General features: G+C 63.0%; 62 protein-coding genes (2 of these 62 only partly in view). 16 read left to right on the top strand and 46 right to left on the bottom strand.

The annotated features are described in order from the left end of the window. A protein-coding gene (locus tag ACYVGS_RS10490) for an acetyl-CoA hydrolase/transferase C-terminal domain-containing protein (protein ID WP_460588632.1) crosses the window boundary here: on the top strand, positions 1 to 93 show its 3' portion. 1,767 nt of this gene lie to the left of the window's left edge; the window shows 93 of its 1,860 coding nt (coding positions 1,768–1,860); its start codon lies beyond the left edge, outside the window; the stop codon is at positions 91 to 93. On the opposite strand, the gene ACYVGS_RS10485 is transcribed toward ACYVGS_RS10490, so the two are convergent. Genes ACYVGS_RS10485 through mpl form a run of 4 tightly spaced genes read right to left on the bottom strand, consistent with a single transcriptional unit; the run spans position 90 to position 4,997 of the window. Next, positions 90 to 692, bottom strand: coding sequence for an LON peptidase substrate-binding domain-containing protein (locus ACYVGS_RS10485; protein WP_460588631.1), 603 nt, complete (start codon positions 690 to 692; stop codon positions 90 to 92). The two genes, ACYVGS_RS10490 and ACYVGS_RS10485, sit on opposite strands and share 4 nt — an antisense overlap. Positions 693 to 695: 3 nt before the next feature. Then, entirely contained in the window at positions 696 to 962 is a 267-nt protein-coding gene (locus ACYVGS_RS10480; protein ID WP_460588630.1) for a YkgJ family cysteine cluster protein, read from the bottom strand. A 1-nt stretch (position 963) separates the two neighbouring features. Further along, the gene (locus ACYVGS_RS10475) at positions 964 to 3,621 is read right to left on the bottom strand and encodes an efflux RND transporter permease subunit (RefSeq protein WP_460588629.1); all 2,658 of its coding nucleotides are present in this window, start codon (positions 3,619 to 3,621) and stop codon (positions 964 to 966) included. Then, entirely contained in the window at positions 3,618 to 4,997 is a 1,380-nt protein-coding gene (mpl, locus tag ACYVGS_RS10470; RefSeq protein WP_460588628.1) for a UDP-N-acetylmuramate:L-alanyl-gamma-D-glutamyl-meso-diaminopimelate ligase, read from the bottom strand. Before mpl ends, ACYVGS_RS10475 begins: the two co-directional genes overlap by 4 nt. A gap of 152 nt (positions 4,998 to 5,149) precedes the next feature. Between mpl and ACYVGS_RS10465 the strand changes: the two genes are divergently transcribed. Beyond that, on the top strand, positions 5,150 to 6,412 hold the full coding sequence (locus tag ACYVGS_RS10465) for a 6-phosphofructokinase (protein WP_460588627.1): 1,263 nt from the start codon (positions 5,150 to 5,152) through the stop codon (positions 6,410 to 6,412). A 57-nt stretch (positions 6,413 to 6,469) separates the two neighbouring features. After that, complete coding sequence (ppa, locus tag ACYVGS_RS10460; RefSeq protein ID WP_460588626.1) at positions 6,470 to 7,015, top strand: inorganic diphosphatase; 546 nt, start codon at positions 6,470 to 6,472, stop codon at positions 7,013 to 7,015. A gap of 93 nt (positions 7,016 to 7,108) precedes the next feature. Here ppa and ACYVGS_RS10455 read toward each other — a convergent pair whose 3' ends face one another. The 3 genes from ACYVGS_RS10455 to ACYVGS_RS10445 are packed head-to-tail and all read right to left on the bottom strand — an operon-like array spanning position 7,109 to position 9,722. Then, positions 7,109 to 7,840, bottom strand: a complete 732-nt coding sequence (locus tag ACYVGS_RS10455) for a M15 family metallopeptidase (protein WP_460588625.1) — start codon at positions 7,838 to 7,840, stop codon at positions 7,109 to 7,111. Beyond that, the gene (sfsA, locus tag ACYVGS_RS10450; protein ID WP_460588624.1) at positions 7,837 to 8,544 is read right to left on the bottom strand and encodes a DNA/RNA nuclease SfsA; all 708 of its coding nucleotides are present in this window, start codon (positions 8,542 to 8,544) and stop codon (positions 7,837 to 7,839) included. Before sfsA ends, ACYVGS_RS10455 begins: the two co-directional genes overlap by 4 nt. Further along, entirely contained in the window at positions 8,544 to 9,722 is a 1,179-nt protein-coding gene (locus ACYVGS_RS10445) for a pyridoxal phosphate-dependent aminotransferase (RefSeq protein ID WP_460588623.1), read from the bottom strand. The genes sfsA and ACYVGS_RS10445 overlap by 1 nt, the downstream gene beginning before the upstream one ends. 215 nt (positions 9,723 to 9,937) lie before the next feature. On the opposite strand from ACYVGS_RS10445, the gene dksA reads away from it, so the two are divergent. The 11 genes from dksA to acs all read left to right on the top strand — a co-directional run bounded on the left by dksA (position 9,938) and on the right by acs (position 22,884). After that, positions 9,938 to 10,384: an RNA polymerase-binding protein DksA gene (gene dksA, locus ACYVGS_RS10440; protein ID WP_460588622.1), complete on the top strand. Its 447-nt coding sequence runs from the start codon at positions 9,938 to 9,940 to the stop codon at positions 10,382 to 10,384. Further along, on the top strand, positions 10,381 to 11,241 hold the full coding sequence (gene gluQRS, locus ACYVGS_RS10435; RefSeq protein WP_460588621.1) for a glutamyl-Q tRNA(Asp) synthetase: 861 nt from the start codon (positions 10,381 to 10,383) through the stop codon (positions 11,239 to 11,241). Before dksA ends, gluQRS begins: the two co-directional genes overlap by 4 nt. 62 nt (positions 11,242 to 11,303) lie before the next feature. After that, the gene (locus ACYVGS_RS10430; RefSeq protein ID WP_460588620.1) at positions 11,304 to 11,480 is read left to right on the top strand and encodes a hypothetical protein; all 177 of its coding nucleotides are present in this window, start codon (positions 11,304 to 11,306) and stop codon (positions 11,478 to 11,480) included. After that, positions 11,470 to 14,433 (top strand): ATP-binding protein, encoded by a 2,964-nt coding sequence (locus ACYVGS_RS10425; RefSeq protein WP_460588619.1) that lies wholly within the window; start codon positions 11,470 to 11,472, stop codon positions 14,431 to 14,433. Before ACYVGS_RS10430 ends, ACYVGS_RS10425 begins: the two co-directional genes overlap by 11 nt. A gap of 77 nt (positions 14,434 to 14,510) precedes the next feature. Continuing rightward, complete coding sequence (locus tag ACYVGS_RS10420) at positions 14,511 to 15,944, top strand: sigma-54-dependent transcriptional regulator (RefSeq protein WP_460588618.1); 1,434 nt, start codon at positions 14,511 to 14,513, stop codon at positions 15,942 to 15,944. A gap of 484 nt (positions 15,945 to 16,428) precedes the next feature. After that, positions 16,429 to 17,742 (top strand): polynucleotide adenylyltransferase PcnB, encoded by a 1,314-nt coding sequence (gene pcnB / locus ACYVGS_RS10415; RefSeq protein ID WP_460588617.1) that lies wholly within the window; start codon positions 16,429 to 16,431, stop codon positions 17,740 to 17,742. Next, a complete protein-coding gene (gene folK / locus ACYVGS_RS10410; RefSeq protein ID WP_460588616.1) occupies positions 17,739 to 18,248 on the top strand; it encodes a 2-amino-4-hydroxy-6-hydroxymethyldihydropteridine diphosphokinase in 510 nt (169 codons plus the stop codon). The genes pcnB and folK overlap by 4 nt, the downstream gene beginning before the upstream one ends. Beyond that, positions 18,245 to 18,916: a deoxynucleoside kinase gene (locus ACYVGS_RS10405; RefSeq protein WP_460588615.1), complete on the top strand. Its 672-nt coding sequence runs from the start codon at positions 18,245 to 18,247 to the stop codon at positions 18,914 to 18,916. The genes folK and ACYVGS_RS10405 overlap by 4 nt, the downstream gene beginning before the upstream one ends. A gap of 5 nt (positions 18,917 to 18,921) precedes the next feature. Further along, entirely contained in the window at positions 18,922 to 19,713 is a 792-nt protein-coding gene (panB, locus tag ACYVGS_RS10400) for a 3-methyl-2-oxobutanoate hydroxymethyltransferase (protein WP_460588614.1), read from the top strand. 249 nt (positions 19,714 to 19,962) lie between these two features. Further along, positions 19,963 to 20,847: a 4-phosphopantoate--beta-alanine ligase gene (panC, locus tag ACYVGS_RS10395; RefSeq protein ID WP_460588613.1), complete on the top strand. Its 885-nt coding sequence runs from the start codon at positions 19,963 to 19,965 to the stop codon at positions 20,845 to 20,847. Positions 20,848 to 20,937: 90 nt separating this feature from the next. Further along, a complete protein-coding gene (acs, locus tag ACYVGS_RS10390; RefSeq protein ID WP_460588612.1) occupies positions 20,938 to 22,884 on the top strand; it encodes an acetate--CoA ligase in 1,947 nt (648 codons plus the stop codon). Positions 22,885 to 23,027: 143 nt separating this feature from the next. Here acs and rplQ read toward each other — a convergent pair whose 3' ends face one another. From rplQ to ACYVGS_RS10240, 30 genes are all read right to left on the bottom strand, one after another. After that, positions 23,028 to 23,441, bottom strand: a complete 414-nt coding sequence (gene rplQ / locus ACYVGS_RS10385; protein ID WP_460588611.1) for a bL17 family ribosomal protein — start codon at positions 23,439 to 23,441, stop codon at positions 23,028 to 23,030. Between the two features lie 57 nt (positions 23,442 to 23,498). After that, on the bottom strand, positions 23,499 to 24,503 hold the full coding sequence (locus tag ACYVGS_RS10380; RefSeq protein WP_460588610.1) for a DNA-directed RNA polymerase subunit alpha: 1,005 nt from the start codon (positions 24,501 to 24,503) through the stop codon (positions 23,499 to 23,501). A 27-nt stretch (positions 24,504 to 24,530) separates the two neighbouring features. Continuing rightward, positions 24,531 to 25,151, bottom strand: coding sequence for a 30S ribosomal protein S4 (gene rpsD / locus ACYVGS_RS10375; protein WP_460588609.1), 621 nt, complete (start codon positions 25,149 to 25,151; stop codon positions 24,531 to 24,533). Between the two features lie 20 nt (positions 25,152 to 25,171). Further along, the gene (gene rpsK, locus ACYVGS_RS10370) at positions 25,172 to 25,564 is read right to left on the bottom strand and encodes a small ribosomal subunit protein uS11 (RefSeq protein WP_460588608.1); all 393 of its coding nucleotides are present in this window, start codon (positions 25,562 to 25,564) and stop codon (positions 25,172 to 25,174) included. Between the two features lie 76 nt (positions 25,565 to 25,640). After that, positions 25,641 to 25,997, bottom strand: coding sequence for a 30S ribosomal protein S13 (rpsM, locus tag ACYVGS_RS10365; protein ID WP_460588607.1), 357 nt, complete (start codon positions 25,995 to 25,997; stop codon positions 25,641 to 25,643). Between the two features lie 139 nt (positions 25,998 to 26,136). Then, on the bottom strand, positions 26,137 to 26,253 hold the full coding sequence (gene rpmJ, locus ACYVGS_RS10360; protein ID WP_460588606.1) for a 50S ribosomal protein L36: 117 nt from the start codon (positions 26,251 to 26,253) through the stop codon (positions 26,137 to 26,139). A gap of 27 nt (positions 26,254 to 26,280) precedes the next feature. Beyond that, the gene (gene secY, locus ACYVGS_RS10355; RefSeq protein WP_460588605.1) at positions 26,281 to 27,603 is read right to left on the bottom strand and encodes a preprotein translocase subunit SecY; all 1,323 of its coding nucleotides are present in this window, start codon (positions 27,601 to 27,603) and stop codon (positions 26,281 to 26,283) included. Beyond that, a complete protein-coding gene (gene rplO / locus ACYVGS_RS10350; protein WP_460588662.1) occupies positions 27,603 to 28,037 on the bottom strand; it encodes a 50S ribosomal protein L15 in 435 nt (144 codons plus the stop codon). The genes secY and rplO overlap by 1 nt, the downstream gene beginning before the upstream one ends. Positions 28,038 to 28,052: 15 nt before the next feature. Next, complete coding sequence (gene rpmD / locus ACYVGS_RS10345) at positions 28,053 to 28,235, bottom strand: 50S ribosomal protein L30 (protein ID WP_460588604.1); 183 nt, start codon at positions 28,233 to 28,235, stop codon at positions 28,053 to 28,055. Between the two features lie 19 nt (positions 28,236 to 28,254). Next, positions 28,255 to 28,767: a 30S ribosomal protein S5 gene (rpsE, locus tag ACYVGS_RS10340; RefSeq protein WP_460588603.1), complete on the bottom strand. Its 513-nt coding sequence runs from the start codon at positions 28,765 to 28,767 to the stop codon at positions 28,255 to 28,257. 9 nt (positions 28,768 to 28,776) lie between these two features. Continuing rightward, positions 28,777 to 29,127, bottom strand: a complete 351-nt coding sequence (rplR, locus tag ACYVGS_RS10335) for a 50S ribosomal protein L18 (RefSeq protein WP_460588602.1) — start codon at positions 29,125 to 29,127, stop codon at positions 28,777 to 28,779. A gap of 10 nt (positions 29,128 to 29,137) precedes the next feature. Then, complete coding sequence (gene rplF / locus ACYVGS_RS10330) at positions 29,138 to 29,665, bottom strand: 50S ribosomal protein L6 (protein ID WP_460588601.1); 528 nt, start codon at positions 29,663 to 29,665, stop codon at positions 29,138 to 29,140. Positions 29,666 to 29,689: 24 nt separating this feature from the next. Continuing rightward, positions 29,690 to 30,085, bottom strand: a complete 396-nt coding sequence (rpsH, locus tag ACYVGS_RS10325) for a 30S ribosomal protein S8 (RefSeq protein WP_460588600.1) — start codon at positions 30,083 to 30,085, stop codon at positions 29,690 to 29,692. A gap of 15 nt (positions 30,086 to 30,100) precedes the next feature. After that, entirely contained in the window at positions 30,101 to 30,406 is a 306-nt protein-coding gene (gene rpsN, locus ACYVGS_RS10320; RefSeq protein ID WP_460588599.1) for an uS14 family ribosomal protein, read from the bottom strand. A 12-nt stretch (positions 30,407 to 30,418) separates the two neighbouring features. Beyond that, complete coding sequence (gene rplE, locus ACYVGS_RS10315) at positions 30,419 to 30,958, bottom strand: large ribosomal subunit protein uL5 (protein WP_460588598.1); 540 nt, start codon at positions 30,956 to 30,958, stop codon at positions 30,419 to 30,421. Between the two features lie 22 nt (positions 30,959 to 30,980). Further along, positions 30,981 to 31,295: a 50S ribosomal protein L24 gene (gene rplX, locus ACYVGS_RS10310; RefSeq protein ID WP_460588597.1), complete on the bottom strand. Its 315-nt coding sequence runs from the start codon at positions 31,293 to 31,295 to the stop codon at positions 30,981 to 30,983. Between the two features lie 25 nt (positions 31,296 to 31,320). Beyond that, positions 31,321 to 31,689: a 50S ribosomal protein L14 gene (gene rplN, locus ACYVGS_RS10305; protein ID WP_027950932.1), complete on the bottom strand. Its 369-nt coding sequence runs from the start codon at positions 31,687 to 31,689 to the stop codon at positions 31,321 to 31,323. A 42-nt stretch (positions 31,690 to 31,731) separates the two neighbouring features. Continuing rightward, the gene (gene rpsQ, locus ACYVGS_RS10300; RefSeq protein WP_460588596.1) at positions 31,732 to 31,998 is read right to left on the bottom strand and encodes a small ribosomal subunit protein uS17; all 267 of its coding nucleotides are present in this window, start codon (positions 31,996 to 31,998) and stop codon (positions 31,732 to 31,734) included. A gap of 2 nt (positions 31,999 to 32,000) precedes the next feature. After that, positions 32,001 to 32,192: a large ribosomal subunit protein uL29 gene (rpmC, locus tag ACYVGS_RS10295; protein ID WP_460588595.1), complete on the bottom strand. Its 192-nt coding sequence runs from the start codon at positions 32,190 to 32,192 to the stop codon at positions 32,001 to 32,003. Then, a complete protein-coding gene (gene rplP, locus ACYVGS_RS10290) occupies positions 32,192 to 32,605 on the bottom strand; it encodes a large ribosomal subunit protein uL16 (protein WP_460588594.1) in 414 nt (137 codons plus the stop codon). Before rplP ends, rpmC begins: the two co-directional genes overlap by 1 nt. Before the next feature lie 11 nt (positions 32,606 to 32,616). Beyond that, on the bottom strand, positions 32,617 to 33,285 hold the full coding sequence (rpsC, locus tag ACYVGS_RS10285) for a small ribosomal subunit protein uS3 (protein ID WP_460588593.1): 669 nt from the start codon (positions 33,283 to 33,285) through the stop codon (positions 32,617 to 32,619). 11 nt (positions 33,286 to 33,296) lie between these two features. After that, positions 33,297 to 33,641, bottom strand: a complete 345-nt coding sequence (rplV, locus tag ACYVGS_RS10280; protein WP_460588592.1) for a large ribosomal subunit protein uL22 — start codon at positions 33,639 to 33,641, stop codon at positions 33,297 to 33,299. A 28-nt stretch (positions 33,642 to 33,669) separates the two neighbouring features. Then, positions 33,670 to 33,945 carry a 30S ribosomal protein S19 gene (gene rpsS / locus ACYVGS_RS10275; protein WP_460588591.1) on the bottom strand — a complete coding sequence of 92 codons (276 nt, stop codon included), beginning with the start codon at positions 33,943 to 33,945 and terminating at the stop codon, positions 33,670 to 33,672. A 38-nt stretch (positions 33,946 to 33,983) separates the two neighbouring features. Then, on the bottom strand, positions 33,984 to 34,811 hold the full coding sequence (gene rplB, locus ACYVGS_RS10270) for a large ribosomal subunit protein uL2 (RefSeq protein ID WP_460588590.1): 828 nt from the start codon (positions 34,809 to 34,811) through the stop codon (positions 33,984 to 33,986). A gap of 13 nt (positions 34,812 to 34,824) precedes the next feature. Further along, positions 34,825 to 35,121, bottom strand: coding sequence for a 50S ribosomal protein L23 (rplW, locus tag ACYVGS_RS10265; RefSeq protein WP_460588589.1), 297 nt, complete (start codon positions 35,119 to 35,121; stop codon positions 34,825 to 34,827). After that, a complete protein-coding gene (gene rplD, locus ACYVGS_RS10260; RefSeq protein WP_460588588.1) occupies positions 35,118 to 35,735 on the bottom strand; it encodes a 50S ribosomal protein L4 in 618 nt (205 codons plus the stop codon). Before rplD ends, rplW begins: the two co-directional genes overlap by 4 nt. A 17-nt stretch (positions 35,736 to 35,752) precedes the next feature. Further along, positions 35,753 to 36,388, bottom strand: coding sequence for a large ribosomal subunit protein uL3 (gene rplC / locus ACYVGS_RS10255; protein WP_460588587.1), 636 nt, complete (start codon positions 36,386 to 36,388; stop codon positions 35,753 to 35,755). 115 nt (positions 36,389 to 36,503) lie between these two features. After that, on the bottom strand, positions 36,504 to 36,815 hold the full coding sequence (gene rpsJ / locus ACYVGS_RS10250; protein ID WP_116366776.1) for a 30S ribosomal protein S10: 312 nt from the start codon (positions 36,813 to 36,815) through the stop codon (positions 36,504 to 36,506). Between the two features lie 112 nt (positions 36,816 to 36,927). Continuing rightward, a complete protein-coding gene (locus ACYVGS_RS10245; RefSeq protein ID WP_460588586.1) occupies positions 36,928 to 37,242 on the bottom strand; it encodes a TraR/DksA family transcriptional regulator in 315 nt (104 codons plus the stop codon). A 15-nt stretch (positions 37,243 to 37,257) separates the two neighbouring features. Further along, on the bottom strand, positions 37,258 to 37,497 hold the full coding sequence (locus ACYVGS_RS10240) for a YdcH family protein (RefSeq protein WP_460588585.1): 240 nt from the start codon (positions 37,495 to 37,497) through the stop codon (positions 37,258 to 37,260). Between the two features lie 188 nt (positions 37,498 to 37,685). Here ACYVGS_RS10240 and ACYVGS_RS10235 point away from each other — a divergent pair, with 188 nt between their 5' ends. Beyond that, positions 37,686 to 38,060, top strand: a complete 375-nt coding sequence (locus tag ACYVGS_RS10235; protein ID WP_460588661.1) for an NINE protein — start codon at positions 37,686 to 37,688, stop codon at positions 38,058 to 38,060. A gap of 103 nt (positions 38,061 to 38,163) precedes the next feature. Here the strand turns inward: ACYVGS_RS10235 and tuf are convergent, their stop codons facing one another. The 4 genes from tuf to rpsL form a co-directional block, all read right to left on the bottom strand. Beyond that, a complete protein-coding gene (gene tuf / locus ACYVGS_RS10230) occupies positions 38,164 to 39,390 on the bottom strand; it encodes an elongation factor Tu (RefSeq protein ID WP_460588584.1) in 1,227 nt (408 codons plus the stop codon). A gap of 29 nt (positions 39,391 to 39,419) precedes the next feature. Continuing rightward, positions 39,420 to 41,531 (bottom strand): elongation factor G, encoded by a 2,112-nt coding sequence (gene fusA, locus ACYVGS_RS10225; RefSeq protein WP_460588583.1) that lies wholly within the window; start codon positions 41,529 to 41,531, stop codon positions 39,420 to 39,422. A gap of 36 nt (positions 41,532 to 41,567) precedes the next feature. Beyond that, positions 41,568 to 42,038 carry a small ribosomal subunit protein uS7 gene (gene rpsG, locus ACYVGS_RS10220; RefSeq protein WP_460588582.1) on the bottom strand — a complete coding sequence of 157 codons (471 nt, stop codon included), beginning with the start codon at positions 42,036 to 42,038 and terminating at the stop codon, positions 41,568 to 41,570. Between the two features lie 126 nt (positions 42,039 to 42,164). Beyond that, complete coding sequence (gene rpsL, locus ACYVGS_RS10215) at positions 42,165 to 42,536, bottom strand: 30S ribosomal protein S12 (RefSeq protein WP_460588581.1); 372 nt, start codon at positions 42,534 to 42,536, stop codon at positions 42,165 to 42,167. Positions 42,537 to 42,989: 453 nt separating this feature from the next. Here rpsL and fusA (ACYVGS_RS10210) point away from each other — a divergent pair, with 453 nt between their 5' ends. Further along, on the top strand, positions 42,990 to 45,074 hold the full coding sequence (gene fusA, locus ACYVGS_RS10210) for an elongation factor G (RefSeq protein WP_460588580.1): 2,085 nt from the start codon (positions 42,990 to 42,992) through the stop codon (positions 45,072 to 45,074). Positions 45,075 to 45,291: 217 nt separating this feature from the next. Here the strand turns inward: fusA (ACYVGS_RS10210) and rpoC are convergent, their stop codons facing one another. From rpoC to rplA, 5 genes are all read right to left on the bottom strand, one after another. Beyond that, the gene (gene rpoC / locus ACYVGS_RS10205) at positions 45,292 to 49,509 is read right to left on the bottom strand and encodes a DNA-directed RNA polymerase subunit beta' (protein ID WP_460588579.1); all 4,218 of its coding nucleotides are present in this window, start codon (positions 49,507 to 49,509) and stop codon (positions 45,292 to 45,294) included. Positions 49,510 to 49,585: 76 nt separating this feature from the next. Beyond that, entirely contained in the window at positions 49,586 to 53,659 is a 4,074-nt protein-coding gene (gene rpoB, locus ACYVGS_RS10200) for a DNA-directed RNA polymerase subunit beta (protein ID WP_460588578.1), read from the bottom strand. 188 nt (positions 53,660 to 53,847) lie between these two features. Beyond that, positions 53,848 to 54,228, bottom strand: coding sequence for a ribosomal protein bL12 (gene rplL, locus ACYVGS_RS10195; protein WP_460588577.1), 381 nt, complete (start codon positions 54,226 to 54,228; stop codon positions 53,848 to 53,850). Between the two features lie 46 nt (positions 54,229 to 54,274). After that, positions 54,275 to 54,802: a 50S ribosomal protein L10 gene (gene rplJ, locus ACYVGS_RS10190; RefSeq protein ID WP_460588576.1), complete on the bottom strand. Its 528-nt coding sequence runs from the start codon at positions 54,800 to 54,802 to the stop codon at positions 54,275 to 54,277. Positions 54,803 to 55,132: 330 nt separating this feature from the next. Next, positions 55,133 to 55,403: the 3' end of a 50S ribosomal protein L1 gene (rplA, locus tag ACYVGS_RS10185; RefSeq protein ID WP_460588575.1), read on the bottom strand. The gene runs 425 nt beyond the window's last position; 271 of the gene's 696 nt are visible here — the last part of the coding sequence; the start codon falls outside the window, past its right edge; the stop codon is at positions 55,133 to 55,135.

The following is a 55,403-nucleotide window of genomic DNA, read 5'->3' as shown; positions in this document are numbered from 1 at the left end:
GCCCTGGCGCGCATGGAGCTGCAAAGCCCCCGCGGTGTGCGCGAGCGCCTGGAGCAGGCGCTGCTGAAGGGTGCCTGGGTGCGCCGGGGCTAACTCTCGCCGCTGATGTGGCTGATGATCAGGTCCAGCTGGTCCAGCAGCGGGCCGCTGTCGTCGGCCACCAACAGGCCGTATTTGAGGGATTCCTCCAGGGGCAGTAGCTGGGCCAGGCGGTAGCCGACCTCCCAGGCATCGTCACTCTGCAGCTCCAGGCCCAGGCGGCGGACCTCGGCGTGCTTGCCCAGGTCGGCCAGGATTTCCTGCAGGCTGGCCCACTGCGGCGGCAGTGGCGTCGGCTCGGGTGGGTCCATCAGCGTCACCTCGCCCCAGACCAGCCCGTTGGCGGCCACCCGGGTACTGTGCAGGCGCAGGCGCTGCTCCCCCTCGATCACAATCCCCAGCAGGCCGTTGGGCAGCTGGTCCCAGTCGACGATCCGCGCCAGCGTTCCCAGCTCCGACAGTTCGTGGTGTGCACGCCCCTCTCGAGCCACTTCCGAGCCCTTGCGGATCCACACCACGCCGAAACCGCTGCCGCGACGCATGCAGTCGCGCACCAAATCGAGGTAGCGCTGTTCGAAAATCTGCAGCGGCATGCGGCCACAGGGAAACAGCACGGATGAGAGGGGGAACAGGGGGATTTCCGTCGTCGACATGTATTACACCTGGCTGTCGGGATGGCTGCTGGCCTCGAGGTCCAGCAGATTGATGTAGGCGGTCTCGCGATCCTCGCCGCAAAACTCGGGGTCGGCCTGGAAGTTCTCGCACACCGCCGGCCGCCGGGGGTCGCCGAAGAGCCCACAGAGACGGTCGCGGGTCAGGTGTACACAGGCCACCCCGGCCGGCTTGCCCCGGGGCATGCCGAAAAATGCTGTGGAGATGGACGGCGCCACACAGCAGGCGCCGCAGCCCGGGCGACACTCCATATCAGTCCTCTTTGCCCTCGGGCCCCAGCGGACGCACCAGGAGGATCAGGCGCGGCAGCAGCAGCAGCGCCCCGACTACCGCGGCGATCATGGCGAGCACCGTCAGCAGACCGAAGTAGATACTCGGTGTGAAGTTGGACAGGGTCAGCATGGAGAAACCGATAACCACGGTAATGGTGGTGTAGTACATGGCCCGCCCGATACTGAAGTGGCAGCGGTGCATAGTGGCCAGGTAATCGCGATCCTTCGGGAACTCGTGCAGGAAGCGGTGCACGTAGTGGATGCAGTCGTCGACCCCGATGCCCACCACGATGGCGGCGATGGTGATGGTCATGATGTCCAGGGGAATGCCCGCCAGGCCCATGACGCCCAGCACCAGCCCGGCGGCGAGAATATTCGGCGCCAGCGCGATCAAGGCCAGGGAGAGGGAGCGGAACAGCAGCAGGAACATCACCAGGATAGCCAGGAAGACCGCCCCCAGGGTGAGGATCTGCGAGCGGAACAGGCTCTGCAGCACATTGTTGTAAAGCACCAGCATGCCGGTGAAGCGCACGTTGTCCGGCGCCAGCCCGGTCACCTCCACCAGCTCCGCGTGGAGCCGCTCGAGGAAGGCGTTGCGGCGCAGGCTTTCACTGGTTTCCATTACCCTGACCGTAATGCGCGCCTGCTTGTGCTCGGCGGAGAAATAGGGGTCCACCATCAAGTCGGCGACCTCTTCCGGCAGACTGCGCTGGACCAGTGCCAGCTCGACGCTGCCGATATCCTCGCCCATCAGGTCGCGCACCACGGTGAAGAGGGTCGATAGCGAGAGCACCTTGCCGGTCTCTTCCTGGGCGTCCACGTGCGCGTGAGCGGCATCCAGCAGGCGCATGCCCTCGAGACTGAACCAGAAGCTCGGTGTGAAGCCTTCCGTCTCCTCGCCAAAGCCGCCGGCGTCACCGGCGAAGCTGTCCTCGGCAAAGGGGTCGTCGGCGAATTCGTCGCCCCAGGCGTCACCACTGGATACCGCTTCGGCAGCCGCGAAGCCTTCGCCGGAGAAATCCGGACTGTCGTCGAGGAAGGGGTCGTCCTCGGCCAGGGGGGCGCCGCCCGACTCGCCGCTGCCCACGTTCTCCAGACCGGGTAGCGGCTGCTGATCGTCCGGCGGCGTGAGGATGATGTCCAGGGGAATGGTGCCACCGAGTTTGGAATCCAGCAGCTGCATGCCCTGGTAGATCTCGGTGGTGTCCTTGAAGTAATCGATAAAGCGGTTCTCCACCTCCAGACGGGTCAGCCCCCAAATGACCAGGCCCACCAGCAGCGCACTGACCACCAGGATGGTATTGCCGAAGTGCTCGGTGGCGCGGCCGAAATACACCGTCAGCGGCTGGTGGGACTTGCGGATGTACAGCGGCCGATGGCTGGGCCAGATCTCGATCAGACAGGGCACGATAATGAAGGCCATGACCAGGGCGACCAGGATGCCCACGGTCATCATCCAGCCAAAATCGATTACCGGCTGGATACCCGACACCACCAGGGACATGAAGGCGACGATCGTGGTGATGCCGGTATACACACAGGGCACGGCCATCGCCGCCACCGTCTGCAGGGCGCGGCGGTGGGTGTCCTCGTCGGGGTCATTGGCATGCAGCTCGCGGTAGCGCACCACCAGGTGGATGGCGATGGCCAGGGCGATGATCAGCAGCACGGCCACGAAATTGGATGAGATCACCGTCATCCGCCAGTCGAGGAAGCCCAGCAGGCCGAGCATGATCACCACCGTGGCGCTGCAGGTCGCCAGGGGAATCACGACCCAGCGCACCCGCCGGAAGATCACTGCCAGTACCAGCAACATGATGCCGAGGATCGCACTGCCAAACAGCACCAGGTCGTTCTGCACGAAGGCGACCATGTCCGCGGCTATCATCGGCACACCGCCGACAAAGATGCGCGCGTGTTCGCGGTAGTCCTCGGCGATGGCCCGCACCGAGGCCACCAGTTCACTCTGGGCCTCGAGGGCCTTGGCGGTATGCGCCTTGAACGCCGCCTCGACCTGCTCCAGCCGGGCCGCTTCCGACTCACTGAGTTCCTCCGCCTCGGCCCGCTCGCGCAGGCTGTCGCGCTCCTGCAGCAACTCGAAATAGCGCTGGTCGCGCTCGAGGTTGACCTGTACCGCGGTGAGCTCGCCGTCGCGACTGGCGAGAAGCTCGGCGTAAATCGGGCTGGTGGTGAACTCTTCCAGGGCCTGCTCGCGATCCACTCCGGGATCCCGCAGGTGCGGCAGGGGTTTACCGGAGGTGATGTCAGAGAGACTCACCGGCGGGCTTTCCAGCAGCGGCACATCCCAGACGGTGACCACCGAGGCCACCCCGGGCAGCTCGCGCAACTCGTCTGCCATGGCGTCGAGGGGCTGCAGGGAGGCATCGCTCAGCAGCGGCGCGTGTGGCTGCCAGGTGAGCAGGAGGAAATCCTGGGTCGCGTACTCCGCGCTGACTTCGCGGAAGAACTCCAGGGCCGGGTCGCCCTGCAACATCAGGGAGTCCGCCGAAGCGTCGAGACGAATCTTCGGTGTCTGGCTCAGGGCCAGCAGGACCAGCGCCAGCACCAGCAGCAGGGACAGCCGGGGGCGGCGCAGGACCAGGGCGTCGTAGGCCCGCAACAGGGGGTGATCGATCATCGGGTGTGCGCCTTCTCCAGTTCCTCGAGCAGTCGGTGATGGATACCGCCGAAGCTGCCATTGCTCATGATCACGATACGGTCCCCCGTACATGCCGCCGCGGCCACCTGCCGGGCGAGCGCGTCGATGTCCTCGCTCAAGCTCGCCGGTACCGGGCTGCCGGCGAGCACCGCGTCCAGGGACCAGGTCATGCCGGGCGGCTGGTACCAGTAGACCTGGTCGGCGTCGCGGCAGGCCTCCGCCAGGGCTGCCCGGTGTTCACCCATACGCATGGTGTTGGAACGCGGTTCGATCAGCGCCACCAGGCGCCCCTCCCCGCCGCCGGCGCGCAGGCCCTGGAGCGTGGTGGCGATGGCCGTGGGGTGATGGGCAAAGTCGTCGTAGACGCGCACCCCGGCGATCTCGCCAAGCAGCTCGAGGCGCCGGCGCACGCCGCGGAAACCGGCCAGGGAGCCCGCGGCCTGCCGGGGCGGCACACCGACATGGCGCGCCGCGCCGAGGGCCGCCAGGGCATTCTCGACGTTGTGCAGGCCCAGCAGTGGCCATTCGACCGCCAGAGGCGCGTCACTACCGGGGGCGTGTACCCGGAAGGCGCTGCCGTCCTCGCGCTGCAGCTCCGCCCGCCAGCTCGCCGTCGCACCAATGGCGAAGGATTCCGTGGGCGTCCAGCAGCCCATGTCGAGCACCGCCTGGATGGCGGGCACACCCTGGCGGTGCAGCACCAGCCCCTCGCCGGGCACACAGCGCAGCAGATGATGGAACTGCCGCTGGATCGCCGCGAGGTCGGGGAAGATGTCCGCGTGGTCGAACTCCAGGTTGTTGATCACCAGGGTTCGCGGGCGGTAGTGAAGGAATTTCGAGCGCTTGTCGAAGAAGGCGGTGTCGTACTCGTCCGCCTCCACCACGAAGAAGTCGCTGTCGCCGAGGCGGGCGGAGACGCCGAAGTTGCCGGGCACGCCGCCGATCAGGAAACCCGGTGACATACCGGCATCCTCCAGCAGCCAGGCCAGCAGACTGGCGGTGGTGGTCTTGCCGTGGGTGCCGGACACCGCCAGGACCCAGCGGTCTCGCAACACGTGCTCCGCCAGCCACTGGGGGCCGGAAGTGTAGGCCAGGCCGCGGTTGAGCAGGGACTCCACCGCCGGATTGCCGCGACTGAGGGCATTGCCCACCACCACCCAGTCGGGCGCGGGCTGCAGGTGCTCTGGCCGGTAGCCCTCCATGAGCTCGATCCCCGCCGCCTCCAGCTGGGTGCTCATGGGCGGATAGACATTGGCATCGGAGCCGGTCACCCGGTAACCCAGGGCGCGGGCCAGCAGGGCGATACCGCCCATGAAGGTCCCGCAGATGCCGAGTATGTGCAAATGGCCTTTCACGTCCGCCTCCTCCAGCGCGAGGGCGCGAGTGTAGCACGCAGCCGCCATCCCGACGGTGCGCCGCGGGCGGTAATTCGACCGCCCGCGGTCTACAAGTGAAGGGCAATCACGTATCATGGGGCCTTCCCGTTTCACTCGACACAGGTTTGCCAATGCCCAGGAAAAATGCCTTCTACGCCCAGTCTGGTGGCGTCACTGCCGTCATCAATGCTTCAGCCTGTGGCGTGATCGAGACCGCCCGCGCAAACCGCGGCAAGATCGGCAAGGTATTCGCGGGGCGCAATGGCATCATCGGCGCCCTGCGCGAGGATCTGATCGACACCAGCAAGGAAAGTGCCGCGGCGATTCGCGGGTTGATGACCACCCCGGCCGGGGCCTTCGGCTCCTGCCGCCACAAGCTGCGCAGCCTGGAAGAGAATCGCGCCGAGTACGAGCGCCTGATCGAAGTCTTCCGCGCCCACGACATCGGCTACTTCTTTTACAACGGTGGCGGCGATTCCGCCGACACCTGCCTCAAGGTCTCCCAGCTCAGCGAGTCCATGGGCTACCCGATCCAGGCCATCCACATTCCCAAGACCATCGACAACGACCTGCCCCTGACCGACAACTGTCCGGGCTTTGGCTCGGTGGCCAAGTACGTGGCCATCTCCACCCGCGAGGCGGCCATGGATGTCGCCTCCATGTGCGAAACCTCAACCAAGGTATTCATTCTCGAAGTGATGGGCCGTCACGCCGGCTGGATCGCCGCGGCCGCCGGCCTCGCCGCGGAGCAGGAGGGCGACGCCCCGCACATCATCCTGTTTCCGGAAGTGGCCTTCCAGCGGGAGAAGTTTCTCAAGCAGGTGCAGCGCACGGTGAAACGCCACGGCTACTGCGTGATCGTCGCCTCCGAGGGCGCCCAGTACAAGGATGGCAGCTTCCTCAGCGACGCCGGGGTCACCGACGCCTTCGGCCACAGCCAGCTCGGCGGGCTGGCACCGGTGCTCGCGGACATGGTGAAGTCCGAACTGGGTTACAAGTATCACTGGGCAGTGGCCGACTACCTGCAGCGCTCGGCGCGGCACATCGCCTCGCAGACCGACCTCGAGCAGGCCTATGCCGTGGGCCAGGCGGCGGTGGAATTCGCCCTGCGCGGGGACAACGCGGTGATGCCCTGCATTGTGCGCGGCAAGGGCAAGCGCTACCGCTGGAGCATCGGCGAGGCCCCCCTCGAGCAGGTGGCCAATCGCGAGAAAAAGATGCCCCGCGGCTTTATCAGCCGCAACGGCTTCGGCATCACCGAGGCCGCGCGGGAGTACCTGGCCCCCTTGATCGCCGGCGAGGCCTACCCGGAATACCGCAACGGGCTGCCCCGCTACACCCGCCTGAAGCTGGCCGCGGTACCGCGCAAGCTGAAGACATCGTTCAAGGTTTGACCAGAGCCTGTTATACTGCGCCGCCTTTTTTCCACCACACTCAGCACAGGAATCGCCATGAGCCTTAACCTGATCCCCGCCGGGAAGAACATCCCCGACGAAATCAACGTGATCATCGAGATCCCCGCCCACTCCGACCCGGTCAAGTACGAAGTGGATCACGACAGCGGCGCCATCATGGTCGACCGCTTCATGACGGCGGCCATGTTCTATCCCTGCAACTACGGCTACATCCCCAACTCCCTGGCGGATGACGGCGACCCCCTGGACGTGCTGGTGCACACCCCCCACACCGTGGTTGCCGGCTGCGTGATTCCCTGCCGCCCGGTGGGCATCCTGCACATGTCCGACGAAGCCGGTGGTGACGCCAAGCTGGTTGCCGTGCCCACCACCAAGCTGTTCAAGGGCTACGCCGACATCAAGGAATACACCGACCTGCCCGAACTGCTGGTGCGCCAGATCCAGCACTTCTTCGAGCACTACAAGGACCTGGAAGAAGGCAAGTGGGTCAAGATCGACCGCTGGGGCGGTTCCGACGAAGCGCGCAAGGCCATCGTCGATGCCGTTGCCAACTTCGACAACTCCCACCCGGAAATGCGCTGAGCCCCATCTCGCACAGGCCCCCGACCGCATCCGCGGCGGGGGTCGTCCCACACCAGGCCCCATCGCCGCCACCCCTTCAGCGGCACCTGCAACTCAGCGGATAAAGTCCCGAGGCCGCCGGTATCTGGCGGGACACCAGTCAGCGGGCACATGGACATAGCGGGCCAGCAGCGCCGGCAGTTCCGCCTCCAGCACCTCCCGCAGCAGCAGCTCCTCCCCCGACCAGGACGCCCTGAGCAGAGCGGCATCCAGCATTGATTCACAGTGCACCGAGAGGGGCGCGTAACTCAGGTGCCAGCGCTCCACCGCCACGCCACCGCGATCCTGCGCGTAGGGACGAAAGAACCCCTCCGAGCGATCCGCCGCCATGCGCGCGTCCAGCCAGGCGTGCAGGGGACCAAACGGCCCCGCCGGTGCCACCTCGTCGGGCGTCAGTTGCACGCGGTAGTCCGCCGGGACCGCCGCGGCATCGTAGACGTCCAGATCCGTGCCCCAGTGGTGGCGCGAGGTACCGGGAAGTGCCGAGAAGCGCAGAATGGCATGCGCCTGCTCCGGGGCGGAGAGTGCCGCGAGGTCGACCCTCTCCCCAGCGTCATCGTTCACCGGCCGCCGGCCACTGGCCTTGGCATTCCAGATCGCGCACTGGCGGGCAAAGCTGCGGTGGGCGCTGGCGATCGCCAACTGGAAGCCCGCCTCTGCAGCGGCCGCCTGCAGGCGGCGAAAGGCCGCTGCCGCCTGCGGATGCAGTTGTGCCCCCTCCCCCAGTTCCACCAGCTGACTGCCGTCCTTGCCGGTGAGCTGGGCGGAAGACAACGGCGCTGTCACGGCTGCGGGTCCAGGCTGAAGGGCAGGCGCTCGCCCAGGGTCAGGCCCGCGGTGCCGACCGCGCAGCCCCAGGCCTGGACTTCCACCCCGGCTTCCAGGGACGCCGCCAGACTGTCGCGGTAGCGGGGATCGATATCCCCGGCGGCACAGACCCGGTTTACGCCGGCGTGGAAGACACAGAACAACAGCAGGCAGCGGGTCCGCGCATCCAGGCGCTCCGCCAGCACCTCCAGGTGGCGGCGCCCGCGCGTCGTCACCGCATCCGGAAAGCGCCCCTGCCCGCCGGCATCGCAGAGGGTGACACATTTCACCTCCACGAAGACCTGGCCCCCCGGGCCCTCGAGCAGGAGGTCAGCGCGGGAGCCCTCGGCTATTTTCACCTCCCGCCGGTGTTCAGGGTAGGCCTCGAAGCCGGTCAGCCGCCCTTCAGCCAGCCCCTCGGCTACCACCCGGTTGGCCAGGGCCGAGTGAATGCAGGCCATGCCCTCGCGCGTTTCCACCAGCTCCCAGGTCCAGGGCAGCTTGCGGGTCTTCGAGCTGCTGTGGGAAAGCCACACCCGACTGCCGGGCTCGGCACAGCCGGTCATGGCACCGGTATTGGGGCAGTGGGCGGTCACCACGTCGCCGCCCGGCAACTCGACGTCCGCCAGAAAGCGTTTGTAGCGCCGGAGCAGGCGCCCTTCTTGCAGGGGCGCGAAGTCCATCAGCCCAGTACCCGGGCCAAGCGCTCCACCGCCACCTCCAGACGCTCCATGCTGGTGGCGTAGGAGAAGCGCAGGTGTTCATTGGCCCGCACGTGGCCGAAATCGACGCCCGGGGTCAACGCCAGGCCGTGCTCCTCCAGCAGCTGCCAGCACAGGGCCTGGCTGTCGTCGGTGAAGCGCGAGGCATCGGCGTAGATGTAGAAAGCGCCGTCCGGCCTGCAGGGCACCTTGAAACCGATGGTCTCCAGCGCCGGCAGGAGGAAGTCGCGGCGCTGGCGAAAAATCGCCCGGCGCTCCTCGAAGATGTCCCGGGTGCCCGGCTCGAAACAGGCCAGGGCCGCATGCTGGGCCATGGTCGACATGGAAATGAACAGGTTCTGGGCCAGCTTCTCGAGGCCGGGCAGCGCTTCCTCGGGCGCCACCAGCCAGCCCAGGCGCCAGCCAGTCATGCCGAAATACTTGGAGAAGCTGTTGACCACGAAGGCCTGGTCGTCGACTTCCAGTACCGACGGCGTCGGGCGGTCGTAGCCCAGACCGTGGTAGATCTCGTCCACGATCAGCTGCCCGCCGCGCTGGCGCACCGCGGCGGACAGTTCGGCCAGCTCCTCGCGGGTCAGCGAGGTGCCGGTGGGATTGGCCGGCGACGCGACCATGGCCCCAACGGTGCTGTCACGCCAGTGCCGGTCCACCAGCTCACCGGTGAGCTGGTAGCGGGTACTGGCATCCACCGGCACCAGCTCACCGTGCCCCTCCACCAGGCGCATGAAATGCCGGTTGCAGGGGTAGCCGGGGTCGGTGAGCAGCATGCCATCCCCGGGGTTGAGCAACAGGGCGGACAGCAGCAACAGCGCCCCGGAGGCGCCGGGCGTGACGATGATGCGGCGGGCGGGAATGTCCAGGCCGTAGGTCTCGGCATAGTGCCGGGACAGGGCCTCCCGCAGGGCCGGCAGGCCGGTGGCCTGGGAGTAGTGCGTGTGCCCGGCGGCCAGCGCTGCGCGCCCGGCCTCGATGATCGGCTCGGCGGTACTGAAATCCGGCGCCCCCGCCGCCAGGTGGACCACATCCCGCCCCGCTGCTGCCAGCTCCGTGGCGCGGGTCAGGACCTCCACCACACGAAAGGGTTCGATGTCATCAATGCGCCTGGCCAGGCGCAAACGGAAAGCGGGCGTCGCTGTCATGAATCGGTCCGGAAACGATGAGGGAGCCGCCATTCTAGCAACCGGATCGCTGCGGCGTCAGGGCCGTGCGCACGCCCTCACATCGCGCGCTAATTTTTGTGGCACAGGCCGGGGGAATCTGGTAGTTTCTGCGCCCTTGGGCGCCGGGCCCGGGCCTCGGCCAGCGGTTCCCGGCTCTACAACAACCGCAACTAGTGCCGTATGGGATGCATACCATGCCAAAAGCCGCCCAGAAATCCTCCAGCACCAACGAGTTCAAGAACTTCGAGCCCTATAAGCCCAAGCGGGGCGAGGAGTACATGAACGAGCAGCAGCGCGAGCACTTTCGCCAGATTCTGCAACGCTGGAAGGCCGACCTCATGCAGGAAGTGGATCGCACCGTGACCCACATGAAGGACGACGCCGCAAACTTCCCCGATCCGGCGGACCGGGCCACCCAGGAAGAGGAGTTCAGCCTGGAGCTGCGCACCCGCGACCGCGAGCGCAAGCTGATCAAGAAAATCGACCAGACCATCGAGCGCCTGAACCAGGACGACTATGGCTTCTGCGATGCCTGTGGCGTCGAGATCGGCATCAAGCGCCTGGAGGCGCGCCCCACCGCGACCCTGTGCATCGACTGCAAGACCCTGGCCGAAATCAAGGAAAGACAGGAACTGGGTTGATTCCCTGCGGGCGCTTCGCACCCTCACCAACCGGCCGGCTGCACCGGGGCTCCCTGCTCGCGGCACTGGCCAGTTTTCTCGACATGCGCAGCCGCGGCGGTCGCTGGCTGCTGCGCATGGAGGATCTCGACCCGCCCCGGGAGGAAGCCGGGGCAGCACGCGCAATTCTCGACTGCCTGCAGGCCCACGGCCTGGAACCCGACGACGACGTGCTCTGGCAGAGCCGCCGCAGTGAGGCCTACCTGGCGGCCCTGGCGCAACTCGATCGCGACGGCCACCTCTTCGCCTGCAGCTGTAGCCGCCGCGAGCAGGGCCCCGAGGGCAGCTGCCGCGGCAACTGCCGAATCGCACCCCCGCCACCGGACCGCCCCGCCGCACTGCGGGTAAAGGTGCCTCGCGACTACCGCTGCCAGTGGCAGGACAGCTGGCAGGGCGCGCAGGACTGGCCGCTGGGGGCACAGCTGAGCGACTTCGTGGTGCGGCGCAAGGACGGTCTGTTTGCCTATCAGCTGGCGGTGGTGGTGGACGACGCCGCCCAGGGGGTCACCCGGGTGGTCCGCGGCGCCGATCTCCTCGATTCCACGCCGCGCCAACGGCTGCTTCAGGATCTGCTCGGGTACCCGCCACCGGCCTACGCGCACATCCCGGTCCTGACTGCCGCCAATGGGCAGAAGCTGAGCAAGCAGAATCACGCACCGCCACTGGCCCTCCGGCGCGCCGCCGACAATCTGCGCGATGCCCTGTCCCTGCTGCGCCAGCCGCCACCGCCGGAACACCTGCGCCAGTGCGGCGAAATACTCGGCCACGCAGCGGCGCACTGGACACCGGCGGCGATTCCCTGCGCACCCAGCCTGTAGACTTTACCGCCACAGGTGGCTTGCGTAGACTCCTTCGGCATTGCTTGCCCGGAAAATGACTCATGTATATCAACCGGGGTCTGCTGCTGACCATCGCGCTGGCCTTTGTCTTCATTCCCGCGGTCGACGAATGGCTGTGGGCAGGTGCCGAGGGCTGGTACCGGCCCTTCCTGCTCTGGCTCGCCGCCATCGCCGCCGCCTGGTGGAACCTCCAGCGCCCCTGGCACGATGAGCTTTAGTCTCCCGGAAATCCTGCTGGCGATTGTCGCCTACCTGATGGTGCTGTTCCTGGTGGCGCACTTGGCGGATCGCGGCCGGCTGCCACGTCGAATCACCCATCACCCGGCCACCTATGTGCTGTCGCTCGCGGTTTTCGCCGGAGCCATGGCCAGCAATGCCATCTTCGAGCTGGCCTACCGCTATGGCTACGGCTACCTCCTCTATTACACCGGGGTGGTAATCACCTTCCTCCTCGCCACCGTGCTGCTGCTACCCCTGCTGCGGCTGTGCCGGGTCTACCAGCTGGCCTCGCTGGCGGATGTCCTCACCTTCCGTTTCCGCAGCCACCAGGTCGGGGCCATCGCCACCCTGGCGATGTGCCTGACCCTGATGCCCCTGCTCGCCCTGCAGATACAGACCGTTGCCGACAGTATCCACATCCTCGCCGGCGACCTCGACCAGCTGCTGCCGGCGGCCCAGCGCCAGGACACGCTGGCCTTGCTGTTCTGCCTGATCATCATCATCTTTGCCGTGCTGTTCGGCACCCGCAATCTGACCTCCGAGCGGCGCAATATCGGCCTGGTCACGGCGGTCGCCTTCGAGTCGCTGGTCAAGCTGGCCGCCATGCTGGGGATGATGTGGCTGGCGGTGCATCAGGTCTTCAATGGCTTCGGCGGCCTGCAGGCCTGGATTGCCAGCGAACCCCGCGCCGCGGCGATTGTCGACCAACCCATGCAGGCTGACGCGGCACGCACGCTGCTGTTGCTGTTCTTCGCCGGCGCGGTCTGCATGCCCCACCTGTTCCACATGGCCTTCGCCGAGAACAAGGAAAGCCAGGACCTGCGCACCGCCAGCTGGGGCCTGCCGCTCTACCTGCTGCTGCTGGCCGTGCCGGTGTTGCCCCTGGCCTGGGCGGGGCTCTACCTGGAGCACGGCCTGCCGGCCGCCTACACCGGGCTGGGGGTAGGCATCAGCCTGCAGTCCCCCACCCTGACGGTCCTCGCCTTTATCGCCGGACTGTCGGCCGCCAGCACCACCATCATCGTCGCCACCCTGGCGCTGGCGAACATGTGCCTGAACCACCTGATCCTGCCGCGACAGCTCCTGCCCATCCGCTCCGACCAGAGCCTCTACAGCCAGCTGAAATGGTTGCGCCGGGCCCTGATTACCCTGCTGATCCTGGGCGGCTACGCCTTTTTCATGGCCATCAACGGCAAACACAGCCTGGCGCAGCTCGGCCTGGCCGCCTTTGCCGGCACCCTGCAGTTCCTGCCCGGGGTTGTCGCCACCCCCTACTGGCGCGGCGCCAACCGCAAGGGCCTGCTCTCGGGCTTGATTGCCGGCCTCGCCACCTGGTGCCTGCTGGTGCTGCTTCCGATTCTCGGCATCCCCCAGCCCGAGGGGGTGCGAGCCCTGGCCGAACAGTGGTTCCCCGGCAGCGAGAACGCCTGGGCAGTGGCCAGCGTGATCGCCCTGGGCCTCAACCTGGCCCTGTTTTTCGGCGTCTCACTGCTGACCCGGCGCAGCGACGACGAGCGGGTCGCGGCGGAAATCTGCTGCATGGACAACCTCAACCGCCCCTTCCGCCGCACCCTCAGCATGCAGTCGGCGCGGGAGTTCATCGAGCGCCTGAGCCCGGCCCTCGGCCAGGACACGGCGAGCACCGAGGTGCGGCGAGCCCTGCGCGAGCTGCAGTTCGAAGAGCAGGAGTCACGCCCCTACGCCCTGCGCCGGCTGCGCGCCCGGATCGAAGCCAACCTCTCCAGCCTGCTCGGGCCCACCGTGGCCCTGAACATCATCAATCGCTGCCTGCCCTTCGATGACCAGCCCCAGGGCAGCACCGAGGACCTGTTCCTGATCGAGCGGCGGCTGGATCGCGCCGGCGGCCAGTTCACCGGGCTGGCAGCGGAGCTGGACAACCTCCGCCGCCACTACCGGCAAACCCTCGACAACCTGCCGATTGGCGTCTGCTCCCTGGCCCCGGACGGGGAAGTCCTGCTGTGGAACCGCAGCATGGAGGGGATTACCCGGGTACCTGCCAGCCAGATTCTCGGTTCGCGCCTGGAGTCTCTCCCCGCACCCTGGCAATCCCTGTTCGAGCAGTTCTTCCGCGACCAGAGCCAGGCGGCCAAAAAGCTCGAGGTTCCCCTGGAGGACGGCAGCAATCGCTGGCTGAGCCTGCTGCGAGCGAGTGCCAACACGCAGCCCGGGGGTGACCAGATCGTGCTGGTGGAGGACATTTCCGACTACGAACGGCTGCAGCAGGAGCTGCTGCACAGCGAGCGTCTGGCCTCCATCGGCCGCCTGGCGGCGGGGGTCGCCCACGAAATCGGCAACCCGATCACCGGTATCGCCTGCCTGGCACAAAACCTGGAGTACGAGGACGAGCCCGAGCTGGTGCAGGAGGCAGCCCGGGACATCATCAAGCAGACCAGCCGCGTCAGTCGCATCGTCGAATCCCTGGTCAACTTTTCGCACAACGGCTCCAACGCCGGCGACACCCGACTGCAGCCCTGCAATATCGCCGACTGCGCCGACGAGGCGATCCACCTGCTGGAACTGGACCACCAGGCGCGACCCCTGCGTTTCGTCAATCGCTGCGAGCGCGAGCAGCTGGTGCTGGCCGATCCGCAGCGCCTGCTGCAGGTGCTGGTCAACCTGCTGGGCAACGCCCGGGACGCCAGCGAAGACGGCGCCGAAGTGAGCATTGCCCTGCATACCGAGGGACAGCAGGTGGTGATTGCGGTGGAGGACAGCGGCAGCGGTATCCCGCCGGCGCTGCAGGTGCAGGTCTTCGAGCCCTTCTTCACCACCAAGGACCCGGGCGAGGGAACCGGGCTCGGCCTGGCCCTGGTCTACAGCATCATGGAGGACATGGGCGGCAGCGTGCAGATCACCAGCCCCCTGCGCGAGGGCCCCCATCCGGGCACCCGGGTCAACCTGCGACTACCCACCGCCCGTTACCAGCAGTAACACGCAGAGTGCAATTGACTGGAAAATCACCAGCAGTCACGGTATGTTGTTGCCCTGCACCCGAGAGGTAACACTCTATGCAACAGATTCTTGTGGTGGAGGACGAATCGGTCATCCGCGGTGCGCTGCGGCGATTGCTGGAGCGCCATGGCTACACGGTATCCGAGGCCGCCTCGGTCCAGGAAGCCGAAACTCGCCATAACCTCGCCGATTTCGACCTCATCATCTCCGATCTCCGCCTGCCCGGCGCCCCGGGAACCGACCTGATCCGCAAGGCCGGCGACGTGCCGGTCCTGATCATGACCAGCTATGCCAGCCTGCGCTCCGCGGTGGACTCGATGCGCATGGGCGCGGTGGACTACATCGCCAAGCCCTTCGACCACAGCGACATGCTGGCCGCCGTCGAGCGGATCATCGCCGACCACCCGAAGGGTGCCCCGGCGAACGCCCCCGCTGCCGCGGAGGAAGACTCCCCGGCCTCGGACATCATCGGCCACTGCCCGCCGATGGTCACGCTGTTCGAGCACATCCGCAAGGTGGCGCCCACGGATTCCACGGTCCTGGTGCTGGGGGAGACCGGCACCGGCAAGGAGCTGGTGGCGCGCAGCGTGCACCGGCACAGCCGGCGCGCCGACAATACCCTCATCTGCGTCAACTGCGCCGCCATTCCCGACACCCTGATCGAGTCCGAACTGTTCGGCTACGAGAAGGGCGCCTTTACCGGGGCCAACGCCAGCCGCATGGGCCTGATCGAGGCCGCCGACGGGGGCACCCTGTTCCTGGACGAGATCGGCGAACTGCCGATGGAAGCCCAGGCGCGCCTGCTGCGCTTCATCCAGGAGGGCGAAATTCGTCGGATCGGCTCGGTACAGTCGCGCAAGGTGAATGTGCGCCTGATCTGCGCCACCCACCGCAACCTGCAGAGCCTGGCCGCAGAGGGCCAGTTCCGCCAGGACCTCTACTACCGCATCAACGTCCTGCGCCTCGAGCTGCCGCCACTGCGGGACCGCGGCAAGGACATCCTGCAAATTGCCGAGAGCATGCTCAAGGCCCAGGCCGAGCGACTCGGCAAGGGCGAAATGAACCTCTCCCCGCGGGCCATCCAGGCAATCACCACCTACCAGTGGCCGGGCAACGTGCGCGAGCTGGAACACGCCATCGAACGCGCCGTAGTGCTCAGCGAGGGCCCGGAAATCGACAACCGGGAGCTGGGCATCGACCTCGAGCTGGTCAATGTCAACCGCCTGCGCGGCCAGACGGGCCCGGTGCAGAGCCCCCAGGCAGCCAATCCCCTGGGTGCACCCCGCAACATCACCTCGGACCCGACGGAGGACCTCTCCCTGGAGGATTACTTCCAGCGCTTTGTCCTGGAACACCAGGACAGCATGAGCGAGACGGAACTGGCACAGAAGCTGGGCATCAGCCGCAAGTGCCTGTGGGAACGCCGGCAACGCTTCGAGATTCCGCGCAAGAAAGCGGGCGGCACACGGCGCAAAAAAGCGGCCTCCTGAGCGTTACCGTCGGCGCTCCATGTAACAGAAGGCAGAGTATATCCGTAACAAACACAGCCAATTTGCCCGACCGGGAACTGAGACCAAAAATCGTAAACACCTGTTTTATATAGAATTTTCAATTTCTGGCACGGGCACTGCAATTCTTTTTACGCCTACAACAATAACAATAACAAACGGCCCAATAACAATAACAGACAACAACAATGGACCTGGACGGGGAAGATATCTTCCCCTTCGATTTCCGGTCGAAGCTGCAACGTACAGATTGTGTTGCTAACAGCATAAAAAGAATAACAGTAGCAATAAGAATAAGCCGTCAACGAGACCTGGGTGGGGAAACGCGAGTTTCCCCACTAACTCGTTCCTCCGATTCCACACCACCTCTACCAGGCAATTCCGTATCGGCCCCGCGCCCCTGACCGGGCACGCTTATGTGGTAGACTGCAAGCTGTTTGACCAACGATCACAGGGCCAGCCCCACTTGAAAGTCTACCCTCGAAAGCAGCACTGTATCTCCCGCAAGAACATCAGCCCCAATGCGCTCAAGGTGATGGCGCGCCTGCGCGAGGCCGGCTACCAGGGCTACCTGGTCGGTGGCGCGGTTCGCGATCTCTTGCTGGGTGGCCACCCCAAGGACTTCGACGTGGCCACCGACGCCACGCCGGAACAAGTACACGCGCTGTTCCGCAACTCGCGCCTGATTGGGCGCCGCTTCCGGATCGTCCACGTGACCTTCGGCCGCGAGGTGATCGAGGTCACCACTTTCCGCGGTCATCACGACAGCGACCCCGACGGCGACGATGCCACGCCCGACAGCCACCGCTCGCGGCAGTCCGACAAGGGCCTGCTGCTGCGCGACAACGTCTACGGCACACTGGAGGAAGACGCGGTGCGGCGCGACCTGACCGTGAACGCGCTCTACTACGACGCCGCCAGTTTTACCGTCTACGATCACGTCCACGGCATGCGGGACCTGCGCAAGCAGAGCGTGTGCATCATCGGCGATCCGGAGCAGCGCTACCGCGAGGATCCGGTGCGGATGCTGCGGGTCGCCCGCTTTGCCGCCAAACTGGATTTCGGTATCGACCGCGGCACGGCCCGGGCCATTCCCGACTGTGCGCACCTGCTCGGGGAGATACCGCCGGCCAGGCTGTTCGACGAATTCCTCAAGCTGTTCATGTCGGGCTATGCCGAACGCACCATGGACAAGCTGCTGGAGCTCGACCTGCTGCGCTACCTGTTCCCGGAAAGCGATCACGCCATGCGTCGCAATCCGCAGGCCATGGCACTGGTGCGCGCGGCCATGCACAGCACCGACCAGCGCATTCAGTCGGGCAAGCCGGTCACGCCGGCCTTCCTGCTCGCGGCGCTCCTGTGGCCGGTGGTGCAGGAGCTCTGGCAGCAGCTGCAGACCCGCGGCGAGCCGCCCGCGGCCGCCCTGCACAGCGCCGGGCAACAGGTGATCCAGGCCACCCTGCGCCAGATTTCCATTCCCCGTCGCTTCAGCCTGCCCATGCGCGAGATCTGGGAGTTCCAGCCGCGCCTGCAGCGACAGCGCAAGCCACAGGAAATGATCCAGAACCGCCGCTTCCGGGCCGCCTATGACTTCCTGCTGCTGCGCGAGGCCGCGGGCGAAGACGCCGGGGGCAGTGGCGCCTGGTGGACCGAGCAGCAAGAGCTGCCGGAACACCAGAACCTGCCCATTATCCACGGGACCGATGAAGACGAGCGCGCCGATCGCGGGCGACGTCGCCGGCGACCGCCACGCAAGCGTCGCCCAGCCCAGAACGCATGATCACCGCCTGCGTCGCCCTGGGCAGCAACCTGCAGGAGCCTGCACAACAGCTGCTGGAGGCTGTGGCGGCACTACAGGGCCTTGAGGACTCACGCCTGACGCGCTGCTCGCGGGTCTACCGCAGTGCCGCCGTGGGCCCGGGGGAACAACCCGACTACCTGAATGCCGCCGTGATGCTGGAAACCCGGCTGACGCCGCTGGCGCTGCTGGATGCACTCCAGCGCATCGAAGCGCGACAGGGTCGCGAGCGCGAATTGCGCTGGGGGCCACGCACTCTGGACCTCGACCTGCTGCTCTACGGCGACCAGACGCTCAATCTGCCCCGACTGCAGATCCCCCACCCGCGCATCGCCGAACGCGACTTCGTTCTTTACCCGCTCGCCGACCTGCTTCCCGCGGACTGCGAGCTGCCGGGGCTCGGCCCGCTGACCGCCCTGCTCGCGGCCCGCCCCGGCGCCGACCTGCAGGTGGTCGACCTGCAGCTGCCCGAGGAGCATTGCCGATGAGCACCGACAGTCACGACCTGCGCGGCAGGACGCCCCCCGGCTATATCGCCGTGGAGGGCCCCATCGGAGTGGGCAAGACGACCCTGGCCCGCCGTTTGGCCGAGCACTTCGCTTATCCACTGCTCTCCGAAGACGCCCACGAAAACCCCTTCCTCGAGCGCTTCTACCGCAATCGAAGGGAGGCGGCCCTGGCGACCCAGCTGTTCTTCCTGTTCCAGCGGGCCCAGAAACTCGGCGACCTGCGCCAGGAGGACATTTTCGCCCCCAATCGCGTCGCGGATTTCCTGATCGAGAAAGACCCGCTCTTCGCCCGGGTCAATCTCGACAGCGACGAGCACCAGCTGTATCAGCGGGTCTACCAGCAATTGCAGATCGATGCCCCCAGGCCGGACCTGGTCATCTATCTGCAGGCGTCGACCGAAATCCTCGAGGAGCGCATCGAGAAGCGCGGGGTCGCCGCCGAACAGGCCATCGACCGCACTTACCTGGAGCGCCTGAACGAAGTGTACAGTGAGTTTTTTCTGTATTACGATGACGCCCCGCTGTTGATCGTCAACGCCAGTGAAATCGATCTGGCCAACGGCGATCAGGATTTTCGACAACTGGTCGACTACCTGCTGGATATTCGCAGCGGTCGGCATTACTTCAACCCGACCTTCTTTGGATAGTGCACATGGGCAAGTTCACCATCAGCACCCTCGACAAGATGAAGGCATCGGGTGAGAAATTCGTCTGCATCACCGCCTACGACGCCACCTTTGCCCGCCTGGTTTCCGAGGCTGGCGCGGAATCCATCCTGGTCGGCGACTCCCTGGGCAATGTCATCCAGGGGCACGACAATACCGTCCCCGTGACCATGGACCACATGGTCTATCACACCGAATGTGTGGCGCGGGGGGGTATCGACTCGCTGTTGATCTCCGACCTGCCCTTCATGGCCTACGGCACCCCGGAAGATACCCTGCACAATGCCGCGCGCCTGATGCGCGCCGGTGCGCAGATGGTCAAGCTGGAAGGCGGTACCTGGTTGAGCGACTCCATCAGCATGCTGGTGGAACGCGGCATTCCGGTCTGTGCGCACCTCGGCCTGACGCCCCAGTCGGTCAACGTGTTCGGCGGCTACCGGGTCCAGGGCCGCACCCCCAAGGAGGCCAAGTCGATCCTGGCGGATGCGGTGGAGATCCAGGATGCCGGTGCCAGCCTGCTCGTGCTCGAGTGTGTACCGGCACCCCTCGCCGCCGATATCAGCCGCAAGCTGGATATTCCGGTGATCGGCATTGGCGCCGGCCCCGGCACCGACGCCCAGGTCCTGGTCATGCACGACCTGCTCGGGCTGAGCGCCCACACCGCCCGGTTTGTGCAGAACTTCATGCAGGGTCACGACTCCATCCAGGATGCCCTGCGGGCCTTTGTCGAGGCAGTCAAGTCCGGCGAGTACCCCCGGGACGAGCACAGCTACCAATAAGCCGACCGGATAAGCGTCCCGCCGGTGGGGGCAAATACTGTAAGTTAGCGCTCACATACCTTTGGTGTTACTGTTACCCGCGCCTTCGTGACCAGGTAACACACGAGGGTTAAATTTTCTTGAAAAGCCGTTGCCCGGTGTCCAGCCGGTGGTGCATACTGCGTCCCCCGGCGGGGGAGGCCCGCCACAACAGTGACCAGCGGTTCCGGTCCAGCATCACCCTTACCGTCACGCGGGGGTCATGTCGACATGCGTACCTACGCCAATATCCAGCAACTGCAGAATGCCCTGCGGGAACGCCGCAGCCAGGGGCAGCGTATCGCTTTTGTGCCCACCATGGGCAATCTGCATAACGGCCATATCGACTTGGTCAGGCGCGCCCGCCAGCTCGCGGATGTGGTCGTAGTCAGCATCTTCGTCAACCCGCTGCAGTTTGGTCCGCGGGAGGACCTGGACAGCTACCCCCGCACCCTCGCCGCCGACAAGGAAAAGCTGTTTGCCGAAGGCGTGCAGTTCCTGTTCACCCCCGAAGTCTCTGATATCTATCCGGAAGGCATGCACCTGCACACCCAGGTACAGGTGCCCGACCTGTCCGAGACCCTCTGTGGCAGCAGCCGTCCCGGCCACTTTAACGGGGTGACGACGGTAGTTAACAAGCTGTTCAACATCGTTCAGCCAGATGTGGCGGTGTTCGGGGAGAAGGACTTCCAACAACTCTCGATCATTCGCAAGATGGTTCGCGACCTGTGCATGCCCGTGGAAGTGGAAGGCGTGGCTACGGTGCGCGACGCGGACGGCCTGGCGAAGAGCTCCCGCAACGGTTACCTGAACGACCAGGAGCGGCGCCTGGCTCCGCTGATTCACGAAACCCTGCTGAGCTGTCGCGAAGCCATCGCCTGCGGCTTCGACAACTTCCTGCAGCTCGAGTCCCACGCCCGCATGCAACTGTTACAGGCTGGTTTCGAGCCGGATTATTTCGCCATTCGCGATGCCCGCACCCTGCGCGCGGTCACCGAGGAGACCGAGGAGATCGCCATCCTGGCCGCGGCGCGCCTCGGACGCACCCGGCTGATCGATAATGTGCGCCTGAGCCTGAACCCGGTATCTGACTGGGGCATGCTCGCCTCCCCCTGAGGCCTTCCCGCCTCATCCATTCGGATCTTGCACGCCGCGTCAGGCGGCGTATCATCCCCTGTCCAGCTAAAATTAACAGGGAGTTCCGGCATGACCCACCTCTTCCCCATCCACCCGGTTCCGGATAATTTCGCCGACGCACACATCAACGCGCAGCGCTACCGGGAGATGTATCAACGGTCGGTGGAGGACCCCGAGGGTTTCTGGGGCGACATGGCAAGGGAATTCCTGCACTGGGATGCGCCCTGGAAGCGCGTGGTCGACTACGACTTCCACCGCGGCGAAGCGAGCTGGTTCACCGGCGGCCAGCTGAACGCCAGCAGCAACTGCCTCGATCGCCACCTGGCCACCCGCGGCGAACAGACCGCGCTGATTTGGGAACCCGACGACCCCGCGGAGGCCGCCCAGCACATCACCTACGCCGACCTGCACGAGCGCGTGTGCCGCCTGGCCAACGTGCTGCGCGAACGCGGCGTGGGCAAGGGCGATCGCGTTTGCATCTACCTGCCGATGATTCCGGAAGCCGCGGTAGCGATGCTCGCCTGCGCCCGTATCGGCGCCATTCACTCGGTGGTCTTCGGTGGCTTCTCGCCGACTTCCATCAGCGACCGCATCCTGGATGCCGACTGCCAGACCGTGATCACGGCAGACGAAGGGCTCCGCGGTGGCAAGACCATCCCCCTCAAAGCCAATGTCGACAGCGCTCTGGAGAGCTGCCCCGGCGTGCATACCAGCATCGTGGTGCGACGCACCGGGGGCCAGATCGACTGGCAGGAAGGCCGCGACATCTGGTATCACGAGGCAACGGCGCAGGTCTCCGCCGACAGTCCGGCGGCGGCCATGGACGCCGAGGACCCCCTGTTCATCCTCTACACCTCCGGTTCCACCGGCAAGCCCAAGGGTGTGCTGCATACCACCGGGGGCTACCTTCTGCAGACTGCCATGACCTTCCTCTATACCTTTGATTACCGCGAGGGCGAGGTCTTCTGGTGCACCGCCGACGTCGGCTGGGTAACTGGCCACAGCTACATCGTCTACGGCCCGCTCTGCAATGGCGCCACCTCGCTGATGTTCGAGGGTGTGCCCACCTGGCCCGACGCCGGCCGCTGCTGGGAAGTGGTGGACAAGCACCAGGTCAACAGCTTCTACACCGCCCCCACCGCCATCCGCTCCCTGCATGCCGTCGGTGACGCGCCGGTCAAGCGCAGCTCGCGCAGCTCGCTGCGTCTGCTGGGCTCGGTCGGCGAACCGATCAACCCGGAAGCCTGGGAGTGGTACTACCGCGTTGTCGGCGACTCCCGCTGCCCGATTGTGGACACCTGGTGGCAAACAGAGACCGGTGCCCACATGATCACCCCGCTGCCAGGCGCCCACGACCTCAAGCCCGGCGCAGCAAGCAAACCCTTCTTCGGCGTGCAGCTGGCCCTGCTCAACGAGGATGGCAGCGAAGTGGAAGGCCCCGGCTCCGGCTACCTGGCCATCAAGGCCTCCTGGCCCAGCCAGATCCGCACCATTTACGGCGACCACCAGCGCCTGGTCGACACTTACTTCAGCCATTATCCGGGCTACTATTTCACCGGCGACGGTGCCACCCGCGACGAGGATGGCTACTACCGCATCACCGGCCGCGTCGATGACGTGCTTAATGTTTCCGGGCACCGCATGGGCACCGCCGAGGTGGAAAGCGCGCTGGTCCTGCACGATGATATCGCGGAAGCCGCCGTGGTGGGCTTCCCCCACGACATCAAGGGCCAGGGAATCTACTGCTTCGTGACACCGATGAGTGGTGTGGAACCGTCAGCAGCGCTGGAAAAGGAACTCATCCAGCTGTGCGTAGAGGAAATCGGCCCCATCGCCAAGCCGGATATTATCCAGTGGGCCCCGGGCCTGCCAAAGACCCGCTCCGGCAAAATCATGCGGCGAATTCTGCGCAAAATCGCCGAAAATGACTTCGACCACCTGGGCGACACCACGACGCTGGCGGACCCCGGCGTTGTCGATCACCTGGTGGAAAACTGCGCCCACCGCAAGGGCTGAGGCAAACCCCAGGGCGGCGCCTGTTCGCCGCCCGTCACTGCACGTCACCGCCTGGCCTCGGCCCGGCCTCGGAACGCAGCAACAAAAAAGCCGGGACATGCCCGGCTTTTTTGTGAACCCCTGGCACAGGGCCAGGGCGCGACTCAATCCTCGTCGCTGGAACTTTCGCTGCTGGAAGAGCTGGAATCTTCATCCTCGAGGGGACGATCCACCAGCTCAACCCACGCCATCGGCGCATTGTCACCGGCGCGAAAGCCACACTTCAGGATACGGATGTAACCACCCGGACGATCCTGGTAGCGCGGGCCCAGCTCGGTGAACAGCTTGCCAACTGCTGCCTTGTCGCGGGTGCGATCGAAAGCCAGACGGCGATTGGCGACGCTGTCCTGCTTGGCCAGGGTAATCAGAGGCTCAGCGTAGCTGCGCAGCTCCTTTGCCTTGGGCAGGGTGGTCTTGATCAGCTCGTGCTGCACCAGTGACACGGTCATGTTGCGGAACATGGCCTTGCGGTGCGAAGAGTTTCGGTTTAACTGACGTCCACTGTGACGATGACGCATGGTCTCAATCCTGTATTCTGTGCTATCTCAGCACTGCCATTCTGTTAACTTCGCGACTCAGATGCTGAGCACGCGTTCGTCGTTCTTGAGACTGGCGGGCGGCCAGTTGTCCAGGCGCATGCCCAGAGACAGACCGCGGGAGGCCAGTACGTCCTTGATTTCGGTGAGCGACTTCTTGCCCAGGTTGGGCGTTTTGAGCAGCTCGACCTCGGTGCGCTGGACGAGATCACCGATGTAGTAGATATTTTCCGCCTTGAGGCAGTTGGCGGAACGAACCGTGAGCTCCAGGTCATCGACCGGGCGCAACAGGATCGGATCGACTTCATCTTCCTCGACCACGGACTCGGACTCGGACTCGGACTCGAGGTCCACGAAGACCGCCAGCTGTTGCTGAAGGATCGTCGCTGCACGACGGATCGCCTCTTCCGGATCAATGGTACCGTTGGTTTCCAGATCCAGAACCAGTTTGTCCAGGTCGGTACGTTGCTCAACACGTGCCGCTTCAACCACGTAGGCCACCCGACTTACCGGGGAGAAGCTGGCATCCAGGTGCAGGCGGCCGATAGCGCGAGTTTCATCTTCCGGCGTCTGACGGCTGTCGGCCGGAGAATAGCCACGACCGCGGCTGACCGTCATCCGCATGCTCACGTCCTTGCTGCCATTGATGTGGCAGATGACATGGTCGGGGTTGCGCACTTCGATATCGTGATCGACCTGAATATCGCCGGCCGTGACGACGCCGGGGCCCTTCTTGTGCAGGGTCAGCTCCGCCTCGTCCTTGCCATTCATGACCAGGGCAACACCCTTCAGGTTGAGCAGGATCTCGATAACGTCTTCCTGCACACCCTCAATGGCACTGTACTCGTGCAGTACACCATCGATCTCGACTTCGGTAATGGCACAGCCGGGCATGGATGACAGCAGGATACGACGCAGCGCATTGCCCAGGGTATGACCGAAGCCCCGCTCCAGTGGCTCGAGGGTCACCTGTGCGCGAGTGCTGGTCTTCTCTTCAACGTTGATCACGCGGGGCGTGAGAAACTCGTTAACTGCAGTCTGCATTCTGGCACCTGTTTGATGAGTGGCGTATTACTTGGAGTACAGTTCCACGATCAGGTTTTCATTGATCTCGGAAGACAACTCCTGGCGCTCCGGCGCAGCCTTGAACACCCCTTCCAGCTTGTCGGCGTTGACCTCGATCCACTCGGGTTCGCCGCGCTGGGCTGCCAACGCCACCGCAGATTGAACCCGCAGCTGCTTCTTGGCTTTTTCACGAACGGCCACGACATCACCAGCCTTCACCTGGTAGGAAGCGATGTTGACAACCGCGCCGTTAACCGTGATGCACTTGTGACTTACCAGCTGGCGCGCTTCGGCACGGGTAGAGCCAAAGCCCATGCGATAAACCACGTTATCGAGACGGCTTTCCAGCAGCTGCAGCAGGTTTTCACCCGTTGCGCCCTTGAGCCGTGCAGCTTCCTTGTAGTAGTTGCGGAACTGCTTTTCCAGCACGCCATAGATGCGGCGAACCTTCTGCTTCTCACGCAGCTGCACACCGTAGTCGGACAGACGGCCACGGCGCGCGCCGTGCTGACCGGGAGCCGCTTCCGGCTTGCATTTGCTTTCCAGGGCACGCACGCCGCTCTTGAGCATCAGGTCGGTGCCCTCGCGACGTGAGAGCTTGCACTTGGGTCCAATGTATCGAGCCATGTCAGTTCTTCCTGTATGCCTTAAACGCGACGTTTCTTGGGCGGACGACAGCCATTGTGTGGGATCGGCGTCACGTCGGTGATGTTGCTGACCTTGTACCCACAGGCATTCAGCGCACGAACCGCGGACTCACGACCCGGGCCGGGGCCCTTGACCTGCACGTCGAGGTTCTTCAAACCGTATTCCTTGGCTGCTTCGCCGGCGCGCTCTGCTGCCACCTGGGCGGCAAAGGGCGTGCTCTTGCGGGAGCCGCGGAACCCGGAGCCACCCGAGGTCGCCCAGCTCAGGGTGTTACCCTGGCGGTCGGTAATGGTCACGATGGTGTTGTTGAAAGACGCGTGGATGTGCGCGATGCCGTCCACTACGGTCTTGGTGATCTTCTTGCGAGTGCTCTTGGCACCTGGCTTGGCCATAATCTTGTTCCTGCTTTAATATCAACACTGCACTGCGGTGCAGCTACACTAAAAAGGATTCGCGTGCGCGAGCGCCTTACTTGCGAATCGGCTTGCGCGGCCCCTTGCGGGTACGGGCATTGGTCTTCGTGCGCTGACCGCGCAGAGGCAGACCGCGACGGTGACGCAGACCGCGGTTGCAGCCGAGGTCCATGAGACGCTTGATGTTCATGGACACCTCACGCCGCAGGTCGCCTTCGACCGTAATTTCGCCGACCTTGTTACGCAGCACGTCGATCTGCTCTTCGCTGAGCTCACCGATCTTGGCATTCTCGGCGATACCCGAATCGGCGCAGAGGCGCTTGGCCTGGGACCGACCGATACCGTAGATATAGGTCAGGGAGATAACAGCATGCTTGTTATCAGGTATGTTGACGCCGGCAATACGAGCCATCCAACTCTCTCCAAATACTCAGTGCGCAGCCAGAGCTGCTGCGACAGACTGCGTCCGGACCCCGAAAGCAAATGCTCGGGGTGCGGCGCGAAAGGCGCAGCATTCTAGCGGCATGTTAACCAAAAATCAACAGCAGGCCTCAGCCCTGACGCTGCTTGTGGCGCGGGTCTGTGGCGCAGATCACCCGGACAACGTTGTTGCGACGGACAATCTTGCAGTTCCTGCAGATTTTCTTGACCGATGCACGTACTTTCATTGCTCTGTCTCCAAAAGTCCGGACCCGTCAGCGGCCGGAGGCTCCATAGTTGTTCAGCTTGGCCTTTTTCATCACCGAATCGTACTGGTGCGACATCAGGTGGCTCTGCACCTGGGCCATGAAGTCCATGACCACGACCACCACGATCAGCAATGAAGTACCGCCAAGGTAAAACGGTACATTCCACATCACGACGAGGAACTGCGGCATGAGGCACACAAGAGCGATGTAGGCAGAGCCGAAAACCGTCAAGCGCGTCAGCACACCATCAATGTAATTCGCCGTCTGCTGCCCCGGGCGAATACCGGGCACGAAGGCACCGGACCGCTTGAGGTTTTCCGCCACTTCCTGGGGGTTGAACATCAACGCCGTATAGAAGAAGCAGAAGAACACGATAAACGCCGTGAACAGCAGTATGTTCAGTGGCTGGCCCGGGCCAATGGCCAGCGCCAGATCCTGCAGCCAGTCCGCGGAGCCACTCGAGCCGAACCACTGGGCGATCGACGCGGGGAACAGCAGGATGCTGCTGGCGAAAATGGCCGGGATCACCCCCGCCATGTTCACCTTCAGGGGCAGATGCGAGCTCTGGGCCTGCATCATGCGGCGCCCCTGCTGCCGCTTTGCATAGTTGACCGTGATCCGGCGCTGACCGCGCTCGATGAACACGATCATGTAGATCACGGCTATTGCCAGGGCCAGGATGAACAGCAGCACCAGGATATTCAGCTCACCCTGCCGCGCCTGCTCCAGAGACTGGCCAATCGCCGCCGGAAGACCGGCCACGATACCCGCGAAGATCAGCAGCGAAATACCGTTGCCGACACCCTTCTCGGTGATCTGCTCGCCGAGCCACATCATGAACACGGCACCGGTCACCAGCGAGGTGATCGCGATCACGTAGAACACGATGGATGCATCGTAGGACATACCCTGATTGGCCATGCCCACTGTCATCCCGGTCGCCTGAACGATCGCCAGTACCACCGTCAGATAACGGGTGTACTGACTGATCTTGCGACGACCGGACTCGCCTTCCTTCTTGAGCTGTTCCAGCTGTGGCGTCACCGCGGACATCAACTGCATGATGATCGATGCGGAGATGTAAGGCATGATACCCAGTGCCAGAATACTCATGCGCTCCAGTGCACCACCGGAGAACATGTTGGCCAGCCCCAGGATGGTGCCCTGGTTCTGATTGAACAGCGCGGCCAACTGCGCGGGGTCAATGCCCGGCACCGGGATATGCGTCCCGATGCGGTAGACGATAATCGCCACCAGGACAAAACGAAGGCGAGCAAACAGCTCGCCCATGCCCGCCTTGCTGACGTTCGGCAGCTGACCCTTGGCCATTATGCTTCGACCTTGCCGCCGGCCTTCTCGATCGCTTCCCGGGCACCCTTGGTGACCGCCAGCCCCTTGACCGTCAATGCGCGATTGACTTCACCGGACAGGAATACGCGAGCACGCTCGACATTGCCACGCAGCACATCCGCAGCCTTGAGCGTCTCGAGATCCACCACGTCACCCTGCACGGCATTCAGTTCACCGAGGCGAACCTGCGCCGTGGTACGGGATACACGCGAGGTGAAGCCGTACTTGGGCAGACGCTTTTGCAGCGGCATCTGGCCACCCTCGAAACCGGGGCGCACCTTGCCGCCGGAACGGGATTTCTGACCCTTGTGGCCACGACCGGCCGTCTTGCCCAGGCCGCTGCCGATACCGCGACCGACACGCTTGTTGTCCTTGCGTGCACCCGGAGCCGGACTAAGGGTATTCAGTCGCATTACATCTGACATGGTTTACTCCTCGACCCTGACCAGGTAGTTAACTTTGTTGATCATTCCGCGCACGGAGGGCGTATCCTCCACCTCGACCGTGTGGCCGATGCGGCGCAGACCCAGACCCGCAACGCAGGCCTGGTGCTTTTTCTGGCGACCGCAGGTGCTTTTCACCTGGGTAACCTTGATCATTGACTTCGCCATCTCTCGCACATCCCGCCTGTCAGTTCAGAATTTCTTCCACGGTCTTGCCACGCTTGGCGGCAACATCATCCGGCGCCGCCATGTCGCGCAGACCGTTGAAGGTAGCACGGACCACGTTCACGGGATTGGTGGAGCCGTAGCACTTGGCCAGTACGTCGTGAACACCGGCAATTTCCAGCACCGCACGCATCGCACCGCCGGCAATAACTCCGGTACCCTCGGAGGCCGGCTGCATGTACACCTTGGAGGCGCCATGACTGGCCTTGACCGGGTACTGCAGCGTGCTGCCCTTCAGGTCCACCTGGATCATGTTGCGACGGGCGGCTTCCATGGCTTTCTGGATAGCGACCGGAACCTCACGGGCCTTGCCGCGACCGAAGCCGACTTTCCCGTTGCCGTCGCCGACTACCGTCAGGGCGGTGAAGGAAAAGATACGACCACCCTTGACCACCTTGGCAACACGGTTGACCTGCACCAGCTTTTCCTGCAGATCGCCGTCCTGTTGCTGCTTCTTCTGATCGTTAAACGCCATAACCCTACCCTAGAATTCCAGTCCACTTTCACGGGCGGCGTCCGCAAGCGCCTTGATACGACCGTGATACTTGTAGCCACTGCGATCAAAAGCCACCTTGTCGATACCGGCTGCCTTGGCACGTTCGGCCACCAGCTTGCCCACGGCAGCTGCGGCATCGATATTGCCGGTGCTGCCACTGCGCAGGCTGCTGTCCAGCGTAGAGGCGCTGGCCAGCACACGATCACCCGCCGGCGCGAAGACCTGGGCGTAGATGTGCCGCGGCGTACGGTGAACCGCCAGGCGGTTTACACCCTGCTCGCGCATGCGATTGCGGGCGCGACGTGCGCGACGCAGCCTTGCTTCATTTTTTGCGCTCATCTCAACCTACCTACTTTTTCTTGGCTTCTTTACGCCGGATGTTCTCGTCGGCGAAGCGAATACCCTTGCCCTTGTAAGGCTCCGGAGGACGTACGGCACGGATCTTCGCCGCCGCCTCACCCACGGCCTGCTTGTCGATACCCTTGAGCACGACTTCAGTCTGGCTGGGAGTCTCTGCGCTGACACCCTCCGGCAGAGCGAAATCCACCGCATGGGACAGGCCCACGGTCAGATTCACTGACTTGCCGTCGGCCTTGGCACGATAACCAACACCGTTGAGGATCAGGCGACGCTCCCAGCCCTGGCTGACGCCGACTACCATGTTGTTCAGCAGTGCGCGGGTCGTGCCGGCGATTGCCTTGACCTTGTCGTCGTCATAGGCAACACGCAGCTGATTGTCTTCCTGGTTCACCTGAACGCCTTCGGCCAGGGTCAGCGCGAGGCTGCCCTTGCCACCCTTCACGGTGAGGTCGCGACCGTTCACTGTCACTTCCACCCCTTTGGGGAGCGCTACCGGATTCTTTGCGACTCTAGACATGTTGAATGCTCTTTAACTCAAAAATCAGAATACAGTGCAGAGCACTTCGCCGCCGATGTTCGCAGCACGCGCCGCACGATCGGTCATGACACCCCGCGAGGTGGAGACGATAGCGACACCCAGACCACCGCGAACCGAAGGCAGCTCTTCCTTGCCTGCATAGTTGCGCAGACCGGGACGGCTGACACGATCAATCTCTGCGATAACCGGCTTGCCCTGGTAGTACTTAAGCTCGATCGCCAGGCGCGGCTTGCCACTTTCGTTGCTGGCCTGGAAGTCGGTGATGTAACCCTCGTCCTTCAGTACCTGGGCAACGGCGGCCTTCAGCTTGGAACCGGGCATTTCCACAGACGCCTTGCCCGCCATCTGGGCATTGCGGATGCGGGTCAGCATATCTGACAGCGGATCTTGCATACTCATGTTCGAATCTCTCCGTTACCAGCTGGCTTTTACCAGCCCGGGTACATCGCCGCGCATCGCCGCTTCACGCAGCTTGTTGCGGCACAGGCCAAACTTCCGATATACCGCGTGAGGACGCCCGGTCAGCTGGCAGCGACGCTGCCGGCGCACGGGGCTCGCATCCCGGGGCAATTTCTGCAGCGCCATCTGCGCGTCCCACTTCTCCTCGTCGGAGATATTGGGATTGCTCAGAGTTGCCTTCAGCTCCGCCCTCTTGGCCGCATACTTGGCCACCATGCGAGCACGTTTCTGCTCACGAGCGATCATCGATTTTTTAGCCATTGAATAAGCCTCTTAACCTTTCAGGGGGAAGTTGAAGGCACGCAGCAGCGCCCGCCCTTCATCATCCGTACGCGCCGTGGTTGTGATGGTGATGTCCATGCCACGCAGTGCATCCACCTGGTCGTATTCGATCTCAGGGAAGATGATCTGCTCACTCACACCCATGGCGAAGTTGCCGCGCCCGTCAAAGGACTTCGGGCTGATGCCGCGGAAGTCGCGAATACGGGGGATCGCGATGCTGATCAGGCGATCCAGGAACTCGTACATGCGATCGGAACGCAGGGTCACCTTGCAGCCAATCGGCCAGCCATCGCGAATCTTGAAGCCGGCGATGGATTTGCGGGCAACCGTGACCACCGGCTTCTGACCGGCGATGCGGGTCATTTCCGCCACCGCATTGTCGAGCACTTTCTTGTCGCCCACAGCCTCACCGACACCCATGTTCAGGGTGATCTTGGTGATGCGGGGAACTTCCATCACATTGCTCAGACCCAGCTCTTCCTTCAGGCGAGGAGCGATCTCGGTCTTGTACCTGTCTTTCAACGTTGCCATGTCTTCTACCTTTCAACCCGACTCAGGCGTCGATTGCCTCGCCACTGGATTTGAAGATACGCACCTTGGTATCCCCTTCCACCTTGAAACCAACCCGGTCGGCCTTGCTGGTAGCAGGGTTGAAGATCGCGACGTTGGACACCTGGATCGGTGCTTCGCGCTCCACGATACCGCCGGCAACCCCCATTTGCGGGTTGGGCCGGGTGTGCTTCTTAACCATATTAATGCCGGCGACAATCAAGCGATTGTCAGGCAGCACCTTGCGAACCTTGCCGCGCTTACCCTTGTCCTTGCCGGCCAGGATAATCACTTCGTCATCGCGCTTGATCTTCAACATTTGCTGTCCTCTCCCTCTCGGCCGCTCAGATCACTTCGGGGGCCAGAGAAATAATCTTCATGAACTTCTCACCGCGCAGCTCGCGGGTCACCGGCCCGAAAATACGGGTGCCGATGGGCGCCTGCTGGTTGTTCAGCAGAACAGCGGCGTTATCGTCAAACTTGATCAGGGAGCCATCGGGACGGCGAACACCCTTGCGAGTGCGCACGACCACGGCGGTCATGACCTGACCTTTCTTGACCTTGCCCCGCGGAATGGCTTCCTTCACGGTCACCTTGATCAGGTCGCCCACGCGTGCGTAACGACGCTTGGAGCCACCCAGGACCTTGATACACATCACGCGACGGGCACCGCTGTTGTCAGCGACTTCCAAATACGACTCTGTCTGAATCATCTCTTACTCCAAACTGCGGCCTGTGCCGCAACGATGCTGCGCTTATACCTGGGTGGCACTTTCCACGACTTCGAGCAGTTTCCAGGTCTTGGTCCTGGACAGCGGCCGGGACTCCGTCACTTTGACAGTGTCACCGATGTTGCACTGGTTGCTCTCGTCGTGGGCATGGATCTTGGACGAGCGGGTAATGTACTTGCCGTACACAGGGTGCTTGACCCGACGCTCGATCAGAACCGTGATGGTCTTGTCCATCTTGTTGCTGACGACCTTGCCCGTGGCTACGCGGACGCGCTTCTCTGCACCTGACATACTCAGTTACCTGCCTTTTCTTTCAGCACAGTCTTGACGCGTGCGATGTCGCGCTGGTTCTGCTGCAACAGATGGCTCTGACCCAGCTGACCAGTGGACTTTTGCATGCGCAGCTTGAACTGCTCCTCGCGAAGGGAGAGCAGCTGCTTGTTCAGGTCCTCGGGGGACTTATCACGCAATTCGCTGGCTTTCATCACATCACCGACCGTTTTACAAAAGTTGTCGCTACCGGAATCTTGGCTGCGGCCAGGGAAAATGCCTCCCGCGCCAGTTCCTCGGAAACGCCCTGCACTTCGTACAGCACCTTCCCGGGCTGGATCTGTGCCACCCAGTACTCGACGTTACCCTTACCTTTACCCTGACGGACTTCCAGGGGCTTGCCGGTAATCGGCTTGTCCGGGAAGACACGAATCCAGATCTTGCCACCCCGCTTGATATGGCGGGTCATCGCACGACGCGCGGCCTCGATCTGGCGCGCCGTGATGCGGCCGCGACCGGTAGCCTTGAGACCAAACTCGCCGAAGCTCACCTTGCTTCCGCGATGGGCCAGGCCGCGGTTGCGGCCCTTCATTGTCTTGCGAAATTTAGTACGCTTTGGTTGGAGCATCTGCGTAACCCTTAATTAGTTGCGGTCTTCCTGGCGGTGTCCGAGTGCTCACCACCGATGACCTCGCCCTTGAAAATCCATACCTTTACGCCAATGATGCCGTAGGTCGTGGAGGCCTCGTAGGTCGCGTAATCGATATCCGCGCGCAGGGTGTGCAGGGGCACACGGCCTTCGCGGTACCACTCGGTGCGCGCAATCTCCGCGCCACCCAGACGGCCACCCACCTGAACCTTGATACCTTCGGCGCCCTGACGCATGGCGTTCTGTACCACGCGCTTCATGGCGCGGCGGAACATCACACGACGCTCCAGCTGCTGGGCCACGTTCTGTGCAACCAGTCTGGCATCGAGATCCGGCTTGCGGATTTCCTCGATGTTGATGTGCACAGGTACACCCATCATGTCGGCCAGGGTCTTGCGCAGCGCATCCACATCCTCGCCCTTCTTGCCAATCACAATCCCGGGACGGGCAGTGTGAATGGTGATGCGGGCAGTCTGGGCCGGACGCTCGATAACGACGCGACTGACGGAGGCGTTCTCCAGCTTCTTCTCGATGAACTTGCGCACCTCGAGATCAGTGATCAGTGTCTTCGCGTAGTTCTTGCTGTCCGCATACCAGATCGAGTTGTGGTCCCTGACGATACCCAACCGGATGCCGACCGGATGTACTTTCTGACCCATGTGGTCTTCTCCTAACCTTGGCCTTGGCCGTCTGCAACTTTTACCGTGATATGACAGGAACGCTTGAAAATGCGATCCGCGCGACCTTTCGCCCGCGGGCGAAGACGCTTCATGGTCATACCTTCGTCGACAAAGATGCTGGAGACCTTGAGCTCATCAACGTCAGCACCTTCGTTGTTCTCAGCATTGGCAATTGCCGAATCCAGTACTTTCTTGACAATGTGAGCCGCCTTCTTGGGGCTGAACTCCAGCAGGCTCAGCGCCTCGCCCACAGCCTTCCCGCGCACCTGGTCGGCTACCAGCCGAGCCTTCTGCGCGGAAATCCGGGCACCTTTCAGTCTTGCTGCAACTTCCATCTCAATAACCCTCGCTGTGGCCCCGCGCTTAGCGCTTCGCCTTCTTGTCCACGATGTGGCCCTTGAACGTGCGGGTTACCGCAAATTCACCCAGCTTGTGACCGACCATGTCTTCGTTGATCAGGACCGGCACATGCTGGCGGCCATTGTGGATGGCGATCGTCAGCCCGACCATATCCGGCGCGATCATCGAGCGGCGCGACCAGGTCTTGATCGGACGACGGTCGTTGCTCTCGATGGCGGCCTCTACTTTCTTCATCAGGTGAAGGTCGATAAAGGGACCTTTCTTCAGTGAACGCGGCACAATGTCTTCCTCTAATCTCTCGTCTCTATCGACCGGGCTTACTTCTTGCCACGACGGCGCACGATCAACTTGTCGGTACGCTTGTTCGAACGGGTCTTGTAACCCTTGGTCGGCGTACCCCAGGGGCTGACCGGGTGGCGACCACCAGAGGTCCGACCCTCACCACCACCATGCGGGTGGTCAACCGGGTTCATGGCCACACCGCGCACGGTGGGACGTACACCACGCCAACGGGCGGCGCCGGCCTTGCCGAGCTTGCGCAGGCTGTGCTCGGTGTTGGACACTTCGCCAATGGTTGCCCGGCAATCGGACAACACGCGACGCATCTCACCGGAGCGCAGACGCAGGGTTGCATACTGACCTTCGCGAGCAACCAGCTGCACCGAGGCACCCGCGGAACGGGCGATCTGCGCACCCTTGCCGGGCTTCAGCTCAATCGCGTGGATCACCGAACCCACGGGAATGTTGCGCAGCGGCAGGCAGTTACCGGTCTTGATCGGTGCTGCGGGGCCGGACTGCAGCATATCGCCCGCCTTCACGCCACGGGGCGCAATGATGTAGCGACGCTCGCCGTCAGCGAACAGCAGCAGCGCGATGTGGGCGGTGCGGTTGGGGTCGTACTCAATACGCTCGACCTTCGCCGGGATGCCGTCCTTGTTGCGCTTGAAATCCACCAGCCGGTAGTGCTGCTTGTGACCACCGCCAACGTGACGCGTGGTGATCCGGCCGTTGTTGTTACGACCGCCGGAACGGCTCTGCTTCTCGAGCAGGGGCCGGTAGGGAGCACCCTTGTGCAGGTCCTCGCTGACCACGCGCACAACATGGCGGCGTCCGGGCGAGGTGGGCTTACTTGTCAGAACTGCCATTTGATCCTACTCCTTACTCAGCCGCCGCAAAGTCGATGTCCTGACCCTGGGCCAGGCGCACATAGGCCTTTTTCCAGGTCGGCTTGGAGGTCAGACCAAAGCGATTGCGCTTGGTCTTGCCCTTGACTTTCAAGGTCTGCACGGCTTCCACCTTGACCTTGAACAGCTGCTCGACGGACTTCTTGATCTCCAGCTTGGTGGCATTCGGCGCCACCTTGAAGACGTACTGGTTACGGGTATCAGCCAGCAGCGCAGCCTTTTCGGATACGTGCGGCGCTACCAGCACCTGGAAAATGCGCTCCTGGTTCATGCCAGCATCTCCTCAAACTTCTTCACCGCATCGACGGTCACCATGACCTTGTCGTGGGCGATCAGGCTGACCGGATCAATACCCTCGACATCGCGCACGTCGACCTTGTGCAGGTTGCGCGCTGCCAGGTAGAGGTTCTCACCCACCTCGGAGGTCACAATCAGCACGCTCTCCAGACCGTACTCACCCAGCTGCTTCGCCAGCAACTTGGTCTTCGGCGCCTCAACGTCGACACCCTCTACCACCAGAAGGCGATCCTGGCGCGCCAGCTCGGACATGATCGAACGGATGGCCGCACGGTACATCTTCCGATTGACCTTCTGACCGTGATCCTGGGGACGGGCCGCAAAGGTCACACCACCACTGCGCCACAGGGGCGAACGGATGGTGCCCGCACGGGCCCGACCACTGCCCTTCTGGCGCCAGGGCTTCTTGCCACCGCCACTCACGTCGGAGCGGGTCTTCTGGGCACGGGTACCCTGACGAGCGCCGGCCAGGTAGGCCGTGACCACCTGATGAACCAGGTCCTCGTTGAACTCGCGACCGAAGGTGGTTTCGGAGACCGAAACCGTACCCGCCTGCGCGTTACCCGGCTTGACTACATTCAATTCCACGTTAGCAACCCCCTGCCTTAAGCCTTGACCGCCGGACGCACGACCACGTCACCGCCCGGCGCACCGGGGACAGCGCCCTTGATCAGGAGCAGATTGCGCTCCACATCAACGCGTACAATCTCCAGACCCTGGGTAGTCACCTTGGCGGCACCCATGTGGCCCGCCATTTTCTTGCCCTTGAACACGCGACCCGGGGTCTGACACTGACCGATAGAACCCGGCGCACGGTGAGACAGCGAGTTGCCGTGGGTGGCATCCTGGGTGGAGAAGTTCCAGCGCTTGATCACGCCCTGGAAGCCCTTGCCGCGAGACTGACCCGCAACATCGACCTTCTGGCCGGCCTCGAAGCGCTCAACGGTCAGCTCGGTACCGATGGCCGGGGCCTCTTCGGCACCCTCCAGACGGAACTCCCACAAACCGTTACCGGCCTCGACACCCGCCTTGGCGAAATGTCCAGCTTCTGATTTACTCACTTTCGAGGCCTTGCGGCTGCCTGCCGTGACCTGGATCGCCCGATAGCCATCGCTCTCGAGCTCTTTGATCTGAGTAACGCGGTTTGGAGCAATCTCCACTACGGTTACTGGAATGGATACGCCGTCTTCGGTAAAGACACGAGTCATACCGGACTTACGGCCGACTAAGCCAATAGTCATTTTGCTAACCTCTCCGTGTACGGGGCTTACCCTCTATGGCCGCCCTATGACCTGGGTCATCGGGCGTTACACACTCGGGACTCCTGCCCCAAGCAGGTCTTGCTACGAGTTGTCGTCAACCAAGACTGATCTGTACTTCTACACCTGCTGCCAGGTCCAACTTCATCAGGGCGTCCACCGTCTTTTCGGTGGGCTCCACGATGTCCAACAGACGCTTGTGGGTACGAATTTCGTACTGGTCACGTGCATCCTTGTTTACGTGCGGGGAAATCAGCACGGTGTACTTTTCCTTCCGGGTCGGAAGCGGGATCGGGCCCCGTACCTGCGCGCCGGTGCGGCGTGCGGTCTCGACAATCTCCTGTGTAGACGTATCTATCAGGCGATGATCGAAGGCCTTGAGGCGAATGCGAATACGCTGGTTCTGCACTTGACCTGACTCCAATCAATAAACAACCAGGGGCCCGCTGGGAGCCCCCCGAAAAAGGAACGCGAATTCTAGTGGCCGCCCCGGCAGGTGTCAAGCAGCCGTCTGGAAAATTTTATTCGGCACAGGCCACGCAGCGGGTGGTTTCCGGGCGCGCCAGGAGACGGGCCTCGGGAATCGGCTCCCCGCAGCGCTCGCATTCGCCATAACTCCCGGATTCAAGCCGCTCGAGGGCCAGCCGAATCTCGCGAATGGACTGCTCGGCCTCGACGCCAATGGCGCTTTCCACCTCTTCGTTCTCCCGCTCCTGGGCCTGCTCGGCAGAATCCGCCGAGTGGGACTTGCGCAGATCCTGGCGGACGCTCGCCAGCCGACCCTCAAGTTCCGACAGGCGCTCCGTCAGCTGCCGCCTCAGTCGCTCAATATTCATGGGCCCTCCGCTCGCTCAACCAGCACTCAACAGACAGTAGAGCGCGTCCTTGAGATGCAGGCGCCGCAGCTTTGCCTGCTCCTCGGTCTGGGTGGCCGTCGGCTCCACCTCATTCTCCATGTTTTCAATCTCACGCGTCAGCTCGTGGTACTCCTCGAACAGCTTGCGAAAGTGTGCATCTTCCACCTTCAACTGGTGAATGCGCTCACGGAATTCGGGAAACTCGTGAACCAGATCATGATGCTCGACAGACATGTTGCTCAACCTCCTGGGCCGGTATCAGTGTGCCTAGGCTACGCTTTCACAGGCGATCTGGCCATGATCCAGATCATGACCGCACCGGCGAGGCACGCTTGACCGCAGGGGCCTCGCGGGAGACTATCGCCCTTGTTTGCCGGGGAGAATCGACCGTGAACCGCAATAACGACACCCACTCCGTCCTCATGGGCTACCTGCTTTGGATCTTCGGCTTCATCGGGGCCCACCGCTTCTACTACGGACGCCAGATCACCGGAACCATCTGGTTCTTCACCCTGGGCCTGTTTTTCATCGGCTGGATCATTGACCTGTTCCTGATTCCGTCCATGGACCGCGATGCCGACCGTCGCTACGTGGCCGGTCCTACCGACTACAACCTCTGCTGGATCCTGCTGACCTTCCTCGGGGTGTTCGGTGTGCACCGCTTTTACATGGGCAAGATCTTCACCGGGCTGATCTACCTGGTCACCCTGGGGCTGTTCGGGCTGGGCATTCTCTACGATTTCCTGACCCTGAACGGGCAGATCTCCGAACGCAACACCGCCGCCCAGGGTTACTGAGGCCAGTCACGAGCCCACAACGAAAAAGCCCGGCGTGGGCCGGGCTTTCTCTGGAGTGGCGGGCGCGGCTAGCTAGCGCCACACCCAACCGGGGTCATCGCAATCAGTCGATGATCTTGGCAACCACGCCGGCGCCGACGGTGCGGCCACCTTCGCGGATCGCGAAGCGCAGACCATCTTCCATGGCGATCGGTGCAATCAGCGTCACCACCATCTGGATGTTGTCGCCCGGCATGACCATCTCGACGCCTTCCGGCAGCTCACAGGCACCGGTCACGTCCGTGGTACGGAAGTAGAACTGCGGACGGTAGCCCTTGAAGAACGGGGTGTGACGACCACCTTCTTCCTTGGACAGCACGTAAACTTCCGCCTCGAACTTGGTGTGCGGGGTTACGCTGCCCGGCTTCGCCAGGACCTGACCACGCTCCACTTCCTCGCGCTTGGTGCCGCGCAGCAGGATACCAACGTTCTCGCCAGCACGACCTTCGTCCAGCAGTTTGCGGAACATTTCCACGCCGGTGCAGGTAGTCTTCTGGGTGTCGCGGATACCCACGATCTCGATCTCGTCGCCCACCTTGATGATGCCGCGCTCGACACGACCGGTAACCACGGTGCCGCGACCGGAGATGGAGAACACGTCTTCCACCGGCATCAGGAAGGTCTGGTCGATCGCACGCTCCGGCTCCGGAATGTACTCGTCCAGGGTCTCTACCAGCTTCTTGACCGCGGATACGCCCAGCTCGTTCTCATCTTCACCGTTCAGCGCCATCAGCGCGGAACCGCAGATGATCGGGGTGTCGTCGCCCGGGAAGTCGTAGGTGTCGAGCAGCTCGCGCAGCTCCATTTCCACCAGCTCCTTCATCTCGGCGTATTCCTCGGTGTCCGCACCGCCGCAGTCTTCTGCCAGCAGGTCGGCCTTGTTCAGGAATACCACGATGTAGGGTACGCCCACCTGGCGGGACAGCAGGATGTGCTCGCGGGTCTGCGGCATCGGGCCGTCAGTCGCGCCACACACCAGGATCGCGCCGTCCATCTGCGCCGCACCGGTGATCATGTTCTTCACGTAGTCGGCGTGACCGGGGCAGTCAACGTGCGCGTAGTGACGGCTCGGAGAGTCGTACTCCACGTGGGAGGTCGCGATGGTGATACCACGCTCGCGCTCTTCCGGAGCGTTGTCGATACCATCAAAGGCCACCGCGGAACCACTGCCCCAGGCGTCAAAGCACACCTTGGTCAGCGCCGCCGTCAGCGTCGTCTTGCCATGGTCAACGTGACCAATGGTGCCCACGTTGACGTGGGGCTTACTACGTTCAAACTTTTCCTTTGCCACTGTAAGTCACCTCTATTGGATCACTGAAATTACTTGCCTGAATTCCTGGACATGATTTCCTGGGCGATGTTGTTCGGCGCCTCGGCGTACTGACTGAACTCCATCGTGTAGGTTGCACGCCCCTGGGTCGCCGAGCGCAGGTCAGTCGCATAACCGAACATCTCGGCGAGCGGAACCTCCGCATTGATCACCTTCCCGGACACACTTTCGTCCATCCCGGCAATCATGCCGCGGCGGCGGTTGAGATCGCCGACCACGTCCCCCATGTTTTCTTCGGGGGTCACCACCTCGACTTTCATCATCGGCTCCAGCAACACCGCACCGCCCTTCTCGGACAGCTTTTTGGTAGCCATGCTGGCGGCGATCTTGAACGCCATCTCGTTGGAGTCCACGTCGTGGAAGGAACCGTCGTACAGGGTAGCCTTCAGGCCGAGCAGCGGATAGCCGGCAAGCACGCCGTTCTGCATCTGCTCCTCGATACCCTTCTGTACCGCGGGAATATACTCCTTGGGTACGGCACCACCAACCACTTCGTTCTTGAACTCCAGGCCTTCGGCGTTTTCATCCTCGGCCGGCTCAAAACGGATCCACACATGCCCGTACTGGCCGCGGCCGCCGGATTGGCGCACAAACTTGCCTTCGATTTCGCACTTGTTGCGAATCCGCTCGCGGTAGGCCACCTGGGGCTTGCCAATATTGGCCTCGACGCTGAACTCGCGGCGCATTCGATCGACAATAATGTCGAGGTGCAGCTCACCCATCCCCGAGATGATCGTCTGACCGGTTTCCTCGTCGGTCTTGACGCGGAAGGAAGGATCTTCCTGGGCCAGCTTGCTCAGCGCTACGCCCATTTTTTCCTGGTCGGCCTTGGACCTGGGCTCCACGGCCACCGAAATCACCGGCTCGGGGAACTCCATGCGCTCGAGCACGATGGGGGACGCGGGATCACACAGGGTATCGCCGGTGGTGGTGTCCTTGAGGCCCACCGCCGCAGCAATATCCCCCGCCAGCACTTCCTTGATTTCTTCCCGGCTGTTCGCGTGCATCTGCACCATGCGACCAACCCGCTCTTTCTTTTGCTTGACCGAGTTGAGCACACCCGTACCGCTCTCCAGCTTCCCGGAGTACACCCGGAAGAAGGTCAGCGTCCCCACGAAGGGGTCGGTCGCGATCTTGAAGGCCAGCGCCGCGAAGGGCGCATCGTCGTCGGCCTCGCGGGTCTCCACCGTCTCCGCCTTGTCCAGCAGCGTGCCCTCGATGGCATGCACTTCCGTGGGCGACGGCAGGTACTCGATCACCGCGTCCAGCATTGCCTGAACGCCCTTGTTCTTGAAAGCAGAGCCGCCCAGCACCGGCACAATCTCATTGGCCAGGGTCCGCTGTCGGATGCCTTGCTTGATCTCCTCGACGGTAAGCTCGCCACCCTCGAGATACTTGTTCATCAGTTCTTCATTGGCTTCCGCGGCCGCTTCGACCAGCTGCTCCCGCAGCTCGGCACAGACATCGACTAGGTCCGCGGGAATATCTTCCAGCGAGAAGGTCATGCCCTGGTCGGACTCGTTCCAGATAATCGCCCGGTTCACCACCAGGTCGACCACACCCTTGAACTCGTCTTCCGCGCCAATCGTCATCTGCAGGGGCACCGGATTGGCCCCCAGCCGGGTCTTGAGCTGGCTGACCACACGCCGAAAATCGGCCCCGGCCCGGTCCATCTTGTTGACGAACACCATGCGGGGTACTTCGTACTTGTTGGCCTGGCGCCAGACCGTTTCGGTCTGGGGCTGCACCCCGGAGGAGCCGCACAGCACCACCACCGCCCCATCGAGAACACGCAGGGAGCGCTCCACCTCAATGGTGAAGTCGACGTGCCCGGGGGTGTCGATGATATTGATGCGGTGCTCGTCGAACTGCTGCCCCATGCCACGCCAGAAGCAGGTAGTGGCCGCGGAGGTAATGGTGATCCCCCGCTCCTGCTCCTGCTCCATCCAGTCCATGGTGGCGGCACCCTCGTGCACTTCACCCAGGCGGTGTGACCGCCCGGTATAGAAGAGTACGCGCTCCGTGGTGGTAGTCTTGCCCGCATCCACGTGGGCGCAGATACCGATATTGCGATATCGCTTGATAGGAGTCTTGCGTGCCACGACTAACTCTCCAGGGCCGGAATGCCAGTAACGATATTAGAACCGGTAGTGCGAGAACGCCTTGTTTGCCTCGGCCATGCGATGCACATCTTCACGCTTTCTGACAGCGTTACCCTTGCCCTGGGATGCATCGATGATCTCGCCGGCCAGACGCTGGCGCATCGATTTCTCGCCGCGGTTGCGGGCGTACTCCACCAGCCAGCGCATGGACAGCGCGACGCGGCGAGCCGGACGCACTTCCACCGGCACCTGATAGGTGGCACCACCCACACGGCGGGATTTGACCTCGACCATCGGCGCGATGTTTTCCAGCGCTTCGTCAAAGGCTTCGATGGGATCCTTGTTCAGCTTGTCGCGAACAATATCCAGCGCACCGTAAACAATGGTTTCGGCGACGGACTTCTTGCCGCTGATCATTACATGGTTCATGAACTTTGCCAGCGTCACATTGCCGAATTTGGGATCCGGCAGTATCTCGCGCTTGGCGACTACGCGTCTTCTTGGCATGTTGTTGCCCTTCTCTCTTCAGGTGAATCCGAACACCGACCTGCCACTACAAGGCGGGGGAGGCAGGGGTTCGGCCTTACTTTACTTTTTCGTCAGCGGGATGCGCCTTCGAATCTGCCCAACAGCTTACTTGGGACGCTTGGCACCGTACTTGGAACGACCGTTGCGGCGATTGGCCACACCGGAGGTATCCAGACTGCCGCGTACCGTGTGATAACGCACACCGGGCAAATCCTTTACACGACCGCCACGAATCAGCACCACACTGTGTTCCTGCAGGTTGTGGCCTTCACCACCGATGTACGAGGAAACCTCGTAACCGTTGGTCAGGCGAACACGACAGACTTTACGCAGTGCGGAGTTCGGCTTCTTCGGGGTCGTGGTGTAGACGCGAGTACACACACCGCGGCGCTGGGGGCAGCTCTGCAGGGCAGGTACGTCGCTTTTCTCTACTTTGCGCTTCCGAGGCTTACGAACCAATTGGTTGATCGTTGCCATTCAGTTAGAACTCCAAATAAAACGTTTCGTTTCACGGCGGTAGAACGCCGCCCTCACCACCATCCCGGGAACGCTTCAGGGGACGGGGCCGGGACTGCCATGCCGCCTGCGGCAAGGCATAGGAAACCACCCCAGGGAAAGAGGAGGCGCGCATTCTATAGACGGCCGAGACCCTCGTCAAGCCTGCGCCACCGGTGGATTGCCCGGGGGCGGGCCGCGGCACGCCTGCCCGGCCGGGCCCCGGCGAATCGGTCCCAGCGAGAGCCCGGGGGCCGCATTCAGCCCCCTCTGCAAGCCGCCCAGCAGCGACAGAATTGCGCACTCTGACGCAATCCGGGCATTTCCCTGCAAAAACACCGTAAATAGATTGCCTCGGCCCTCCCCACAGGGCGGCTTTTCCTGTACTCTTGCGGCCTGTTTTTTTGGCCAAAATTTAGTCACTTGGAAGGTGCAATGTCTGACCTATCTCTCTATCGCAATATCGGTATCTTCGCCCACGTAGACGCCGGCAAAACCACGACCACCGAGCGCATCCTCAAGCTCACCGGCAAGATCCACAAGCTGGGCGAGGTGCACGAGGGTGAATCCACCACCGACTTCATGGAGCAGGAAGCGGAGCGCGGCATTACCATTCAGTCCGCGGCCGTTACCTGTGCCTGGAAGGGCCACCGCCTGAATGTCATCGACACCCCCGGGCACGTTGACTTCACCGTCGAGGTGTACCGCTCCCTGAAGGTTCTGGATGGCGGTATCGGCGTGTTCTGCGGTTCCGGCGGCGTCGAGCCCCAGTCCGAAACCAACTGGCGCTACGCCAACGAATCCGAAGTGGCGCGGATCATCTTCGTCAACAAGCTGGACCGCATCGGCGCCGACTTCCTGCGCGTGGTTGATCAGGTCAAGCGGGTCCTGGGTGCCAAACCCCTGGTCATGACCCTGCCCATCGGTCGCGAAGACCAGTTCAAGGGCGTGGTCAATCTGCTCGAGAACAAAGCCTACATTTGGGACGATTCCGGCCAGCCGGAAAACTACTCCGTCGAGGAGGTGCCCGAGGACATGGTCGACCAGGTGGCCGAATACCGCGAGTACCTGATCGAAACCGCCCTGGAAATGGATGACGACCTGCTGATGGCCTACATGGAAGGCGAAGAGCCCTCCGAGGACGACATCAAGCGCTGCATCCGCAAGGGCACCCGCGACCTCGCCTTCTTCCCCACCTACTGCGGCTCCGCGTTCAAGAACAAGGGCATGCAGCTGGTGCTGGACGCCGTGGTCGACTACCTGCCGGCCCCCAACGAAGTGGACCCGCAGCCGCTGACCGACGAGGAAGGCAACGAAACCGGCAAGCACGCCATCGTTGACGTCGACGAGCCCTTCCGCGCCCTGGCCTTCAAGATCATGGACGACCGTTTCGGCGCCCTGACCTTTATCCGCATCTACTCGGGTCGCCTGAACAAGGGCGACACCATCCTTAACAGCTTCACCGGCAAGACCGAGCGTGTGGGCCGTATGGTGGAGATGCAGGCCGACCAGCGCACTGAGCTGAGCGCCGCCCATGCGGGTGACATTATCGCTATCGTCGGTCTGAAAAACGTTCAGACCGGTCACACCCTGTGCGACCCGAACAATCCCTGCACCCTGGAGGCCATGGTCTTCCCCGACCCGGTGATCTCCATCGCCGTGGCACCCAAGGACAAGGCCAGCGTCGAGAAAATGGGTATCGCCATCGGCAAACTGGTTGCCGAGGACCCCTCCTTCCGCGTCGAGACCGACGAGGATTCCGGTGAGACCATCCTCAAGGGCATGGGCGAACTGCACCTGGACATCAAGGTCGACATCCTCAAGCGCACCTACGGTGTCGAACTGGTGGTGGGCAAGCCCCAGGTGGCCTACCGCGAGACCATCACCCAGCAGATTGAAGATAGCTACACCCACAAGAAGCAGTCCGGTGGCTCCGGCCAGTTCGGTCGTATCGACTACCGGATCAAGCCCGGTGAGCCCGGCTCCGGCTTCGCCTTCTCCTCCTCGGTGGTGGGCGGTAACGTACCCAAAGAGTTCTTCCCGGCCATCGAGAAGGGCTTCAAGGTGATGATGGAAGAGGGCCCGATCGCCGGCTTCCCGGTACTTGACGTCGAAGTCGAGCTGTTCGACGGCTCCTACCACGCGGTAGACTCCTCGGCCATTGCCTTCGAGCTGGCCGCCAAGGGCGCATTCCGCCAGTCCATGCCCAAGGCCGCACCGCAGCTGATCGAGCCGATCATGAAGGTCGACGTGTTTACCCCGGAAGATCACGTGGGTGACGTCATCGGTGACCTCAACCGTCGCCGCGGCATGATCAAGGACCAGGAGCCTGGCCCGACCGGCGTGCGCATCAAGGCAGATGTCCCGCTGTCCGAGATGTTTGGCTATATCGGCCACCTGCGCACCATGACCTCAGGTCGCGGGCAGTTCTCCATGGAGTTCTCCCACTACCTGCCCTGCCCGCAGAACGTCTCCGAGCAGGTCATCGCTGAAGTGGCGGCACGCAAGAAAGCCGGCTGATCCACCTCCGCCGTTGAAAAAGCCGACCTCCGGGTCGGTTTTTTTTTCTCCGCGTTTTGCCCGCACGAGAGATCCCAGCCCCCGATAGCCCGGCTCTGCTGACGGGACCCGGTGCCAACCGCACTTTTCAAGGACAAAAAAAGGGCCCATCCCGGAGGGATGGGCCCTGAGTCATCGCCGCGAAGCCCGCGGGAGCGGGACTTCGCTATCGCCGACCTCAGTCGTTGCCCTGCAGGGCCTCGGTCAGTGCGGCTTCGATCTCTTCGGCGGAGACGCTCATCTCGACCTCGCTGCCACGCTTGCGCTTGCGCTCCTCGTGGTAGGCCAGGCCAGTACCGGCGGGGATCAGACGACCCACCACCACGTTCTCCTTCAGGCCGCGCAGGAAGTCGCGCTTGCCGGTCACCGCAGCTTCGGTCAGCACCCGGGTGGTCTCCTGGAAGGAGGCCGCCGAGATGAAGCTTTCGGTTGCCAGGGAGGCCTTGGTGATACCCAGCAGCTCGCGGTCGCCGGTTGCCGGAATCAGACCGTCTGCCAACAGGCGCTCGTTCTCTTCCAGCAGCGTCACGTACTCCACCTGCTCGCCCTTGATCAGGCTGGAATCGCCGGACGAAGTGATCACGACCTTGCGCAGCATCTGGCGAACAATCACCTCGATGTGCTTGTCGTTGATCTTTACACCCTGGAGGCGGTAGACCTCCTGGATCTCGTTGACGATGTACTTGGCCAGGGACTCGACACCCTTGAGGCGAAGGATATCGTGGGGGCTCATGGGACCCTCGGAGATCACCTCGCCCTTCTCCACCGATTCACCCTCGAACACACCCAGGTTGCGCCACTTGGGGATCAAGGTTTCGTAGTGGTCGGAACCATCGGGCAGCGGCTTGCCGTCGGTCGGAGTAATCACCAGGCGGCGCTTGCCCTTGGTTTCCTTGCCGAAGCTGACGGTACCGGAGATTTCCGCAAGAATCGCGGGCTCCTTCGGCTTGCGCGCCTCGAACAGATCCGCAACCCGGGGCAGACCACCGGTGATGTCACGGGTCTTGGAACCTTCCTGGGGAATCCGCGCGATCACATCGCCGACTTCCACCTGGGCGCCGTTCTCCAGGCTGACCAGAGAGCTGGGCGGCAGGAAATAGTGGGCCGGCACATTGGTGCCTGCCAGCATGACTTCCTCGCCCTTGTCGTCGACCAGGGTCACGGCCGGACGCACGTCCTTGCCCGCTGCCGGCCGCTCGCCGACATCCATCACCTCAATGCTGGACAGACCGGTCAGTTCGTCGGTCTGGCGCTTGATAGTGATGCCCTCCTCCATGTTGGAGAACTTCACCGTGCCCGCCATCTCGGTGATGATCGGGTGGGTGTGGGGGTCCCAGTTCGCAACGACAGCGCCAGCTTCCACCGCATCGTGGTCCGCCACCTTGAGGATGGCGCCATAGGGCAGCTTGTAACGCTCCCGCTCGCGACCCATCTTGTCCAGGATGGACAGTTCCCCGGAACGCGATACCGCAACCAGATTGCCGTCCTTGCGCTGCACCGTCTTCAGGTTGTGCAGACGCACGGAGCCTTCATTCATCACCTGGATGTTGTCCTGGGCGGTTGCCCGGGACGCCGCACCACCGATGTGGAAGGTCCGCATGGTCAGCTGGGTGCCGGGCTCACCGATGGACTGGGCCGCAACGACACCGATGGCCTCGCCCATGTTCACCCGGTGACCGCGGGCCAGGTCGCGACCGTAGCAGGTGGAACAGATACCGTGGCGGGTCTCACAGGTGATCGGCGAGCGCACTTCCACCTCGTCAATACCCATTTCCTCCAGGCGGCGGATCCACAGCTCGTCGAGCATGGTGCCGGCGGTGATGGCGATTTCGTCATCGGTGCCGGGCTTGATCACGTCCTTGGCCACGATACGGCCCAGTACGCGATCCCCCAGGGATTCAATGATATCGCCACCATCGATAACCGGGGTCATCAGCAGGCCGCTGTCGGTGCCACAATCGACTTCCGTGACCACCAGGTCCTGGGCCACGTCCACCAGACGCCGGGTCAGGTACCCGGAGTTGGCGGTCTTCAGCGCGGTATCCGCCAGACCCTTACGGGCCCCGTGGGTCGAGATGAAGTACTGCAGTACGTTCAGACCCTCGCGGAAGTTGGCCACGATGGGCGTCTCGATGATCGAGCCATCCGGCTTGGCCATCAGGCCGCGCATGCCCGCCAGCTGGCGGATCTGAGCGGGTGAACCCCGGGCACCGGAATCGGCGTAGATGTACACCGAGTTGAAGGAGGGCTGCTCTTCTTCCTCGCCTTCGCGGTTGATGACGGCCTCCTTGGACAGGCCCTCCATCATCGCCTTGGAGACCAGGTCGTTGGCCCGGGACCAGATATCGATCACCTTGTTGTACTTCTCGCCCTGGGTCACCAGACCCGCAGCGTACTGGTCTTCGATTTCCTTCACCTCGGCCTCGGCACGGGCAATCAGCTCGGCCTTGGCGGCGGGGATCTCGAAGTCGTTTACGCCGATGGAGGAACCGGAGCGGGTGGAGTACTCGTAACCGGTGTACATCAACTGGTCGGCGAAGATCACCGTGGCCTTCAGGCCCACCGCGCGGTAGCACTGGTTGATGATGCGCGAGATGGACTTCTTGTTCATGTCGCGGTTGACCAGGTCGTAGGCCAGGCCCAGCGGCACGATTTCCCACAGCAGGGCGCGCCCCACGGTGGTATCGGCGACGAAGGTGCGCTCCTCGCGCTCGCCCTCGTCGGTGTTGACCACTTCGTGAACACGGACCTTGACCCGTGCCTGCAGGTGCACGTGGCCCCCGCGGTAGGCGCGGCTCACCTCGGTCACGTTGGCGAAGGCCATGCCTTCGCCCTTGGCGTTCACCCGTGCCCGGGTCATGTAGTAGAGACCCAGTACCACGTCCTGGGACGGCACGATGATCGGCTCGCCATTGGCCGGAGAGAGGATGTTGTTGGTCGACATCATCAGCGCCCGGGCTTCGAGCTGCGCTTCCAGGGTCAGCGGCACGTGAACCGCCATCTGGTCACCGTCGAAGTCGGCGTTGTAGGCGGCACACACCAGCGGGTGCAGCTGGATTGCCTTGCCCTCGATCAGGACCGGCTCGAAGGCCTGGATACCCAAACGGTGCAGGGTGGGCGCACGGTTGAGCAGCACCGGGTGCTCGCGGATTACCTCGGCGAGGATGTCCCAGACTTCCGGCGGTTCGCGCTCGACCATTTTCTTGGCCGCCTTGATGGTGGTGGCCAGGCCGCGCGCTTCCAGCTTGCCGAAGATGAAGGGCTTGAACAGCTCCAGGGCCATCTTCTTGGGCAGGCCGCACTGGTGCAGCTTGAGGGTCGGCCCCACCACGATCACCGAACGACCGGAGTAGTCGACCCGCTTGCCCAGCAGGTTCTGGCGGAAACGCCCCTGCTTGCCCTTGATCATGTCGGCCAGGGACTTCAGCGGGCGCTTGTTGGAGCCGGTGATGGCGCGGCCGCGACGGCCGTTGTCCAGCAGGGCGTCTACCGCCTCCTGCAGCATGCGCTTCTCGTTGCGCACGATGATATCCGGCGCGTTGAGGTCGAGCAGACGCTTCAGGCGGTTGTTGCGGTTGATCACCCGGCGGTACAGGTCGTTCAGGTCCGAGGTGGCGAAACGGCCGCCATCCAGGGGCACCAGCGGACGCAGATCCGGCGGCAGCACGGGCAGGGCGTTGAGCACCATCCACTCGGGCTTGTTGCCGGAGCCGGCGAAGGCTTCCATCAGTTTCAGCCGCTTGGACAGCTTCTTGATCTTGGTCTCGGAGTTGGTCTGCGGGATTTCCTCGCGCAGGCGGGCAATTTCCGCATCCAGCTCCAGCTGCTTCATCAGGTCCTGGACCGCTTCCGCGCCCATCTTGGCAGTGAACTCGTCACCGTGCTCCTCCATGGCCTCGTAGTACTCCTCGTCGGTGAGGAGCTGGCCGGGAGTCAGCGGGGTCAGGCCGGGTTCGGTCACCACGTAGGACTCGAAGTAGAGCACGCGCTCGATATCGCGCAGGGTCATGTCCAGCAGCAGACCGATGCGGGACGGCAGCGACTTCAGGAACCAGATGTGCGCGACCGGGCTGGCCAGTTCAATGTGGCCCATGCGTTCGCGACGCACCTTGGCCAGGGCGACTTCCACGCCGCACTTTTCGCAGATCACGCCGCGGTGCTTGAGCCGCTTGTACTTGCCGCACAGACACTCGTAATCCTTCACCGGGCCAAAGATCTTGGCGCAGAACAGGCCGTCCCGCTCCGGTTTGAAGGTCCGGTAGTTGATGGTCTCCGGCTTTTTCACTTCACCAAAGGACCAGGCCCGGATCATTTCCGGGGACGCCAGACCGATGCGAATGGCGTCGAACTCTTCGGTCTGTCCCTGAGCTTTGAGGAGATTCAGTAAGTCTTTCAAGGCCTTTCCTCCACGAGGTTATCCTGTCGGCAGCCGGCGCGCCCGCGCCAGCTGCCATTGAGTCCGGTGCTGCCGGTCATTCGTTCTCCAGCTCGATATCGATACCGAGCGAGCGAATTTCCTTGACCAGCACGTTGAAGGACTCGGGCATTCCCGGTTCCATCCGGTGATCGCCGTCGACGATGTTCTTGTACATCTTGGTGCGGCCGGCCACGTCGTCCGACTTCACCGTCAGCATCTCCTGCAGGGTATAGGCGGCACCGTAGGCCTCCAGGGCCCAGACCTCCATTTCTCCGAAACGCTGACCACCGAACTGCGCCTTGCCGCCCAGCGGCTGCTGGGTAACCAGGCTGTAGGAACCGGTGGAACGCGCGTGCATCTTGTCGTCCACCAGGTGGTTCAGCTTCAGCATGTACATGTAGCCCACGGTAACCGGGCGGTCAAAGGCCTCGCCGGTACGACCGTCAAAGAGCGTGAACTGACCGCTCTCGGGCAGGTCCGCCAGCTTCAGCAGGCCCTTGATGGCATCCTCCTGGGCACCGTCGAAGACCGGCGTCGCCATGGGCACACCCGCGCGCAGGTTGTTGGCGAGGGTGAGAACTTCTTCGTCGCTCAGGGACTTCAGGTCCTCGGCACGCCCAGCGCTCTCGTTGTAGATCTTCTCCAGGAAGCCGCGAATCTCGGCCACCTTGCGCTGCGTCTGCAGCATCTCGTCGATCTTCACACCGAGACCCTTGGCGGCCATGCCCAGGTGAGTCTCCAGGATCTGCCCCACGTTCATCCGCGAGGGCACGCCCAGCGGGTTGAGGACGATATCCACCGGCTCGCCGTTGGCGTCGAAGGGCATGTCCTCCACCGGCATGATCACCGAGATCACACCCTTGTTACCGTGGCGACCCGCCATCTTGTCGCCCGGCTGGATGCGACGCTTGATCGCCAGGTAAACCTTGACGATCTTGAGCACGCCCGGCGCCAGGTCATCGCCGCTCTGGAGCTTGCGCTTCTTGTCTTCGAAACGCTCTTCCAGCAGCTTGTTCTGCTCCTCCAGCTGACGCTTGGCGTTGGCCAGGTTGTCGTTCAGCGCGGAGTCGGAGAGCTTGAGCTTGAACCACTGCTCGCGATCCAGGCCCGCCAGCACATCGTCGGTGAGCTCGGTGCCCTTGGCCAGACCCGCGCCACTGACGGTCTTGGCGCCGCGGAGCTGGTTCGCCAGCATGGAGAAGGTCGCCTCTTCGTAGATGCGGAACTCTTCCTTCAGGTCCTTGCGGAACTCGTCCAGCTGGTGCTTCTCGATCTGCAGGGCGCGGGCGTCCTTCTCCAGCCCGTCGCGGGTGAAGACCTGTACGTCAACCACGGTACCCTTGGTGCTGGAGGGGACCCGCAGGGAGGTGTCCTTGACGTCCGAGGCCTTCTCGCCAAAGATCGCCCGCAGCAGCTTTTCTTCCGGGGTGAGCTGGGTCTCGCCCTTCGGCGTGACCTTGCCCACCAGGATGTCGCCGGCTTCCACTTCGGCGCCGATGTAGACAATCCCGGATTCGTCCAGCTTGGCCAGGGCACTCTCACCGACATTGGGGATGTCCGCGGAGATCTCCTCGGAACCCAGCTTGGTGTCCCGGGCGATACAGGTCAGCTCCTGAATGTGAATCGTGGTGAAGCGATCTTCCTTGACCACATTCTCGGAGATGAGGATGGAGTCCTCGAAGTTGTAGCCATTCCAGGGCATGAAGGCGATACGGATATTCTGGCCCAGGGCCAGTTCGCCCATGTCCACGGAGGGACCGTCCGCCAGGATGTCACCGCGGGCCACCACGTCGCCCTGCTTGACGATCGGACGCTGGTTGATGCAGGTGTTCTGGTTGGAACGGGTGTACTTGGTCAGGTTGTAGATGTCCACCGGGGCCTCGTTGGGACCCACGTCGGCATCATTCACCCGCACCACGATGCGGCTGGCATCCACGGAATCGATGTAGCCGTCCCGGCGCGCCACCACGCAGACCCCGGAATCGGAGGCCACATAGCGCTCCATGCCGGTACCCACCAGCGGCTTCTCCGCCTTCAGGGTCGGCACCGCCTGACGCTGCATGTTCGAGCCCATCAGCGCCCGGTTGGCGTCATCGTGCTCCAGGAAGGGAATCAGGGCCGCCGCCACGGAGACCACCTGCTTCGGCGACACATCCATGAAGTCCACCTTCTCGGGCGGCATCACGGTGAATTCGTTCATGTGCCGCACGGTGATCAGGTCGTCGACGAAGCGGTTGTCCTTGTCCACCGTCGAGGAGGCCTGGGCGATCACGTACTCCGCCTCGTTGATGGCGGAGAGGAATTCGATGTCATCGGTGACCTGGCCGTCCACCACCTTGCGGTAGGGGCTCTCCAGGAAGCCGTAGTCATTGGTCCGGGCGTAGGTTGCCAGGGAGTTGATCAGACCGATGTTCGGGCCTTCCGGCGTTTCAATCGGGCAGACCCGACCGTAGTGGGTCGGATGCACGTCGCGCACCTCGAAGCCGGCGCGCTCGCGGGTCAGACCGCCCGGGCCGAGGGCGGAGACACGGCGCTTGTGGGTCACCTCGGACAGCGGGTTGTTCTGGTCCATGAACTGGGACAGCTGGCTGGAACCGAAGAACTCCTTGACCGCCGCCGATACCGGCTTGGCATTGATCAGGTCCTGGGGCATCAGGCCCTCGGACTCGGCCATGGACAGGCGCTCCTTGACCGCACGCTCCACGCGCACCAGGCCAACGCGGAACTGGTTCTCGGCCATCTCGCCGACACTGCGTACCCGGCGGTTGCCCAGGTGATCGATATCGTCGACCATGCCGCGACCGTTGCGGATGTCCACCAGGGTCTTCAGCACATCGACGATGTCTTCGCGATCCAGCACACCGCTGCCGGTCACTTCCTCGCGACCCAGGCGGCGGTTGAACTTCATCCGGCCCACCGCCGACAGGTCGTAGCGGTCGGGCGAGAAGAACAGGTTCTGGAACAGGTTTTCCGCGGACTCCTTGGTCGGCGGTTCGCCCGGGCGCATCATGCGGTAGATTTCCACCAGCGCTTCCAGCTCGCTGCGGGTGCTGTCCTGGCGCAGGGTCTCGGAAATATAGGGGCCGCAGTCGAGCTCGTTGGTGTAGAGGGTCTCGATGGTATCGATGCCCGCCGCTTCCAGCTTGCCCAGCTGCTCCTCGGTGATCTCGCTATTGCACTCGGCGATCAGCTCCCCGGTCTTTTCGTCGACCAGGTTGCGCGCCAGGGCGCGGCCATAGAGGTATTCGCGGGGAATCTCCAGCTCGCTGACCTCGGCCTTTTCCAGCTCGCGGATGTGACGCGCGGTAATCCGGCGGCCCTGCTCAACCACCACCTTCTTGCCCACCTTGATGTCGAACGACGCGACGTCACCACGCAGACGCGCGGGAATCAGCGTCATCTTGTAGTTCCCGTCCTTGTCGACGGTGAAGGTGTTGAAGTCGTAGAACATGTCCAGGACTTCCTCGGACTCGTAGCCGAGGGCGCGCAGCAGGATGGTCGCCGGCAGCTTGCGGCGGCGGTCGATGCGCACGAAGACCATGTCCTTGGGATCGAACTCGAAGTCCAGCCAGGAACCGCGGTAGGGGATGATACGCGCGGAGTAGAGCAGCTTGCCGGAGGAGTGGGTCTTGCCCTTGTCGTGATCAAAGAAGACACCCGGCGAGCGATGCAGCTGGGAGACGATTACCCGCTCGGTGCCGTTGACAACGAAGGTGCCGTTCTCGGTCATCAGGGGGATTTCCCCCATGTAGACTTCCTGCTCCTTGATGTCCTTGATGGTCTTGCTGGACGAGTCCTTGTCGTAGATGATCAGGCGCACCTTGACCCGCAGGGCGCAGGAATAGGTGACGCCGCGCAGCTGGCACTCGTTGACGTCAAAGACGGGGGTGCCCAGCTTGTAATCGACGTACTCCAGGGCAGCGTTGCCGCTGTAGCTGGTGATCGGGAACACGGATTTGAAGGCGGCGTGCAGACCGTAGTCGCCGCGCTCTTCCAGGGGAACGCCCTGCTGGGTAAATTTCCTGTATGAATCCAGTTGGATCGCAAGCAGATACGGGACGTCCATCACGTTCGACAGCGTGCCGAAGTCCTTGCGAATGCGTTTCTTCTCAGTGTACGAGTATGCCATCAGTACTCCCCAGCCTCTTCAATTTCCCGCCACCTCACCGGCAGCCAACCAGCCCTGTCACAGGCCGCGCAACCCGCGGTTGCCGACCCGATAAAAACCAGTACTCTTCAAGCGGGAAAAGGCCGGCAGGCAACAATGCCCACCAGCCTTGTCCGTGCCTGGCATTCTGCCAAGCGAACTGCACGCGCTTACTTGATCTCGACTTTCGCGCCAGCTTCCTCGAGCTTGGCCTTGAGCTCTTCGGCTTCGGCCTTGGCAACGCCTTCCTTAACTGCGGAGGGAGCGCCGTCGACCAGACCCTTGGCTTCCTTCAGGCCCAGGCCGGTTACTTCGCGAACAGCCTTGATCACGTTGACTTTCTTCTCGCCGGCTTCGGCCAGAATCACGTCAAACTCGGTCTGCTCTTCAGCAGCACCACCGGCGTCGCCGCCAGCAGCAGCCGGAGCAGCAGCCACTGCAGCAGCAGCGGTTACACCGAACTTTTCTTCCATGGCGCTGATGAGCTCAACCACTTCCATTACGCTCATTTCAGCAATTGCATTCAGAATGTCATCTTTGGACAGAGCCATGATTCACTTTCTCCTGGTTGATAATTGAGTGTACGTCGGCAGGCCCTCAGGCCGCCTCTTTCTGATCGCGTACTGCTGCCAGTGTGCGAACCAGTTTTCCGGGTACTTCGTTCATGGTCTGTACCAGCTTGGTCACCGGCGCCTTCATCACACTCATCAACATTGAGAGCGCTTGATCACGCGTCGGCAGTTTCGCCAGTACATCCAGTTGTTCTGCACCCAGCATCTGGCCGCTCACCGCCAGTGCCTTCACCTCGAAGTTTTTCTGCTCCTTGGCGAAATCCTTGAACAGTCGGGCCGCGGCGCCCGGATCCTCCATGGAGAATCCGAACAGGGAGGGACCTACGAGCGAGTCACAGACACACTCGAATTCCGTTCCCGCCAGGGCGCGCTTGGCCAGGGTGTTCCGCACGACGCGGAGCACCACAGCATTGTCACGCGCACTCTGGCGCAGAGCCGTCATGTTCCCCACGGTGACGCCACGTGCATCGGCGATCACCAGGGACATGGCACTGGTGGCAGTCTCGTTAACTTCAGCTACGATCGCTTTCTTGTCTTCGAGTCCAATTGCCACTGGTATTACCTCTGGATTAACATGTGTGGCAGCTTGCGGTACAACCGCTTACTGCCTCCTTGCGTGGTGAACGAATCCACCATCTGCGTAGGCCATCCCGCTCTCGCCAGGACATTTACGCGCAACCCCGCGGGGCTGCTCACCTACGGTCTTTGATGGCCTTCAGTTCTCAGCGTGCTCTCAACCAGGTAATGGCGGCATACCGCCATGGCCTGAGCCTGCTCCAAAGACCTCAAAGCGTGTTGCACCGGAGGCCTCGACCCCCTGAGTGCAACTCGACCCACCCTCCCTGGCGGGCCGACTGCATGCAGCCCCCGAGGGGGCGGCACATCAAACGTTGATCGACGCCTGGTCGACCGTCACACCCGGACCCATGGTGGTGGACAGGGTGATCTTCTTCATGTAAATACCTTTCGCCGCGGAAGGCTTGGCCTTGCGCAGGTCGGCCAGCAAGGCTTCCAGGTTGCCGCGGATCGCGTCCACCTCGAAGTCGATCTTGCCAATGCCACCGTGAATGATGCCATTCTTGTCGGTACGGTAACGCACCTGACCCGCCTTGGCATTCTTCACCGCGGTGACCACATCGGGGGTGACCGTGCCG

It is taken from the genome of Haliea atlantica, assembly GCF_054779855.1.
Note: the sequence above shows the minus strand (reverse complement) of the source record. Positions and strands in the feature narration are given on the sequence as shown.

Bases quoted from the DNA above. Each gene is read 5' to 3' on its own strand.
- ACYVGS_RS10485 (WP_460588631.1), bottom strand. From the start codon at position 692: ATGTCGACGACGGAAATCCCCCTGTTCCCCCTCTCATCCGTGCTGTTT.
- ACYVGS_RS10480 (WP_460588630.1), bottom strand. From the start codon at position 962: ATGGAGTGTCGCCCGGGCTGCGGCGCCTGCTGTGTGGCGCCGTCCATC.
- ACYVGS_RS10475 (WP_460588629.1), bottom strand. From the start codon at position 3,621: ATGATCGATCACCCCCTGTTGCGGGCCTACGACGCCCTGGTCCTGCGC.
- ACYVGS_RS10465 (WP_460588627.1), top strand. From the start codon at position 5,150: ATGCCCAGGAAAAATGCCTTCTACGCCCAGTCTGGTGGCGTCACTGCC.
- ppa (WP_460588626.1), top strand. From the start codon at position 6,470: ATGAGCCTTAACCTGATCCCCGCCGGGAAGAACATCCCCGACGAAATC.
- sfsA (WP_460588624.1), bottom strand. From the start codon at position 8,544: ATGGACTTCGCGCCCCTGCAAGAAGGGCGCCTGCTCCGGCGCTACAAA.
- ACYVGS_RS10445 (WP_460588623.1), bottom strand. From the start codon at position 9,722: ATGACAGCGACGCCCGCTTTCCGTTTGCGCCTGGCCAGGCGCATTGAT.
- dksA (WP_460588622.1), top strand. From the start codon at position 9,938: ATGCCAAAAGCCGCCCAGAAATCCTCCAGCACCAACGAGTTCAAGAAC.
- ACYVGS_RS10430 (WP_460588620.1), top strand. From the start codon at position 11,304: ATGTATATCAACCGGGGTCTGCTGCTGACCATCGCGCTGGCCTTTGTC.
- ACYVGS_RS10425 (WP_460588619.1), top strand. From the start codon at position 11,470: ATGAGCTTTAGTCTCCCGGAAATCCTGCTGGCGATTGTCGCCTACCTG.
- ACYVGS_RS10420 (WP_460588618.1), top strand. From the start codon at position 14,511: ATGCAACAGATTCTTGTGGTGGAGGACGAATCGGTCATCCGCGGTGCG.
- folK (WP_460588616.1), top strand. From the start codon at position 17,739: ATGATCACCGCCTGCGTCGCCCTGGGCAGCAACCTGCAGGAGCCTGCA.
- ACYVGS_RS10405 (WP_460588615.1), top strand. From the start codon at position 18,245: ATGAGCACCGACAGTCACGACCTGCGCGGCAGGACGCCCCCCGGCTAT.
- panB (WP_460588614.1), top strand. From the start codon at position 18,922: ATGGGCAAGTTCACCATCAGCACCCTCGACAAGATGAAGGCATCGGGT.
- panC (WP_460588613.1), top strand. From the start codon at position 19,963: ATGCGTACCTACGCCAATATCCAGCAACTGCAGAATGCCCTGCGGGAA.
- acs (WP_460588612.1), top strand. From the start codon at position 20,938: ATGACCCACCTCTTCCCCATCCACCCGGTTCCGGATAATTTCGCCGAC.
- rplQ (WP_460588611.1), bottom strand. From the start codon at position 23,441: ATGCGTCATCGTCACAGTGGACGTCAGTTAAACCGAAACTCTTCGCAC.
- ACYVGS_RS10380 (WP_460588610.1), bottom strand. From the start codon at position 24,503: ATGCAGACTGCAGTTAACGAGTTTCTCACGCCCCGCGTGATCAACGTT.
- rpsD (WP_460588609.1), bottom strand. From the start codon at position 25,151: ATGGCTCGATACATTGGACCCAAGTGCAAGCTCTCACGTCGCGAGGGC.
- rpsK (WP_460588608.1), bottom strand. From the start codon at position 25,564: ATGGCCAAGCCAGGTGCCAAGAGCACTCGCAAGAAGATCACCAAGACC.
- rpsM (WP_460588607.1), bottom strand. From the start codon at position 25,997: ATGGCTCGTATTGCCGGCGTCAACATACCTGATAACAAGCATGCTGTT.
- rpmJ (WP_460588606.1), bottom strand. From the start codon at position 26,253: ATGAAAGTACGTGCATCGGTCAAGAAAATCTGCAGGAACTGCAAGATT.
- secY (WP_460588605.1), bottom strand. From the start codon at position 27,603: ATGGCCAAGGGTCAGCTGCCGAACGTCAGCAAGGCGGGCATGGGCGAG.
- rplO (WP_460588662.1), bottom strand. From the start codon at position 28,037: ATGCGACTGAATACCCTTAGTCCGGCTCCGGGTGCACGCAAGGACAAC.
- rpmD (WP_460588604.1), bottom strand. From the start codon at position 28,235: ATGGCGAAGTCAATGATCAAGGTTACCCAGGTGAAAAGCACCTGCGGT.
- rpsE (WP_460588603.1), bottom strand. From the start codon at position 28,767: ATGGCGTTTAACGATCAGAAGAAGCAGCAACAGGACGGCGATCTGCAG.
- rplR (WP_460588602.1), bottom strand. From the start codon at position 29,127: ATGAGCGCAAAAAATGAAGCAAGGCTGCGTCGCGCACGTCGCGCCCGC.
- rplF (WP_460588601.1), bottom strand. From the start codon at position 29,665: ATGTCTAGAGTCGCAAAGAATCCGGTAGCGCTCCCCAAAGGGGTGGAA.
- rpsH (WP_460588600.1), bottom strand. From the start codon at position 30,085: ATGAGTATGCAAGATCCGCTGTCAGATATGCTGACCCGCATCCGCAAT.
- rpsN (WP_460588599.1), bottom strand. From the start codon at position 30,406: ATGGCTAAAAAATCGATGATCGCTCGTGAGCAGAAACGTGCTCGCATG.
- rplE (WP_460588598.1), bottom strand. From the start codon at position 30,958: ATGGCAACGTTGAAAGACAGGTACAAGACCGAGATCGCTCCTCGCCTG.
- rplX (WP_460588597.1), bottom strand. From the start codon at position 31,295: ATGTTGAAGATCAAGCGCGATGACGAAGTGATTATCCTGGCCGGCAAG.
- rplN (WP_027950932.1), bottom strand. From the start codon at position 31,689: ATGATTCAGACAGAGTCGTATTTGGAAGTCGCTGACAACAGCGGTGCC.
- rpsQ (WP_460588596.1), bottom strand. From the start codon at position 31,998: ATGTCAGGTGCAGAGAAGCGCGTCCGCGTAGCCACGGGCAAGGTCGTC.
- rpmC (WP_460588595.1), bottom strand. From the start codon at position 32,192: ATGAAAGCCAGCGAATTGCGTGATAAGTCCCCCGAGGACCTGAACAAG.
- rplP (WP_460588594.1), bottom strand. From the start codon at position 32,605: ATGCTCCAACCAAAGCGTACTAAATTTCGCAAGACAATGAAGGGCCGC.
- rpsC (WP_460588593.1), bottom strand. From the start codon at position 33,285: ATGGGTCAGAAAGTACATCCGGTCGGCATCCGGTTGGGTATCGTCAGG.
- rplV (WP_460588592.1), bottom strand. From the start codon at position 33,641: ATGGAAGTTGCAGCAAGACTGAAAGGTGCCCGGATTTCCGCGCAGAAG.
- rplB (WP_460588590.1), bottom strand. From the start codon at position 34,811: ATGGCAGTTCTGACAAGTAAGCCCACCTCGCCCGGACGCCGCCATGTT.
- rplW (WP_460588589.1), bottom strand. From the start codon at position 35,121: ATGAACCAGGAGCGCATTTTCCAGGTGCTGGTAGCGCCGCACGTATCC.
- rplC (WP_460588587.1), bottom strand. From the start codon at position 36,388: ATGACTATTGGCTTAGTCGGCCGTAAGTCCGGTATGACTCGTGTCTTT.
- ACYVGS_RS10245 (WP_460588586.1), bottom strand. From the start codon at position 37,242: ATGAATATTGAGCGACTGAGGCGGCAGCTGACGGAGCGCCTGTCGGAA.
- ACYVGS_RS10240 (WP_460588585.1), bottom strand. From the start codon at position 37,497: ATGTCTGTCGAGCATCATGATCTGGTTCACGAGTTTCCCGAATTCCGT.
- ACYVGS_RS10235 (WP_460588661.1), top strand. From the start codon at position 37,686: ATGGGCTACCTGCTTTGGATCTTCGGCTTCATCGGGGCCCACCGCTTC.
- rpsG (WP_460588582.1), bottom strand. From the start codon at position 42,038: ATGCCAAGAAGACGCGTAGTCGCCAAGCGCGAGATACTGCCGGATCCC.
- rpsL (WP_460588581.1), bottom strand. From the start codon at position 42,536: ATGGCAACGATCAACCAATTGGTTCGTAAGCCTCGGAAGCGCAAAGTA.
- fusA (WP_460588580.1), top strand. From the start codon at position 42,990: ATGTCTGACCTATCTCTCTATCGCAATATCGGTATCTTCGCCCACGTA.
- rpoB (WP_460588578.1), bottom strand. From the start codon at position 53,659: ATGGCATACTCGTACACTGAGAAGAAACGCATTCGCAAGGACTTCGGC.
- rplL (WP_460588577.1), bottom strand. From the start codon at position 54,228: ATGGCTCTGTCCAAAGATGACATTCTGAATGCAATTGCTGAAATGAGC.